The organism is Staphylococcus canis (assembly GCF_016238445.1).
In the GTDB taxonomy this organism is placed as follows: domain Bacteria; phylum Bacillota; class Bacilli; order Staphylococcales; family Staphylococcaceae; genus Staphylococcus; species Staphylococcus canis.
This window is the reverse complement of record NZ_JABANU010000002.1, coordinates 57,672-115,342: the sequence shown is the minus strand read 5'-3', so window position 1 is coordinate 115,342 and position 57,671 is coordinate 57,672. Positions and strand designations below refer to the sequence as shown.

The window sequence follows — 57,671 nt, the reverse complement described above, 5'->3', positions numbered from 1 at the left end:
CCAGTCAAAGACGAATTATTTGATGATGTATGTGCTTTTATGGTTCAAGAAAAAAGTATATCTACCTCACTAATTCAAAGACATTTCCAAATAGGTTATAACCGTGCTGCGCGAATTATTGATCAATTGGAACAACTTGGTTATATTTCGGGAGCGAACGGCTCAAAACCACGGGATGTTTATTTAACTGAATCTGAATTAAACGAAATATAAATCAAGAAAGGAGCGATACTCTCATGACTAAATATCATTTTGTTGGTATTAAAGGTTCAGGAATGAGTTCTTTAGCTCAAATTATTTACGATCTAGGTTATGATGTACAAGGTTCTGATATTGAACAACATATTTTTACAGAAATTGCATTACGTAATAAAGGGATTACAATCCTTCCATTTAGTGCAGATAATATTGAAGAAGGGCTAACAGTAATACAGGGGAATGCCTTTAAAGACACTCATGAAGAAATAGCCCGAGCACATGAATTAGGTTTAAAAGTAATACGTTATCATGACTTTCTAAGTGAAGTCATTAATCAATATGTTTCTGTTGCTGTAACAGGTGCTCATGGTAAAACATCTACTACAGGACTATTGTCACATGTGATGAATGGTGATAAAAAGACATCATTTTTAATTGGTGATGGAACAGGCATGGGGTTACCACAGAGCGAATATTTTGCTTTTGAAGCTTGTGAATATAGACGTCACTTTTTAAGTTATGCACCTGATTATGCTATTATTACAAACATTGATTTTGATCATCCTGATTATTTTGAGGATATTGATGATGTGATTTCTGCATTCCAAAGTATGGCTTTAAATGTAAAAAAAGGGATTATTGCATGGGGAGATGATCCGCATTTAAAACAATTAGACGTCAATGTGCCGATATATTATTATGGTTTTGATTCAAATAAGGATGTTTATGCGGATAATATTAAGATTACTGATAAAGGTACAGCATTTGATGTTTATATTAAAGGCAACTTTTATGGACATTTCTTAACACCTCAGTATGGAGACCATAACATTTTAAACACATTGGCAGTTCTAACAATAAGTTATTTAGAAGATTTAGATGTAGACAATATTAAAGAAGCACTTTTAACTTTTGGTGGTGTAAAACGTCGGTTTAACGAAAAATTTACACAAAATCAAGTGTTAGTGGATGATTATGCCCACCATCCAAGAGAAATTAGTGCTACAATAGAAACAGCTAGAAAAAAATATCCACAAAAAGAAGTGGTTGCTATTTTCCAACCGCATACTTTTTCACGAACAAAAGCATTTTTACAAGAGTTTGCGGATGTACTTAGTCAAGCTGATCAAACATATCTTTGCGATATATTTGGCTCAATTCGCGAAGATCGTGGAGATTTATCAATTAATAATCTTCTTGATTTAATTGAAAATAGTCAATTACTTACAGAAGATAATGTTGAAGTCTTGCAAAAACACGATAATGCAGTATTATTATTTATGGGTGCTGGTGATATCCAAAAAATACTTAAAGCATACATGAAAAAAATCGGTGTTGAGCACGATTTTTAATGTTTGAGAAATGTATTGATGGGTAATATAATTAACAAAATAGCATAATTTTTATGTCAATTAGGAGGCGTTTTCGAATGGAATGGATTTTACCACTCGCTGGTATTATTGCAGCAATTGCATTCTTAATTCTATGTATTGGAATTGTTGTTGTACTAGTTTCTGTAAAGAAAAATTTAGACCATGTGGCTAAGACACTTGATGGTGTTGAAGGTCAAGTTCAAGGTATCACACGTGAATCTACTGATTTACTACACAAAGCGAATAGATTAACTGAAGATATTCAAGATAAATCTAACCGCTTAAACTCTGTAGTTAATGCGGTTAAAGGGATTGGAGATTCAGTTCAATCATTAAATGGTTCAGTAGACCGTGTAACTCATTCAATTACACATAATATTTCTCAAAATGAGGATAAAATTTCACAAGTTGTACAATGGTCAAACGTTGCTATGGAAATTGCAGATAAATGGCAAAACCGTAAAGAACGTAGAGGCAGTGCAGCTTACAAAACTACTAATGTTGGAGATGATGCACGTCAACAAAAATATTCAAATGAACATACACAAAATCATCATGCACAAGCATTATCAAACAAAGAATTAGTCAACAATGAATATGAAAATAGAGACATCAATGATTTCGAAACTGATCCAAAATCAGTGAATACGAAATATACTACTTTAAATGATTCAAATAAAAAATAATTGAATTATTTATACATTGAAATCTAAATTTTAAGCACTTAAATGAGTTATGTACTTTATTTAAGTGCTTTTAATATAAGGGGGATAATTATTATGGAAAAATACAATCGTGATTTGTATACAAAAGGTTTAGAAAGTTATGAATTACCACAATATGAAAGCGGTAGAAGTTTAGATTTAGTTTTTGGTTTTGTAGCAGGTGCAATTTTAGGTAGTGCGTTAGGACTCGTGCTTACTGCTACTGCTAAAAAATCTAAAGTTAAAGTGACTAAACAAAACAATGTAAGTCATAATGACTCATCTGCTAGAATTAGACAAGAAGCTGAACGCCAAGCAAATGCTTTAAAAGATCAAGCACGTAATGTAGCAGTTGAGTCTGATAATGAACCATCTGAATCATCATTAGCTGCTCAACGAAGAGCAATTCGAGGTGAAGTTGATTCAGATCGTTTAGAAGGGCAAACTAGAAAAGAAACTACTAATCAAACAGCTGGTAGCAATCAATCAGATGTTACTGCTTCAGGTTTAGCACAAGCTGCTAAAGATAAAAATGGCAAGTCTACTCAAGAATCTCATAATCATCAAGATAGTGCTTTAGCGGCACAACAACGTGCAATTCGTAGTGAAGTTGATTCAGATCGTTTAGAAGGACAAACAGGTCCAACAAGAACGGCAGAATCTGAAACTAAGAAAGATGAAAATAAATCAACACTAAATGCTTCTAATTCAAATCTTAGTGAACCATCAACACAATTAGAAGGAAAAAAATCAGTAGATGAATCAGCAGTTGAACAAGGCAAACATGCTAAAGCGCAATTCTATAACGGTGTTGTAACACATGATGAAGATAATAACATTAAAAATAATGTTAATGAAAAAATTGAAAAAAAGAGCAGCAAAGTAGATAAACAGAAATTTAACAAATAATTTTTAAGATAGGCATGCACTCCTTTTAAGCTTTGCTTAGAAGGGGTGCTTGTTCTTGTTGGAATTATTATGTTAATACGGAATATTCAAAAAAATTCACACAAATTCGATTTTTTCTATTGAAATCTATGAAGTAACTTGTTATTATATTCAATATCACAAAAAATATTTTAGCACTTTAAAGCGAATAACAAAAATAGGTTGAGGTGATTACATGTCAAGTAAGTTAGAATCTTACCGAAAAGAAATAGAAACAATAAACGATCAAATTTTAACATTGCTCTCTAAAAGAGGTGAATTAGCTCAAAAAATAGGTGAAGAAAAACGTAAACAAAGCACTGTCATCTATGATCCAGAAAGAGAAAAAGAAATGTTAAATGCACTTATAGATAAAAATAATGGACCTTTTAATGATAATGTTATAAAACAATTATTCAAAGAAATATTTAAAGCCTCAACAGATCTTCAAAAATCTGAAAATGAAAAGCATTTATATGTCTCACGAAAGCTTAAACCAGAAGATACAATTGTACATTTTGACAATGGTGGTATCATTGGTGAAGGTCAAAAATCATTTGTATTTGGACCATGCTCTGTAGAATCGTATGATCAAGTTGAAGCAGTTGCTAAAGATTTAAAAGCAAAAGGTGAGAAATTTATTCGAGGTGGTGCTTTTAAGCCACGTACATCTCCATATGATTTCCAAGGATTAGGTGAAGAAGGCTTAAAAATTCTTAAACAAATCAAAGATAAATATGATTTAAATGTTGTCAGTGAAATTGTACATCCTAACGATTTTGAAATTGCTGATCAATATTTAGATGTTTTCCAAATCGGTGCTCGCAATATGCATAATTTTGAATTACTTAAAGAAGCGGGACGTACACAAAAGCCAATTTTATTAAAACGTGGTTTATCAGCAACAATTGAAGAATTCGTCTATGCAGCTGAATATATTGCATCACAAGGTAATCAAAATATTATTTTATGTGAACGCGGTATTCGTACTTATGAAAAAGCGACACGTAACACACTTGATATTTCAGCTGTACCTATCCTTAAACAAGGTACACATTTACCAGTTCTTGTAGATGTTACACACAGTACAGGACGTAAAGATATTATGTTACCAACAGCAAAAGCAGCATTAGCAGTTGGTGCAGATGGTGTAATGGCTGAAGTTCATCCTGATCCAGCTGTAGCGCTCAGTGATAGTGGACAACAAATGGACTTGAAAGAATTCGACGCTTTTTACAATGAAATCAAACCACTATCTGAAATGTACAATCAAAATAAGATAAAATAAATTAATTTTTGAGGATGGAATCAATAGAATTAACTATAGTGTCATTAGAGCTTTGTAGTATCTATTATTTCATCCTCATTATTATATTCAAATGCCGCAATTTCCGAACTGAGTTCATCTATTTATGATGATTAAATAACTTCAAATAATTCCCCTCATTACTAAAAAAATATCTTTGAATATTATTTTTAAATGACTTTCTAAGAAATATTTTTTTACTTACACATAGCATAACATGTTTTCATCTTATAATATTGACAAATAATTGACAAGAAAGCGTTTTATATGCGATTAATATCTTTTTTATGTTAAACTATGAAAACGATATGAAAACGTAATATAGCTTAATAAGAGCGATCTCGAGGAGGAAAAAATATGACAGTTACTATATATGATGTCGCTAGAGAAGCACGTGTTTCTATGGCAACTGTTTCACGTGTTGTAAATGGTAATCAAAACGTTAAACCTGAAACGAGAGAGAAAGTAAATGAAGTAATTAAGAGATTGAATTACCGTCCTAATGCAGTTGCTAGAGGACTCGCAAGTAAAAAAACAACTACAGTAGGGGTGATTATTCCCGATATTTCAAATATGTATTATTCACAACTTGCAAGAGGATTAGAAGATATTGCTACAATGTACAAATATCATACAATCATCTCTAATTCAGATGATGATCCTGAAAAAGAAAAAGAAATTTTTAATAATTTACTAAGTAAGCAAGTAGATGGCATCATTTTCTTGGGTGGTACATTAACAGATGAAATTAAAGAACAAATTAATAGAACTTCGGTTCCTGTAGTAGTATCAGGTACGAATGGTAAAGATGATGGAATTGCATCAGTCAATATTGATTTTGTAAAAGCGAGTGAAGAAATTTCTGAGCAACTTATTCAATCAGGTGCACGTAAGTTTGCTTTTGTAGGTGCTGGTTATTCGAAAAAAGCACAAGAAGATGTGTTTGTTGGATTAAAAAACATATTAGATAAGCATCAATTAACTGTAGATGATCATTTACTTTATGTAGGAAACGAAACATATAAAGATGGTATTCGAGCATTTGAAAAAATCAGTACGTATCAGCCAGATGCTGTACTTTCGATTAGTGATGAACAAGCAATTGGTATCGTGCACGGTGCATTAGATGCTGGATTTAAAGTGCCACAAGATATACAAGTTGTGAGCTTTAATAATACAAGACTCGTTGAAATGGTAAGACCTCAACTTTCTAGTGTCATCCAACCACTATATGACATTGGGGCAGTGGGCATGCGATTATTGACAAAATATATGAATAATGAAGAAATTGAAGAGCCAAATGTAATCTTACCGTACACAATACGTTATAGAGGGACTACACGTCACACATAATTCGAATTTGAAGAAAATGGGAATTAGTCAAATACCACTGATGTTGATGAACTTTGTCAATCTGCTTTAAAAAAGTCATAGTGAATTTTGATTCATTCCCATATATTTTTTTATTATTATTGATACATTTTTTAAAACCAATTTAAAATATACGAGGCAATCGTATCATTTTGTTCTGATATTTCTTTTCGACGAGGAATCTCATCGTAATCATTAAATTGTTCTTCCCAAAATTCAGGGATTGGTATTGAGCTATAATGTTTCCATTTATCTAACCACTTTTGTGAAAGTTTCCCTTTGAGTGGTGAATGATGAATCAAGCTCAAATACAAATGACTCCAAGCACGTGGCACAACACGCCAAATATTATACCCACCACCACCGAGCATAATCTGTTTGCCATCGCAATATTTTTCTGCGATTTGTGTAATGATGTTTGGAATTTGATATAAAGTATTTAAATTACAGTGCATATGTGTGAGTGGGTCTAAATAATGAATATCAGAGCCATTAACACTAACGATAAAATCTGGCTTAAAACTTTTAGCTACGGCTTCAATGGTCTCAGTAAAAACTTTAATATATGAATCATGCTCTGTATAAGGCTCCAGTGGTAAATTGATTGTATAGCCAAAACCTTCCTCAGTACCTCTTTCCGTATAGTGTCCAGATCCAGGAAATAAAAATTTGCCAGTCTCATGAATTGAATAATTTAAAACTTGATCCGAATTATAAAAACGCCACTGTACACCGTCGCCATGATGGGCATCGGTGTCAATGTATAATACTCGTTGATTATACTTTTCAATTAAATATTTAATATTAATTGCAACATCGTTATAGACACAAAATCCATTTGCACGTCCTTCTAATGCATGATGTAAGCCACCCCCTAAATGGCATCCATTACGAAATTTTCCAGACATAATAGCATCAATTAGATTCAATCCGCCACCAACAATCGTGGCTGCACTTTGATGTATATTTGAAAAAATATGTGTGTCTTCACCATTAAGTCCATACTTCTCTTTTTCTTCAGATGTGAGTAAGTTTTGTTCAGCACGTTGAATTGCTTGTATATAATCATAGTTATGAATAGTAGCGATTTCATCAACAGATGCTATACGTGGCTTAATGATTTGTGCATCACTTAATAATCCTTCAGCTTCTAATAATTCAGTTGTTAATTTAAGTCTCATTTGATTAAAAGGATGTTTATTATGAAAACGGTACTTGAGTAACGCGTCTGAATAAACATATCCCGTTTGTGAACGATTAAATTCTCCCATATATATCCCCCTTAGAAAAAGAAACGGTTCATGAATCGTATATCATCAAAAGCTTGCATTTGTTCTACTGTAATATTTTTACCTATTCTTGCCATCAGACTATTAGCAGGATGACTAGTGATTTCTGGATCATCTGTAGCAAAAACTTCAAGGCCGCCACTTGACATCATGCGATGCATCAATTTTTTATATTCAAAAACATCAAGTCCTGAATTTTTAAGATCCCAGTGCCAATAATATTCAGTTGTAATAATGATATAATCTTCTAATTCCGGACTTCTCGTACTGACTTTTAATAGTTCATGTCCTAATCCTTTACCACGATACCTCAGTGTGATTTCGATTGCGCCAAGTTCTAATAAGTAAGGAAGTTGTCCAGTTGACCATCTTTCGAGTGGGTCAGGATACAAGTAAGTCACATATCCTATAATGGATTCAGTTTCATGAATAATATAAATGCGACCTTCCTCTAATGTGCTGATTTCTTGGATGGCTTCAAATTGCTCACGAGGTTGTCGGAACGCAGATAGGCCTTCATCAAATTTAAATTGAGCAAGATATTCTTGAGATACGGGGCCTTCGATGATTATAGTTTCATCATTGATTGAATAGATTTCTTTTTCATAAGTTTTAATATGCTTCATATTGATCCCCCTTATTCAATGTACTCTATACTATTATAATGTAAAGGTACATGATATGCACTATAATTCAGAAAAACAGAAATATTTTGAAAACGGTATCATCTTAGTTTATAATTATTTTAAAGCTAGACTTTAAACAGGGGGTATGACAATGAAAGTCGAAGTTTACAAAGGGGATAAAGGGCAATTTAACCTTTCAAATTACGATGAAGTTTATCAAAATTTTAAATGGGAGGATGTCGAAAAAGAATTTTCTTGGTATGAAACAGGAAAAATAAATATGGCCTATGAATGTATTGATCGACATGTTGATCAAGGCAAAGGGGACAAAATAGGTTTATATTATAAGGATGCAAATCGTCAAGAACAATATACATTTGATGATTTAAAACGCAAATCAAATCAAGCTGCTAATATTTTAAAAGACAAGGCTGGAGTTGAAAAAGGGGATCGTGTATTCATCTTCATGTCTAGAGTACCTGAGTTATACTTTGCCTTATTAGGAAGTTTGAAAATTGGAGCTATTGTGGGACCATTATTCGAAGCTTTTATGGAAAAAGCAGTTAAAGATCGTTTAGAGAATAGTGAAGCTAAAGTAGTTATTACAACTAATGCGTTATTACCACGCATTCCTGTAAACGACTTGCCACACCTTGAAAAAATTATAGTGGTTGATGAAGAAGTAGAAGACCAGTATATTGATTTTAATAAAGAGATGGAACAAGCTAGTGATGAATTCGATATTGAATGGTTAGAGAAGGATGACGGTTTAATTTTACATTATACATCCGGATCAACTGGACAACCAAAAGGTGTGTTACATGTTCAAAAAGCAATGCTCGTGCATTATATTTCTGGTAAATATGTGCTCGATTTAAAAGAAGATGATATTTATTGGTGTACTGCCGACCCTGGTTGGGTTACTGGTACATCTTACGGTGTTTTTGCACCTTGGTTAAATGGTGTAACTAACTGTATTGTAGGGGGAAGATTTTCTCCTGAGAGTTGGTATAGCATGATAGAAGACTACAACGTTACAATTTGGTATACCGCGCCTACAGCACTACGTATGTTGATGAGTGCGGGGGATGATATTGTAGAGAAATACGATTTAAGCTCACTCAGAAGTATTTTATCAGTGGGAGAACCTTTAAACCCTGAAGTCATTAAATGGGCAAAACATGTCTTTGATAAACGTGTACTTGATACTTGGTGGATGACTGAAACTGGAGGGCATATGATTGTCAACTATCCATCAATGGACGTTAAATTAGGATCAATGGGTAAACCTCTACCAGGAATTGAGGCAGCGATTGTTGATAATGAAGGACAAGAGTTACCACCAAACCGAATGGGAAATTTAGCTATTAAAAAAGGTTGGCCTTCAATGATGTATAAAATCTGGAAAAATCCAGAAAAATATAATTCATACTTCATTAATGAGTGGTATGTTTCTGGTGATTCAGCTTATAAGGATGAAGATGGTTATTTTTGGTTCCAAGGACGCGTAGACGATGTCATTATGACAGCAGGAGAACGTGTTGGGCCATTTGAAGTAGAATCAAAATTAGTAGAACATCCAGCTGTTGCTGAAGCGGGGGTAATCGGTAAGCCAGATCCAGTTCGTGGTGAAATTATTAAAGTATTTATAGCATTACGAGAAGGACATGAACCGTCAGATGAATTAAAAGAAGATATCCGAGCATTTGTAAAAGAAGGACTTGCCGCACATGCTGCACCACGAGAAATAGATTTTAAAGATAAATTACCTAAAACAAGATCTGGTAAGATTATGCGCCGCGTATTAAAAGCTTGGGAACTTGATTTACCAACAGGTGATTTAAGTACAATGGATGATGATTAATATAAAACCATTATAAATAAATTAGGTTAAAAATGTCTAAATAATTCTTAAAACGATTAAAAAATGAGAAATAATTAATACAGAGAATCACTTTCGTATTTAGAGTTATAGGTTAAACATCCTTTAAAACACTACGTACGAAGTGATTCTTTAGTTGATTTAAAGATTTAGAGTAACTTAAACTTGAAAACGTAAATAAGTAAAAATAGAAAAAGAAATTTAATTTAATGTCGGATTTTATTCGACTTTTTTTGTGGAGTTCGTTATCATTGGTATTGAAGCATTATTCTTCAATATATTTTGTATGCGTTTACAAACTATATAATATCGAAATTCAATTAAGGGGCTGAAGATTTTGAGTCATTTATCAGATTTAGAGATTGCTAATCAATCTACTTTAAAACCAATTTCAGAAATTGCAAATAAAGCAGGAATTCCTGAAGATGCTTTAGAGCAATATGGTCATTACAAAGCAAAAATTGACATTTCTAAGGTTCAGACAAAGGGTCAAAAAGGTAAAGTTGTACTTGTTACAGCAATGAGTCCAACACCTGCTGGAGAAGGTAAATCAACGGTAACTGTTGGTTTAGCGGATGCTTTTAATAAAATCAAACAAAATGTCATGGTAGCGTTACGTGAACCTGCGCTTGGACCAATTTTTGGTATTAAAGGTGGCGCAACAGGTGGAGGATATGCACAAGTATTACCAATGGAAGATATTAACTTACACTTTAACGGTGACTTCCACGCGATTACGACAGCAAATAATGCACTATCTGCATTTATTGACAACCACATCCATCAAGGTAATGAACTTGGCATTGACCAACGTCGCATTGAGTGGAAACGTGTTTTAGATATGAATGATCGTGCTTTACGTCAGGTAGTTGTAGGACTAGGTGGGCCTACTCAAGGTGTGCCTCGTGAAGATGGTTTTAACATTACTGTTGCATCTGAGATTATGGCTATTTTATGTTTAAGCACAGATTTACTTGATCTTAAAGAAAATATTTCGAAAATTACAATTGGTTACACACGTGATCGTAAACCAGTAACAGTTAAAGACCTTAAAGTTGAAGGTGCTTTAGCTATGATTTTAAAAGATGCGATCAAACCAAATCTTGTTCAAACAATTGAAGGCACACCAGCATTAATTCACGGTGGACCTTTCGCTAATATCGCACACGGTTGTAACTCTATTATTGCTACAGAAACTGCACGTGATTTAGCAGATGTTGTAGTAACAGAAGCTGGTTTTGGTTCAGATTTAGGTGCTGAAAAGTTTATTGATATTAAATCAAGAAAAGCAGACTTCGAACCAGATGCTGTTGTACTAGTAGCGACAATCCGTGCGTTAAAAATGCATGGTGGCGTAGCTAAAGACAACTTAAAAGAAGAAAATGTAGAAGCAGTTAAAGCTGGTATTGCGAACTTAGAACGTCATGTTACGAACATTCGCAAATTTGGTGTTGAACCAGTAATTGCATTAAATGCATTTATTCACGATACAGAAGCTGAGTTCAATTTTGTAAAAGAATGGGCTGCTGAAAATAATGTTCGCCTTTCACTTACTGAAGTATGGGAAAAAGGTGGCGAAGGTGGCGTAGACTTAGCTGAAAAAGTCTTAGAAGTTATCGAAACACCTAATAACTTTAAACGTTTATATGATTTAGAATTACCATTAGAAGAAAAAATTGAAAAAATTGTTAAAGAAATCTATGGTGGATCTAAAGTAACATTTACATCTAAAGCACAAAAACAATTAAAAACATTTAAAGAAAATGGTTGGAATAATTATCCAGTTTGTATGGCTAAAACACAATATTCATTCACTGATGACCAAACACAACTTGGTGCACCAAACGACTTCGAAATTACAATTCGTGAATTAGAAGCGAAAACAGGTGCAGGATTTGTCGTAGCGTTAACAGGTGCGATCATGACAATGCCTGGTTTACCGAAAAAACCTGCTGCATTAAATATGGACGTTACAGAAGATGGCCATGCTTTAGGTTTATTCTAATTCATCACTAATTTTGATAGATAGTTTATGACTTAAATAGTTTATCTATTTTTTGATTATAAATGGGATTTTTAGCAGGACGATGTGGTTAATTAGGAATCATTTTAAAATGGTTTCAGGCACATCTATGTTGAGCTAGAAATCCCTTTTTATTGCGTTAGAATCCGTTCGTAAATATTTTGTTTCCGCGCATTTTGATACTGTTGATAACTAATTTGATTTTCAATATACATACGTTTAAGAACATAACGTTGTCTATATATAGAAGGTAGCACTTCTTCATAACTACGTAGCTGACCCTCATTTGTGAAGGGCGTATAGTAATATGGACTTTGTAGTAGCCCAGCGAGATAACTGGATTCAGCTAAGTTTAATTGAGACGGTGATTTGCCAAAAATACCGTATGATGCTGATGTAATACCAGTAATATGTTGACCATGTAAGTCATATCCAAAAGGGACAATATTAAGGTAAATATATATAATCTCCGTTTTAGTAAATAATTTTTCGATGCGTAGGGCGTACATTATTTCCTTCGCCTTCCGCTGATAAGTTTTATCTTGAGTCAGCAATTGATTTTTTACGAGCTGTTGCGTAATTGTACTACCTCCTGTAGCGCTATGATGATCTAAAATATCTTGATATATTGCACGTAATATCGCTTTTGGTAAAATACCATTATGTTCATAAAATTGAGCGTCTTCTGAAGCAATGACCGCTTCACTAACATATGGATTAACTTCAGCAGGCCCAGCAAGTGATAAGGGTTCAGGTTGATTTAAAATATGAATTAAATTCTGGTTATCTAGTTCAATCGTATTGAGCTCGGGCATTTGAACAACGTCATGAGATAATGCTTGATCATTAATGTTTGATTCTTTCGAAATAATACTTGCAAAGTAACCGAAGCAAACACCTATTAAAAAGAAAGTTGCTAAAAAAATAAATATAAAGAAAGACAAAATCACTTTTTTGATTAAGGTAAAATAATAATCGAGTTTATATATTAACCTTTGATAATGATGATTCATGTGATTGCCTCCTTTTGATGATAGTATAAGTATAGCATAGTCTTGATAGGACAGGGCATACGCATTGACAGTTAATCATCGAACCTTTATAATAATTATAAAAATAATATGTATTTTGAAATAGAAGACAAGTAGTGTAATAGACATTTATCCAGAGAGTTAGTGGTTGCTGCGAACTAACAAATCTATTATATGAATACACTTCATTAGCATGTTTCAACGTTTGACAATGAACGTATCATTGTAAGAGATAGAAGTATGGTGGTAACGTGCTGTAGGCGCCCTTACATTAGAATGTAAGTGGTGTTTTTTTATTTTTAGAGGAGGTTTAGTTATGACAAATTCATTGTTAGAAGATTTAAAATGGAGAGGTTTAATTTATCAACAAACTGATGAAGAAGCAATTGAAGATTTATTAAATAAAGAACAGGTACACTTATATTGCGGCGCTGACCCAACTGCAGATAGTTTACACATTGGTCATTTATTGCCATATTTAACATTACGTCGCTTTCAAGAGGCAGGGCATCGACCAGTTGTTTTAATTGGTGGCGGTACAGGTATGATTGGGGACCCTTCAGGTAAAACAGAAGAACGTGTCTTACAAACTGAAACACAAGTAGAACAAAATGTACAAGGTATTCAAAAACAAATGGAACAACTATTTGATTTTGATAGTGAAAATGGTGCGGTATTAGTTAATAATAGAGACTGGTTAGGTCAAATCTCATTAATTGAGTTTTTACGTGATTATGGTAAACATGTGGGCGTCAATTATATGCTTGGCAAAGACTCAATTCAAACACGTCTTGAACACGGTATTTCATATACTGAATTTACTTATACGATTTTACAAGCGATTGACTTCGGTTACTTAAATCAAAAAATGAATGTTAAACTTCAAATTGGCGGTTCAGATCAATGGGGAAATATTACAAGTGGTATTGAATTAATGCGTCGTATGTACGGTACAACAGATGCATATGGTTTAACCATTCCATTAGTTACTAAATCAGATGGTAAGAAGTTCGGGAAATCTGAGTCTGGTACTGTATGGTTAGACAAAGATAAGACAAGCCCATATGAACTGTACCAATTTTGGATTAATACAAGTGATGAAGATGTTATTAAGTTTTTAAAATATTTTACGTTCTTATCAAAAGAAGAGATTGAAACACTAGAACAATCTGTAAAAGAAGAGCCACATTTAAGAAAAGCACAAAAAGCATTAGCTGAAAATGTAACACGTTTCATCCATGGTGAAGAAGCTTTAAAAGAAGCACAACGTATTTCACAAGCTTTATTTAGTGGAGATTTAAAGTCTTTAAGTGCAGATGAAATTAAAGCAGGATTTAAAGATGTGCCTCAAGTAACATTATCACGCGAAACAACAAATATCGTAGAAGCACTTGTAGAAACTAAAATTTCTTCTTCTAAACGTCAAGCTCGTGAAGATGTTTCAAATGGTGCAATTTATATTAATGGTGAACGTCAACAAGACTTACAATATGAATTAACTGAAGAAGATCAATATGAAGGTAAATTTACAATTATTCGTCGCGGTAAGAAAAAGTACTTCATGGTTAACTATAAGTAGTCAATAACACATAAAATAGAAAGTATTTTAAAATAAAAAACCTTAGCTTTAATAAATGGTAACAAGTATCGATAATCATATTTGATTACCACTTGAATATAAGCTAAGGTTTTAAATTTGAGATTAAGGTGAGTTTAGAGATTGGTTATCTGTTTCGGTTAAAGTCACTTGTACTTTTTCATTTTGACCATTACGGTTAACTGTAAATGTTACTTGGTCACCAGGTTTTTTTTCTTTGTATAGATAACTTCTTAATTCTGAATCATTTTCGACGTTTTGATCATCAATTTTTGTTATGATATCGCCTTTTTTCAAATCAATACCAGAACGTTGAACCTCTGCAACATAAACACCACTATCTAAATCTTTATCATTTTTATAATAATCCGGTATATCAGCAACATTAATCATGCCTATACCTATTGAAGGGCGTTTAACTTCTCCGTCTTTGACAAGCTGTGCAATAATTGTTTTTACTTCATTACTTGGAATAGCAAAGCCAATCCCTTCAACTTGAGGAGCTGAAATTTTCATTGAATTAATCCCGACTAAGTTTCCATTAATATCAACTAGAGCACCACCTGAGTTACCAGGATTAATCGCAGCATCAGTCTGTAGTACAGTTACTTTATGACTACCTTGCGCTGTATCGGCATCAATTGTTCGTTCACTTGACGAAATGATACCTGACGTTACAGTATTTGCAAATTCTAAACCAAGAGGGTTACCCATAGCAAATACGGTATCTCCTGTTTTAACTTTAGAAGAGTCGGCAAACGAAATGGCTTTAGTGTCATTATTGTCCTTGATTTTTAACACAGCAATATCTGTTAGGACATCTGTACCAATAAGTTCAGCAGAGACTTGTTTATCATTATGTAGTTGAACTTTTATAGACGTTGCACCGTCAATGACATGATTATTTGTAACAATAAAAGCATTTTTGCCATCTTTTTGATAGATAACTCCAGATCCTACTCCTGTAGGTTCAGCTTCAGTACTTTTTCCACGCAATAAGTCTTCTAAATTAGTTGCTTTTTGTTCATTAATAACACCAACAATTGAAGGTGAAGTTTCATGAATCATTTCATTTACACTTTTAAAATTTTTACTTTGTCCATCTAATAGGTTTCCACCTTTTTGTTGGTTCGCCACATTCACTTCACTACCAGATTGATTCGAAAAGTTTGAACCTATTTTAGAAAAAGTTACTGATAATCCTAAAATAATTAGGCTACCTAAAATACCTGCAATTAATGAAATTAAAAATATTTTAAACCACGGTATTTTTGGTTTTTGGGGTGGTCGATTGTAATAAGTATTATTATCTGAATTTGAATTAAAATGGTTCGTGTAATCATTTTCTCTCATAAATAGTGCCTCCTTATATCTATTATGGGGCTTTATATACTAATTTACCAGTATGAAGATATCAGACTTTAGATGTAATTTATAGAATACTTGTTGAACGATACTTAAAATGATAAAATCAAAAGAGTGACTATTAGAACTAGAGTAGGTGAAATTGTGGTATACAGTATAATTGGTAGTATTATCAAATTTATCATTGCAAAAGTATTTAAAAATTTAGAAGTTTTAGGTGAGGAAAACAAACCTCAACTCTATCGTTATTTAGTAACATGTAATCATGAAAGTTATAATGATGTTATTTTATTAGGAGTCGCATTGCTACCAAACCAAATACATTATATGGCAAAGCAAGAGCTATTTGAGCATAAGTATTTTGGAAAATTACTCACTGCGTTGAATGCTTTCCCAGTAAATCGTGAAAATCCTGGACCAAGTACCTTAAAGAGACCGATTAAATTATTGAAAGAAAATAAGACAGTTGGTATTTTTCCTAATGGGCACCGTACGACTGAAGAAGTTCCTTTAAAAAGAGGAGCTGCAACGATTGCATTATTAGCTCAAAAACCAATTTTACCCGCGGCTTACGTTGGACCAGATAAAATTTTAGGTATGTTTAAAGAAAAAGCATACATTAAATTTGGTGAGCCTATTGATGTGACAAATTTACCTGAAGGTTTAAAACGTCAAGAAAAAGTTGATTACATAACGCAACAAATTAATGAACGCACTAAACAATTGCAGCAAGAATTACGTGAATACGTTGGACGTAAATAAAACAATTAGAGTAGGCAAGGTGTCAACACTTTGTACTACTCTTTTTTGATTTTATGATGTATTCAAATGTATAAATTTTTGAGAAGACATGGTATAATGAATTATTCAGAATATTCTATTCAAAGGAGAAACTTATGACGAAAGCAATATTATTTGATGTAGATGGTGTCTTTTTAGATGAATCACGCTGCTTTGATGTGTCTGCGCTTACTGTATTTGAATTACTGTATGATCAATCCTATTTAAATCTTGATTCATCGATAGATTTAAAATCAGTTTCTGAAAGTGAAATTCAAGAAATTCGTCAGGAAATCTTCAATAACGATATTACGTTAAATCGTCTTAAGTCACTAGGACTAAATTCGAATTGGGATATGTTATTTGTGGTATTTGCTGTACATTTTGCTGCTTTACTAAAATCACTTCCTAAAGATGTACGTGAGCATTTCTTAAATCAAACGCATATTCATCAAGAGACGTTAAAAAACTTAGGATATAAAATGACTGTAACTAAGATTGACAACGAATTACCGCTTCGTTTTGTTGAAAAAGTATCTAAGGGGAAAGAAGCGATTTACCAAGATTTAAAAAGATATGTATCGGAATTTTTAGATACAACGGCAGTACATTTATTTGATATCCAAAGTTCATTGTGGATGTTATGTCAAGAAATATATCAGGAATGGTACTTAGGGTCTGATTTGTATGCAAAAGTGGAAGGAAAAACACCAAGAACTAAGTTCAAAAAAGGTTATATATATCAAGAACAAACATTAGCGCCTGTCGATCAAATCAAAGCACTATTAACATATTTAACTGAAAAAAATTATACACTTGGAATAGCGACAGGAAGACCACGAACAGAAACAATAGTTCCATTTGAATCTTTAGGATTATTAAAATATTTTGATGTTAATCATATTGCTACGGCCTCAGAAGTTTTAAAAACTGAGATGAATTATCCTGAATTGAGACCATTAGCAAAACCGAATCCTTTTACTTATATTACCTCATATTTAGGAAATGATGAGAAGCGATACGAAGATTATGCTACACACCAAGAGCAACGATTTAAAGAAGAAACAATTACAATTGTTGGAGATTCATTAGCAGATTTATTTAGTGCTCAAAAGCTAGGTACACATTTCATTGGTACCTTAACAGGTTTAAAAGGGGAGCTTGCAGCAGAAGAGTTGAAGTCACATGGAGCAACGCATTTAGTCAAGAATGTATTAGATATCAAAGCATTTTTTTAATAAAACATAACACCATTTGGAATGATTAAAAAGGATTAAAATGAGTTAAAAATACTGAGTAGTACAGAAACTTTCATCACTACTCAGTATTTTTTGATGTTAATTTTACATAAAGTGTTTTAACTTAATTTTAGTTTATTTATGTTGTTCTTCGTTTAAAACGACTTGTGTAATTTTTTCAAATCCGTCAATCTCAAGCAATATTTCTTGAACCGCCTCATCAACGTAATTATCTACCGATAAAATCATCATAGCTTCGCCGCCGATTTGACTACGACCGAGATGCATAGACGCAATATTAACATCATGCTGGCCAAGGATTTGTCCAGTTTTACCTACGATTCCTGGTCGATCGTTATGATTAATTACAAGTTGATACGTTTCGGGTTTAAAGTCGATAGGGTAATCGTTAATTCGTACAATTCGAGGTCCAAATCCATTTAATACAGTAGCACCTAATTTAACAATGTCATCTTTGTTGATCAATTCTAATTCAATGTAATTACTAAACCCCTTTTTCTTTTTATTTTTTTCAAGCGTATAGGATACATTTTGTTCATTGAGCAATGCAAGTGCATTAATCAAATTCACATGATCACCCATGTCTTGCTTTAATACACTTTTAACGAGTGTCCGTGTAATCAAGCTTGTATCATCTAACGCGATATCTCCAGAATAGCTAATTTTGAGTTCACGTGGTGCTTTTGGCATAAGCTGAATCCCAACATGTCCAGTCATTTCAGCTAAATCAATAAATGGTTTAATCTCACTATCCTCATTGAAAATAATATTTGGAGCATTTACCGCGTGTGACACATTTTGATGCTTTAGAATTTCAATGATTTCTTTTGATACAGAAATTGCAACTTTCTCTTGAGCTTCAATTGTAGAGGCTCCTAAATGAGGCGTCACAATAATTTTAGGATGCTTTGTAACTTCAGATTGGGTAGCAGGCTCTACTTCAAATACATCGAGAGCAGCACCAGCAATTTTACCTTGATCTAACGCCTTAATTAGTGCTGACTCATTAATAATACCTCCACGTGCTACGTTTATAATTCTAAGATTCGGTTTAGCTTGATTAAAGAATGAATTTCCTACAAGTCCTTTGGTTTTCTCTGTAAGCGGAGTATGTACTGTAACAAAATCAGAGTGTTGTGCAATTTCATCTACTGTTGCGCGAGTGACTTCAAGTTCTTTAGCTTTATCTTCTGAGAGATAAGGATCATAGGCGAGTACTTTCATACCAAAACTTTGTAATCGTTTTATAACGCCAATACCTATACGACCAGTGCCAATGACTCCAAGCGTTTTTTGATACAGCTCTGTACCACGAAACTTTTTACGATCCCATTCACCATTTTTTAGTGATGCGTGCGCCTCTGGTATATTTCGTGCCATACTTAAAATCATTGCTACAGAATGCTCAGTTGCAGAGATTGTATTGCCGTCAGGAGCATTGATTACGATAATACCAGCTTTTGTAGCAGTATCAATGTCAATATTGTCAACACCTACACCTGCACGTGCAATGACTTTTAAACGCGTTGCTTTATGAATGATTCGAGGTGTAACAGTTGTTTGACTTCTTACAATCAAAGCATCATAATCATCGATAATTGCTTCTAATTCACTTTCAGATAAACCAACCTGATGTACAACCTTAAAGTCAGGATGCTGATTTAAATCATTTAATCCATCTTCTGAAATGGGATCGGCTACTAAAACATTATAATTCATGATAAATGACCTCCGTAAATATTTTTGTTGCTACACCAATATATGGTTTCTTGCGATGATCTGTAAGAATAATTTCTAAGCCTACTAAGAATGGAAGAAGTTCAAAAGGGGAGATAAAGCCCATATGACCCACTCTTAAAATCGAACCTTTTAATTGGCCTTGTCCACCTGCGATTGTGATATTAAAATCTTCTTTTAATCGCTTTTTTATGATATCAACTTCTTTTTTATCTTTAGGGACAAATGCTGTAACTGTAGGAGATGCATCACTATCTTTAACTAATAATTCTAAATCTAAAGCTGTTAAAGCTTGACGTACTGCTTTTTTGATACTATTGTGTCGTTGAATAATATGTGATAACCCTTCTGATTTGACAAGTTCTTCAAAAGCTAACACACCTCTAAAGGCTGAAATATTTGGAGTAAAAGGTGTCGAATGTTGAGCTAAAGCATTCCTATGTTTCGCTAAATTTAAATAAAAACTTGGTGTCTTAACAGTGTTAAATCGTTCTAATGCACGGTCATTGTATGCTACAAATGATATTCCAGGAGGTAACATTAATGCTTTTTGGCTTCCTGAAACCAATACATCAATACCATCTCTATTCATATCAACATCAACAGCACCAATACAACTTACGCCATCGACAACGAAATAGATAGACTCATAGTGTGATTTAAGTGCACGTCCTAACTCAGCTACAGGATGAAGTACTGCAGTTGATGTTTCACAAAATTGAGTAAAAACAGCTGAAATAGGCACATTGAGATTTTCAATAAAAGATAGTACTTCATCCGTTTTAAATGCAGTACCCCATTCTACATCTAATACGTGTACATTTTGATAGTAAGTTTCTGCAATTTGTTGATATCGTTTTCCAAATGCTCCAGACACAATTACAACGATATGATCGTTAGGGTTTACGATATTGACCATACTGGCTTCAAGTGCACTTGTTCCGCTTGAAGATAATATCATGACATCTTGTTCACTACCAAATACGGGTTTTAATGCTTTAAAGGCAGCTTCCGCAACATTTTCAAAATCCTTAGATCGATGACCAATCATAGGCTGATTCATTGCGTTTTGTATAGAGCGTGGTACGGGAGTAGGGCCAGGTGTAAGTAAAGATAAATGATGTGTAAATAACATAGTTATACCTCCTTTGAACATGTTCACATTTTACCAAATTTTCTGAAATATTAATAGACAAAATTGTAGAAATGTCCAAAAAAGGACTATTCTACAATGATTTGAGGTTGAATATCGAGTTTGACATTGTTTCTAACACTATTTGAAACCATACAATTTTTATCTGCAATTTTGACATATCTATCGATTTTACGTTCTAAATCTAATTTATGAGATTCATTTTTGACAGAAATAACCGGCTCATGAACGATTTGTTCCATTTTAAAGAATCCTTCGTTAAAAGATGCTGTACCAGTACTATTAACAGTTAAATTAGAGAATTTTACTCTAGCACGTTCTAAAGTAGCGGCTAAAGAAATTGTAATACAACTTGCAGCAGCACTTACAAGTAATTCGTCAGGATTTGTGCCAACACCTTTCCCTTCTAGTTCATCTGGAATTGAAAATTGATGTTGGATATGTCGACTTGATAGTTGACCTACAGCATCACGACCACCTTGCCATTCTGCTTGGACACGGAAATCATGTTTAATCAAAATATTATCCTCCTTAATTTTATGTTAAATTAAGTGTATGAAAAGCATAAAGAAAATGAAAGGAACATGCTTTATGAAAGTTAGTAGACCGCATTCATCATTTCAAATTATAGCGCATCGAGGGTTATCTCAAGAATTTCCAGAAAATACGAAAAGTGCATTGATTGCAGCATTACAAAAACCTATTGACATGCTAGAGATTGATGTTCATCGTACAAAAGATGGGGAATTAGTGATTATACATGATGAAACCATTGATCGTACTTCGAATTTTAAAGGTGCAATTAAAGATATAGACCTTCAAACATTGAAAACTTATGACTTTGGAAGTTGGAAAATAAAGGGGCACTATGAGCAAATATTAACATTAAGTGAAGTTCTTGAAATGGCAAAACACGATACTAAAAATCTGCTTATAGAACTCAAAAAACCAGAGCTTTATCCTGGCATTGAAGCGGAACTTTTAGCGGAGATACAAAAGTCTAGTTTTATGAAGTCGTCTATCATTATCCAATCTTTTAATCAGGATTCAGTTAAACGATTACGTGAATTAGATTCAGAGTTAAAATTAGGTGTCTTATTAAGCAAACGAAAATACTGGTTTAAAGCACCACCATTTCATGAAATTGCTCAATATGCTCAATATTTAAATCCAAATTATAAAATGGTAACGTCTGAATTTATGGTAAAAGCGCATGCGGAACACCTTAAAGTCTTGCCTTATACTGTTAATGACGATAAAAGTTTAAAGCAAGTGTTAAATGCAGGTGTTGATGGCGTAATATCTGATGTACCACATGTACTTTTTGAACTATAACAATAAAGTTGGGGTTACTTTATAGCAACTCCAACTTTACTAACTTACTATGACTATAAAAGTTTAAGTGTTTTTTGATTCATTACTTTGCAGTTGTTCATAGGCACCTAAAGCAACTGCAAGATCAAAATAGGCTGCTCCAACACTTTTGAAAACAGTAATTGCATCGTCCGAACGCTCAATAGTTTCAGTATCGACGAGTGCTTTTAAATCACCATAAACATTTTCAAAAGGGTAAATATCTTTTTCATTTGCTTCAATAAATTCACCAGCTTCTACCTTAACACCTTCGATATCATCAAATACAACGTGAGAGGCATCTGGTAAAATTTGATAATCTATTTCTCTCATATCTGGACGGTAAGAACCAATACCATTAATGTGTGTTCCTTTTTGAACATCATCTGCATTAAATACAGCTTCAGTTGATTGTGTTTGACAATTAATGATATCAGACTGTTTCACTAAATCAGAAACGTTTTCAACAACAGTTATATTTAAATCTGGATATTGATCATGGATTTTTGATTTGAATTGTTCGGCTTTATCAGTCGTACGATTATATAAAATGACATGATCAATTGAACGTGCTTCCATATTGCCTAAAAACTGTTCATAAGCCATGCCGCCAGTACCAATTAATCCTAGCGTTTTAGCATTTTGTCGACTCATATACTCAGTTGCTATGGCACTAAGCGCACCTGTACGTAGGCGTGTGAGATAACTCCCATCCAAACTTGCAACATGTTCGCCAGTATCAATGTTTGTAATGATAATATTTCCCTGTGTTGTTGGGCGGTTTACAGCAGGATTCTTAGGTGTAATTGAAGTGATTTTTATCATTCCTAATTGTTTCTTCAAGTGGATTGAAGGCATATATAACATAGATTGCGCACCTTCACCAGTTGATATGACTAGACGTTCTGTTTGAGTCACGTGTTCTAACTCTTTTAATAGTGCCTTAATATCTTGAACTGCATGCGACATTTTATAATTTTCAATGATAGTCGCTTCATCATACACTTTCATTTTTATTCCTCGCTTTCAACTCAATTATCTTCAGTATAGAAAAAGCTTGACCATTTGTAAAATGAGGTGAGTAGGTAATATGGTACATAGCAAAATATCTAACTTATGTAATACCAAAAAAGCCCGTTGGATAAAACATCCAAACGAGCTTTTGATAGGGTACATATTAACGTGAGTAGTACTCAACGATTAATTGTTCATTAATTTCAGCTGGTAATTCGCTACGTTCAGGTAAACGAACAAAAGTACCTTTTAAGTTATCTGCATCAAAATCTAAATAATCAGGTACGAAATTGTTAATTTCAACTGATTCAGTAATGATGTTTAACTTAAGTGATTTTTCACGAACTGAAATTTCTTGACCAGGTTTTAGTGTGTATGATGGAATATCTACACGTTTACCGTCAACTAAGATGTGACCATGGTTCACTAATTGACGTGCTTGACGACGAGTACGAGCTAAACCTAAAGCATATACTACTGCGTCTAAACGGCTTGCAAGTAAAATCATGAAGTTTTCACCGTGGATACCACCTTGATTACCTGCAATTTCAAAAGTATTACGGAATTGACGCTCAGTCATACCATATAAATAACGTAATTTTTGTTTTTCACGTAATTGTAAACCGTATTCAGTTAATTTTTTACGTTGAGTTGGACCGTGTTGTCCAGGTGCATAAGGTCGTTTTTCAAGCTCTTTACCAGTACCTGATAAAGAAATACCTAAACGACGAGATTTTTTCCAATTTGAACCTCTAAATCTTGCCATAAGAGATTCCTCCTTTTCTTTTTTGTTGTTATGAAAAAACAAAAAAGAGTGTTGTATGCTTGAAGGGGTATGATGTTTTATGTGTCATCGCCTCATAGCTATGGTTACACGGCACGTCCGCTTCGGGAACATCATAGAGCCTATCAATATACAACTGCTATTTTCGTTTATTCACACAAACGTCATTGTACCATAATGGTGAATGATGTCAATAGAAAAGCGGTTTAAATTATAAATGTTTTTCTAACACTGCAACGACTTCTTTTAAACCAACTTCATCATCTTCACTGAATCGTTGTGTAACAGGAGCATCAATGTCAAGTACACCAATAATTTCATTACCTTTACGAATAGGAAGAACAATTTCTGATTGACTGTTAGCATCACAAGCTATGTGTCCAGGAAAAGCATTGACATCAGCGACTCTTTGAACTGTACCTTCAGCAACAGCTGTGCCACAAACCCCCTTACCAATTCCGATATGTACACAAGCTGGCTTACCTTGAAACGGACCCAAAAGTAATTCGTTATTTTTTATTAAATAGAACCCTAACCAATTAATATTATCAATCGCTTCATTGAGTAGAGCAGAGGCATTACTTAAATTCGCGATTAAATCCGATTCACCTTGTAATAGAGCATCTAATTGGCGTGATAATAGTTTATAATCTGTATTTTGCATAAAAACACCTCGTTTAAAATAGTAATGTCATTATAGAAGGGCAAATCTATAAACGCAATCGGATCGCACAAATAAGTTTGTATTTTTTCAATATTTCATTTTATTGCATCCATGAATTACGTTATAATAGTTTTATGTATATAGGAGGAGTCGAGTGGATATGGCATTATATATTGTATTAGCAGTCATAATTATTTTGCTGGTTATTATTGGTGCATTAATTTATATGCGTTCGAACAAACGAACAATGATCCAATCAGCAGAAGAGCGTAAAGAAAAACTTAAATCGCTATCGTATGATGATAGTTTAAATAAGCTTAAAAGACTTCAACTTTCTGGTGAGACAAAACAGAAATATGATCAACTTAATAAAGATTGGTCACAAAGTTCTAATGATTTTTTAATTCCTGTTGAAGAGAAAATTCATGAAGCTGAAGTGAGCTTAGATAAGTTTAAATTTACACAGTCAAAAACAGAAATCGATGAAGCACATGCTTTGATGGACCAATTTGAAGCTAACTATGATGCATTGACTGAAAAAGCAGACAAAGTATTTAAAACACATCAAGAAAGTGACGTTATTTATGAGGAGTCAAAAGCAGCACATCGAAAAATGAAACGTGATGTTTTAGCCAATAGACATCAATATGGTGAAGCAGCTGAACCTTTGGAAAAAGAAATTGAAGCTTTCGAACCTGAACTTGAAATGTATCAAACACTTAAAGAGGAAGGCAATTATCAAGAAGCTCACCAACATATCAATCTTTTAAATGAAGACATTACTTATTTAAGAGAAGATATGAAAGAGATTCCAGAATTGATACGTGAAGCACAAAAAGAATTACCTGGACAATTTCAAGATATTAAATATGGTGTGAGAGATTTAAAAGTTGAAGGCTATGATTTGGATCATGTTAAAGTGGATAGTAATTTACAAGATTTAAAGACAGAATTAAGTTTCGTTGAGCCAATGATCAGTCGTTTAGAATTAGATGAAGCGAATGATAAATTAGATGATATCAACCAAAAACTAGATGAAATGTATGACTTGATTGAGCATGAAGTCAAATCTAAAAATGCTGTTGAAGAATCTAAAGAGCGTATCACTGATGAATTATTCCACGCTAAAGATATGAATTACACATTACAAACAGAAATTGATTACGTACGCGAAAATTATTATATTAACGAGAGTGACATACAAAGTGTACGTCAATCTGAAAACGAAATTCAAAACTTGATTTCAGTGTATGATGAGATTTTATCTGAAATGGCTAAATCAAATGTGAGATATAGTGAAGTTCAAGATAACTTAAAATATATTGAAGATCATGTTACAGAAATTAATGAAAAACAAGATAAACTACAAAATCATCTTGTTTCTTTACGCGAGGATGAAGCTGAAGCTGAACAACATATTTTACGTGTTCAAAGTAAAAAAGAAGAAATATACAGACGTTTGCTTGCTTCAAATTTAACAAGTGTTCCAGAGCGTTTTATCATTATGAAGAATGAAATTGATTATGAAGTTCGAGAAGTCAACAACCGCTTTAGTGAACGACCGATTAACGTTCAACATTTAAAAGATAAAGTGAACAAAGTTGTACTACAGATGAATAAGTTTGAAGATGAAGCAAATGATGTTTTAGTTAATGCTGTTTATGCTGAAAAATTAATTCAGTATGGTAATCGCTATCGCAAGGAACATCATGACTTAGATAAAAGTTTAAATGAAGCGGAACGTCTCTTTAAAAATAACCGTTACAAGCGCTCAAGTGAAATTTCAGAACAAGCATTAGAACAAGTCGAGCCAGGTATCACACAACAAATTGAAAGAGAAGTTATGGAGCAACAATAACTAAAATTAAACCAAGAAGTGTTAGGATATTAATGCTTATAATCATTTAAATCCGTGATTATAGGGAATTATCCTACCACTTCTTTTTTAATGCAAATAGTCAAATTAAGTTGATAATATAATGATAAAAGATTGAAATAGGTCGAAGTTATCAATTTCGTAATATATACTTTTTGTTGTCATGTTTTATGATGTTCAATCCATTTGGTATTAATATAGCATTGAAATTAAAATGAATAGCTTGACGACGGGATTGAAATCATAGAAAATATCGAATGTGATTTACAAAATGATAGTGAATTATTGTAAAATAGAGTGTAATTTAAAAATGGAGGCGTCAGATTAATGTTATATCTTGATAATGCCGCAACGACTCAACCTGACGCTGCGGTATTGCAAAGTTTTGTTAAGGTCAATGAAAATTTATTTTTTAACCCTAATAGTCCGCATGATAAAGGGCAAGAAGCTGAGAGGCTGCTTGAAGCTTCAAGAGATCAAATCAAAAATGCACTCAATATTAAAGCACATAGTATTATTTTTACAAGCGGAGCAACAGAATCTAATAATATAGCACTTAAAGGAGCGGCATATCAAAAAAGAACTTTTGGGAATACAATTATCACTTCATTGTTAGAACATCCTTCAGTTTTAGAAGTGATGCGTGAACTTGAAACAGAGGGCTTTGAGTTAAAATATGTCCGTATTAAAGATTCTGGTGAAATTGATTTAGAACATTTGAAATCATTAATGACCTCAGATGTCATATTAGTTGCATGTATGTATGTTAATAATATAATGGGTCAAATCCAACCGATTGAGGACATTATTAACATCGTGTCGGATTATCCCAAAGCGCATTTACATGTCGATGCAGTACAAGCTTTAGGTAAATTACCGTTAATCACTTCTGGTATCGATAGTATATCTCTTAGTGGTCATAAATTTAATGGACTGAAAGGTCAAGGTTTACTTATTTTAAAAAATGAACATAGTATCCATCCAATTATACAAGGTGGCGGACAAGAACATGGGTTAAGAAGCGGTACGGTTAATTTGGCAAATAATGTAGCTTTAGCGAAAGCAGTTAATATTGCGACAGCGCATCAAAGTGAGTTATTTCAGCAACTGCAAGAAACGAATCATGCTTTAAGAACATTCATCAGTCAATACAAAGGCGTTTATATCAATTCACCTCATAACGCTGCACCGCATATTTTAAATATTAGTTTTCCTGGTGTTAGAGGCGAAGTTTTGGTAAATGCTTTTTCAAAACAGAGTGTGATGGTGTCAACAACTAGCGCGTGTTCATCAAAACATGCCACTATAAATGAGGTACTTAATGGGATGGGGATTTCAGAAAGTCGTATTTTAGGCAGCATTCGCATGTCATTAGATCGACCTCTAAACTCAGAGGAACTATCGCTATTTAAAACAGTATTTAATAATGTATATGAAGAAGTAAAGGAGTTGTTAGTGAATGATATATGATCATATACTTGTGCGATATGGCGAATTGACATTAAAAGGGGCAAACCGTAAAACGTTTGTGAGTCAGTTACGTTCAAATGTTAAAAGTGCACTTATGCCTTTAAAAGGGTATGAAGTAAAAGCGAATCGCGATCGAATGTATATCAAATTAGAACCTGAAGCTGATATTGAAGAAATGATTCGACGTATTTCTAAAGTGTATGGGGTGCACTCTATTAGCCCTGTAATGAAAATGGATAAAACAATGGACGATGTTTATGAACAAGCAATTACCTTTGCTGAAGAGTATGAAAAAGGCAATAGCTTTAAAATTGAAGTTAAACGCTCTGATAAACAATTTGAATACGATACTTATGATATTCAACGTGCTGTTGGTGGAGCTATTTTAAAAAATGTAGATGACCTTCACGTCGATGTAAAGCATCCTGATCATGAGATTCGAGTTGAAGTTAGATTAGATGCTATTTATATGTATGATCGTGTGATTCCAGCGATAGGAGGCCTTCCTGTTGGGACAGGTGGTAAGACACTATTAATGCTATCTGGTGGTATTGATTCGCCTGTTGCTGGAATGGAAGTAATGCGTCGCGGTGTGACAATTGAAGCTATTCATTTTCATAGTCCGCCTTTTACGAGTGAAAAAGCAAAAGAAAAGGTAATAGAATTAACGCGCATTATGGCAACACACGTTGGAACAATTAAGCTCCATATTGTGCCATTTACAGAGGTTCAAAAGCAAATCCATAAAGTCGTACATGAACGTTATACAATGACTTCAACGCGTCGTTTAATGCTACGTATTGCAGACAAAGTCGTGCATCAAATAGGTGCTGATGCGATCGTCAATGGTGAAAATCTAGGTCAAGTGGCAAGTCAAACTTTAAAGAGTATGTATGCGATTAACGCAGTGACTACAACGCCAATCTTGAGACCATTGTTATCATTAGACAAATCTGACATCATTGAGAAAGCTAAAGCAATTGGTACATTTGAAACATCTATTCAACCATATGAAGATTGTTGTACAATTTTTACACCTAAAAATCCTGTAACTGAGCCTCAATATGAGAAAGTAGTACAATATGAGTCTGGTTTTGATTTTGAAGAAATGATTCAACGTGCTGTAGATAATATTGAAACACTCGTTATTGATAAAAACTATGATATTCATCAGACTGAGAAAAATTCATGGGCAGATGATTTATTTTAAATGAATAAAATATAAATAAAACAAGTTGTTATTTTAGAAAAGGTATTCAAAATAGCAACTTGTTTTTGTTATGATAAAAAATGAGAAAAGTGAGAAAGGAAGTTGTACATGTCAAAACGAATTGTTGCGATTATTTTAGCTGTTGCTATTGTGATGATAGGGATTATCATGAGTACTGTTACAACGGTAGTGTCATCCATTTTTAGTGATGCTAATACGTTGGATGAAGATTTACCCTCTTCAGTTGTTGAAAAAGGAGATGCGTCTCACCAAATTGCAGAAATTAACATAGATGGTGAAATTATGGATTTAGGTTCAGGTGGTTTATTTGGTGGTACAGGCTATGATCATCAAAATATTATTAAACAACTTGAAAGTATTCAAAATGACAGTACTGTGAAAGGTGTATTGTTAAATATTAATACTCCAGGTGGCGGAGTGTACGAAAGTGATGAATTATATCAAAAAATAAAAGAAACACAAAAGAAAGGTAAGAAAATATACGTTCAAATGAAGAGTTTAGTAGCTTCTGGGGGATACTATATCTCAGCTCCTGCAGATAAGATTTATGCTGGTCCTCAATCGATGACAGGCTCTATTGGTGTTATATCTCAATCAACAGATTATTCAGAGTTGATGAATAGACTTGGTGTGAAAACAAATACAATTAAATCTGGAGATCATAAAGATATTATGTCCCCAACTAGAGAAATGACAGATGAAGAACGTGCCATTTTACAATCTATTAATAAGGATAGTTATGATCGTTTTGTGGAGATAGTAAGCGATGGTCGTCATATGTCGGAATCAAAAGTTAGACAATTAGCTGATGGTCGTTTATATAGCGCAAATCAAGCAAAATCAAATGGATTGATTGATAAAATTGGATACAAAGATACAGCACTAAAAGATATGAAGAAAGAGATTGGCGCTAAAGATGCTCAAATTATTACATATGATGAGGCTTCATCAGGTATGGGATCATTTTTTGGTATGAAAACTTTCTATAATGATTTAAAAGCAGATATAGAACATTTTACATCTCTTGTTCATCACCGTTCTGAAGCAAGACCAATGTATATGTATGAAGGGTAGGTGAAATCAATGGCATACACTCATTTAAATGATCAAACTAATTACAATCCGTATAATGATCGTATTAATGGTGAAGTTGAAGCGAGTCAGGTTATTCAAACGCATCAACATGAGCTTAATGCGTTTTTTTACGCAGGATTTGGACGACGATTTTTAAGTTACATCATTGACCTCGCAATATTATGGGGTATTACACAAATTATATTCAAACCATTATATGCCTTTACTGGAATAGATCAATGGCAACTTTGGATTAGTTATTTTAGTGTTGAGCATATTATTGATGCAATGCTATATTTTGGCTATTTCATACTGATGACCAAGTTTTTTCAACAAACAATAGGAAAAATGATTTTAGGTATTAGTGTCTATACTACTGGAATTAATAAGTTACGATGGAGCGATGTAGTTTTTAGAGAATGGATAGGTCGTATCATTTCCAATGTGCTTTTTGGTTTACCTTATTTGTTCGTAGTGTTTACACCTAAACATATTGGCGTCCATGATTATTTTGCGGATACTGTAGTGGTTAAAAATAAATATTTAAAATATATTCGTGAAAATGAAGCTTTATTACGTGATAACACGCAATATAACTCGTATAATAATTAAGAAACTTAATCTAGGAGGTTGTAAACATGTCACAAGTTACTTTTAAAGGAAATCCAATTCAATTAACTGGTCAAGAAGTTGAAGTAGGTCAACAAGCACCAGATTTTAAAGTAGTTGATAATGACTTAAATCCAAAATCACTTGCGGACTTTAAAGGTAAGAAAAAATTAATTAATGTGGTACCATCATTGGATACGGGGGTTTGTGACCAACAAACACGTCGTTTTAACGAAGATGCGAGTCAGGAAAATGGCTACGTATTAACAGTATCTCTAGATTTACCATTTGCTCAAAAAAGATGGTGTGCATCAAGTGGCCTTGACAACGTCATCACATTAAGTGACTATCAAACACATTCCTTCGGTGAAAGCTATGGCGTTGTAATGGAAGAGCTACAGCTTTTAGCACGTTCAGTATTTGTGTTAGATGAAAATGATAAAATCGTTTATAAAGAAATTGTTCCTGAAGGTACGGATTTTCCTAACTTTGAGGCAGCATTAGAAGCTTATCAAAAATTAGGTTAATCTTAAGAGACTAAGGATATCTAAATGATATAAAATAGGGCGAAACTTTAAAGTGGAGTAAAACGCATTGGACTGTGTTGCAATGCGTCACCTTAAGTTTCGCTCTCAATTTTTGTAGAGAGGACGGGAATTATGACAGAATCCCAAACGGTAATGGAGCAACTGTTTAAAGTAATAGATGAAAAAACGAAAGTTTTGAATGAAGAGAATGGACAAAGTTTTATTGAAAATTTAGGTTTAGCATTAGAACATATTTATACATCTCAGCGTCAATTGCTCGAACAAAGCACACTACAGGATCGCAGAAAAGCATTTCAATTTGCGTATCTAAGTCAACTTCAAAGAGAAGAAGTCCAAGCTAATCATCAGATTACACCAGACTCAATCGGTTTGATTGTAGGGTTTTTAATATCTCAATTTCAAAACAATAGTGAGGCTGTGCACATTGTAGATTTAGGAAGTGGTTCTGGACATTTAAGTGCATCTATCCATGAAGTTATGAAAGATACAACTTTAATGCACCATTTAGTTGAAGTAGATCCAGTATTATCTCGACTGAGTATCCATCTTGCTAACTTTTTAGAGATTCCGTTTGATGTTTACCCTCAAGATGCCTTAATGCCTTTACCATTTGAAGAGGCAGACATTGTAGTTGGAGATCTGCCCATTGGATATTATCCCAATGATGAAAGAAGTCATGAAATGCGATTAGGATTTGAAGAAGGGCATAGCTATGCACATTACCTGTTTATTGAACAAGCAATTGAGACAGTAAAACCAAGTGGATATGTTTTTCTAGTAGTTCCAAGTCAAATTTTTGAAGATTCCAATGTAAAACAGCTTGAAAATTTTATTGCAACAGAAACAGAAATGCAAGCTTTTTTAAATTTACCGAAAACACTTTTTAAGAGTGAAAAAGCGCAAAAATCTATATTAATATTACAACGAAAAAAACAAGGTGAAACTAAGCCTGTAGAAGTATTATTGGCTAATATTCCAGATTTTAAAAATCCACAAAACTTTCAAAATTTCATCACTGAATTAAAAGAATGGATGTCACAAAATCATCCTAAAAATTAATCTGTAATACTCTTGAAATTAATCTGTATTAATGGTTAAATAGATTTGAATAAATTTAAAACACATTGGAGGCATTCCTTATGTCAAAGTTAATTCTGGCGATTAACGCTGGTAGTTCATCTTTAAAATTTCAATTAATTGAAATGCCGGAAGAAAAGTTAGTAACTAAAGGTTTAATCGAGCGTATCGGTTTAAAAGATTCAATTTTTACAATTGAAGTGAATGGTGAAAAACACAAAGTTGTAGATGACATTAAAGACCATGAAGAAGCGGTAAATATTATGTTAGATAGCTTCCAAAAACATGGTATTATTGATGATATTAATGATATCGATGGTACTGGTCACCGCGTTGTACACGGTGGTGAGCGCTTCCCAGAATCTGCATTAGTGACGGACGAAGTTATTGCAGATATCGAAAAGCTTACAGATTTAGCACCACTTCATAATCCAGCGAACTTAATGGGTATTCGCGCGTTCCAAAAATTATTACCAAATATTCCACATGTTGCGGTATTTGATACATCATTCCACCAAACTATGCCTGAATCATCATATTTATATAGCTTACCTTATGACTACTATAAAGATTATGGTATCCGTAAATATGGTTTCCACGGTACAAGTCACAAATATGTGTCACAACGTGCTGCAGAAATTTTGGATAAACCAATCGAAGAGTTACGTATGATCTCTTGTCACATCGGTAATGGCGCATCAATTGCTGCGATTGATGGCGGTGAATCTGTTGATACTTCAATGGGCTTTACACCACTTGCAGGTGTAACGATGGGAACACGTTCAGGTAATATCGACCCTGCTTTAATCCCATTCATTATGGAAAAAACAGGAAAAACTGCTGATGAAGTATTAAATATTTTAAATAAAGAATCTGGATTACTTGGAATTACAGGTACATCTTCAGATTTACGTGATATTGAAAGTGATGCAAGCAATGGTAATAAACGTGCTGAGTTAGCACTTGAAGTATTTGCATCTCGTATTCATAAATATATGGGTTCTTATGCAACACGTATGCACGGTGTAGATGTTATCATCTTCACTGCTGGTGTAGGAGAAAACTCAGATGTTATTCGTGCACGTGTATTAGAAGGACTTGAATTCATGGGCGTTTATTGGGATCCTCGTAAAAATGAAGGATTACGTGGTAAAGAGGCTGAATTAAACTATCCACATTCACCAGTTAAAGTGCTTGTCATTCCTACAAATGAAGAAGTAATGATTGCACGTGATGTTATCAAATTTGGTAACTTATAATCCACTATAATTAAATGAGATAAAAAATAGCGGCAACCAATTAAACTTATGGTTGCCGCCTTTTTATACTTTTAGTGAAATTACTTAAATATCAAAGTCATTGAGTAATTCTTTAGTTGCAACTTTCGGTTCAAATGTTTCAGGGATTTGTTCAGTTCTAACAACTAAAACATCACAGTTAGCATGACGCACAATTGCTTCAGATACAGAACCTACAATAAAACGCTCAACAGCATTTAATCCAGAAGTCCCACACATAATAAGGTCAACATCAAGCTCGCCATCATTTGCTTTTTTAGGAATAATTGATTTAGGTGAGCCGAATTCTAATATTGTATCAACACTCTCTATGCCTTCACGTTGTGCTTCTTCTTTATAACCATTTAAGAGCTTTTCAGCAAACTGTCTTGATTTTTCAGTGAATTTTGAGTCGTATACTTCAAAAGATGTATAAGTTCTTGAATCAATGACATTCATAATTGTTAGTTTAGCATTATTACGTTTAGCAACTGCAACTGCTTTATTAAAAGCCCATTCTGCTTCGTGTGAACCGTCTACTGCGATTAGAATATTTTGATAAATATACATAATGAAAACCCCTTTCTATGATCACTTATATTATACCACAATGTATATATTTAATTCTTCATATATTAAAAATTATAGCACTTTAAAGCCAAGAATGATTGCGCTTACATTTAGTATGAGTTATGATATCTATGGAGGTGTTAGGAGTATGAAAATTGGAATTCCTACTGAGATTAAAAATAACGAAAACCGTGTTGGTTTATCACCAAGTGGGGTACACGCACTTGTTGAAGCTGGACACAATGTTTATGTACAAAAAGGTGCTGGAGAAGGTTCTTACTTTGAAGACAATGATTACGTAGAGGCTGGGGCTGAAATCATTGATGACCAAGCGAAAGTTTGGGATGTTGATATGGTTATTAAAGTAAAAGAACCTTTAAAAGAAGAGTATGGTTACTTTAGAGAAGGGTTAATCTTATTTACTTATTTACATTTAGCAAATGAACCAGAATTAACTGAAGCGTTAATTGAAAATAAAGTGGTAGCTATTGCTTATGAAACAGTTCAATTACCAGACCGTTCATTACCATTATTAACACCAATGAGTGAAGTAGCAGGACGTATGTCAGCTCAAATCGGTGCACAATTCTTACAACGTTTTAATGGTGGATTAGGTATTTTACTTGGAGGTATTCCAGGTGTACAAAAAGGTAAAGTTACTATTATTGGTGGGGGCCAAGCTGGTACAAACGCAGCTAAAATTGCATTAGGTTTAGGTGCTGATGTAACGATTTTAGATGTTAATCCTAAACGTTTACAAGAATTAGAAGATTTATTTGATGGTCGCGTTCATACAATTATGTCTAACCCGCTTAACATTGAAGAACGTGTTAAAGAAAGTGATTTAGTTATTGGTGCGGTATTAATTCCTGGTGCTAAGGCACCTAAACTTGTAACAGAAGAAATGGTTAAAGCAATGAAACCGGGATCTGTACTTGTGGATATTGCCATTGACCAAGGTGGTATTTTCGAAACTACAGATAAGATTACAACACATGACGATCCAACATATATTAAACATGACGTTGTACATTATGCTGTTGCAAATATGCCTGGTGCAGTACCGAGAACATCTACAATTGGTTTAAATAACGCAACGTTGCCATATGCATTACAAATTGCAAATAAAGGATATAAACAAGCGTTATTAGATAATGAACCATTATCACGTGGTTTAAATGTTTATGAAGGTAAAGTGACAAATAAAGCTGTTGCTGATGCATTTGATCGTGAATATACATCAGTTAGCGAGGTACTAAAATAATTGAAATCATAACTTCAAAGATAAAGGTTAAGCGAGCGCTTCGCTTAACCTTTTTTGTTACTTAGGAGCGTGTGTTAAGATCTCACATCCGTTTTCAGTAACATATATATCATCCTCAATTCTCACTCCTGCCACACCAGGAACATAAATACCAGGTTCAATTGTGAACACCATACCTTCTTCAAGTGTATTCGTATTTGTATTTGAGATGTCAGGAAACTCATGCAAGCCTAATCCAAGACCATGACCTAAACGATGTGGGAAATACTCACCATATCCAGCTTGTTCAATAATACCGCGGGCTTTATCATCGAGTTCTTTAATAGTGATACCTGGTTTGATAAGTTCGATAGCTGCTTGTTCTGCTTCTAACACAGTATTATAAATTTCTTGCGCTTTTGATTCAGGAGTACCGAAAGCAACTGTACGTGTAATATCACTGCAATAATGTTCATAGACAACGCCTAAGTCAAAGAGTACATATTCATCTTGTTTTAATTTACGATCACCAGGTACACCGTGGGGTTCAGCTGCATGATCACCAAATAATACCATAGTATCAAAACTCATTTCATCAACGCCACGCTGTTTAATAGTTTGTTCGATATGGTTTACAACTTCTCTCTCTGTGATGCCTTCTTTTAGAAAGTCTTGTCCTATTTTAATACATTGATCCGCAAAATCTGTTGCCTTACGTAGAATTTCTAATTCTGATTCAGATTTTATATTACGTAAATTTTTAATTGTTAAATCTATTGAACTAAATTGATTCACACTAAATGCTTCATGTAAAGCATTGTATCGTTTGACTGTAAGATGTTCTTCTTCAATTAATAAATGATTAAAAGTATAAGGTAATTTTGAATAAGGTGATTCTGTATCAAGATAACCGATGATTTTTCCTTCAAATGGTGAGTTTTTAACCGCTTCAACATCCAATTGAGGACATACTAAAATTTCTTCACCTGATTCTGTAATTAGAAATGCTAATAAACGTTCATGCGGATCTGTGTGAAATCCTGTAAAATAAAATACATTTGTAGGATCTGTAATCCAAATAGCATTCGCTTTATAATCTTTGAGTGTTTCTAACAAGTGTTTTGTTTTCAATGTTAATCCTCCTAACGACATTTACTTTCTCTTATATTTTATTCGAGAAAATTATAAAATACAAATGGCTATGTGTTGTAATATGTGAGAGCGGGTATAATAATATGAGTAGAATAGAGGAGGATGAGATATGAAATTATCTTTTCACGGACAGTCAACAGTATATTTTGAGGCAAATGGTAAAAAGGTTATTATTGATCCATTTATTTCAGGGAATGAACTATCAGATTTAAATGTTAATGAATTAGAAGTAGATTATATTGTATTAACACACGGTCATGCAGATCATTTTGGTGACACAGTTGAAATCGCAAAAAGAACTGGTGCTACAGTGATTGGATCAGCTGAGCTTGCTGATTATTTGACTACTGCTAAGGGAATCGAAAACGTTCACCCAATGAATATTGGTGGACAATGGAAGTTTGATTTTGGAACTTTAAAATTTGTTCAGGCTTTTCATAGTTCTAGTCTTACTGATGATAATGGTATTCCTGTTTATCTAGGTATGCCAATGGGGGTTATTATCGATATTGAAGGTACAACTGTTTATCATACAGGAGATACAGGCTTGTTTAGTGATATGAAGTTAATTGCAGAACGTCATCCAGTGGACGTATGTTTTATACCAATTGGTGATAATTTTACAATGGGCATTGATGATGCGAGTTATGCGATTAATTCGTTAATAAAACCTAGAATTACAGTACCAGTGCATTATGATACATTCCCATTAATCGAACAAGACCCTGAGAAGTTTAAAGCTAAAGTCACTGAAGGTGAAGTTCAAATTTTAAAACCAGGTGAAGAAGTTCGCTTATAGATTAAAGATAAAATCAATCCTTTAAGTACTAAAAACTCAACCACTAAAGTATGTATTTTAAACATTGCGGAAGATTTACACATGTTTAACATACTTTAGTGGTTATATTTTGTAGTTGATTATTTCGCATTTAAAAAGTTGAAATTTATTTCACAATAAGAACAGGAATTTTTGCTCTTTTCGCAACTTTGTGGCTCACACTGCCTAAAATTAATTTTTTTCCTTCTTCTGCTTTACGGTTACTTAATACTACAATGTCATAGCGACCGCTATTCGCGTAATCAACAATAACTTGTTTTGGATTACCGCGCTCAATAATTTCTTCATATTTAATATCATGAGCCTCTAACTTTTCACGTGTAGGCCCCATATTTGTTTGACGAATCTTTTTTAATTCATCAACGTGAGTTCCCATTTTGACTGAAGCTTGGGCATCTTGTTCTCCAATAACATTTAACAAAGTTACTGTAGTCGTGTCACCTGAAAGTCTTACAATTTCTTCAAGTGCTTTAGCATTTTTAAGATCAGTATCGACCGCTAATAATATATTTTTATGCATTCTGATCTACCTCCTTAAATATAGTGTAAAGAAAAGTACCTATAATTTCATCCATTTCAATTTTTATAAAGTATTTTGACACACATCGTTGTATCTTAGCATTCATTGAAGAAACACGTTATAATAATGAATGATTTATTATTATGATTTTGTCCTGTTTATTTGATAGGTCAACACATAAGGAATTAGTGAAATAGAGGTATCGTAATGACAAAGCATGAACAAATCATAAAACATATAGAAAATCTTTCTGTAGGTCAAAAGATATCAGTTCGTAAGATTGCAAAAGATTTAGATGTGTCTGAAGGAACTGCATATCGTGCCATTAAAGATGCTAATCAACAAGGGCTTGTTGCTACTATTGACCGTGTTGGTACAGTGAGAATTGAAAAGAAAAGCCGTGAACAATTAGAACATCTCACTTTTGGAGAAATTGCTAAGATTGTCGATGGGCACCTGATTGGTGGAAAAGGAGGACAATTTAAAGCACTTACAAAGTTTGCCATTGGTGCAATGGAATCGAATGTTGTCATGAATTTTGTATCCAAAAACACGTTACTAATTGTCGGGAACCGTTTAGATGTCCAAAAAGCAGCACTTCAAAAAGGCAGTGCGGTGTTAATTACTGGGGGCTTTGACACCACAGATGAGATTAAACAAATTGCCAATGAAAATGATTTACCAATCATCTCATCAAACTATGACACATTTATGGTTGCGAATATTATTAATCGAGCAATTTACAACCAAATGATAAAAAAAGAGATACTGCTTGTAGAAGATATTGTTATACCAATAGAAGATACATCTTACTTAAAAGATGATATGACCATTTCTGAAGTGGAAAAAGAAGCACGTTTATCTGGTCATTCACGTTTTCCAGTTGTAGATGAGGCTTTAAAATTAGTTGGACTGATTACAAGCAAAGATATTATAGGACATCGATCAAGTGAACTTGTGTTATCTGTGATGTCCAAACCACCTATCAGTGTTCAACTTAATACAACAGTAGCTAGTTGTGCGCATCTTATGATATGGGAAGGCATCGAATTATTACCTGTAACTGATAATCATAAGAAACTTATTGGTGTTATATCAAGGGAAGATGTGCTTAAAGCAATGCAAGTCGTTGGTCGACAACCTCAAGTTGGTGAAACTATTAACGACCAAGTAGCAAAACATATAGAGATACGTAATAATCAAATTTTAGTTGAAATCACACCACAATTAACCAATCAATTTGGTATGCTAAGTAAATCCGTTTCTTTGGCTATTATCGAAGAAACTATTAAATCTGTAATGAGAAAATATAAAAAAGTAGAAGTTATGATTGAGAGTTTAAACATCTTTTATATTAAAACCGTACAGATTGAAAACGAAGTAGAAGTATTGTATCAGATTCTCGACATGGGACGGAATTTTGCTAAGTTAGAAGTAACTTTAGAAAGTGCCCATCAACCTGTTGCTAAAGCTTTAATATTATGTCAATTGCTAGATCATTAGAAGGAGTTTAAGAGATATGAATACATTTGAAGAAATAAAAAATACAATTGAATTATATGATACTATTGTCATTTTTCGACATGTAAGACCCGATCCAGACGCATTGGGTTCACAATTCGGATTGTTTCATTACTTAAAACGACGTTATCCAAAAAAATCTATTTATACAGTAGGAGAAATGGAACCTACACTCTCTTTTATGGGAATGTCTGATGAGATTAATGCTCAGACTTACTCAGATGATGCACTGTTTATAGTATGCGATACAGCAAACGATGCGCGAATTGATGGGCTTACAATTCCAGCTTCACAAAAGCTTATAAAAATTGATCATCATCCTCCTGTTGATCAATATGGTGATCTTAATTATGTAGATACGAATGCTTCATCAACAAGTGAGATTGTTTATAACATGATTGAACAATTAAATGGTCTTCAAGATATGGATGAAAATGTTGCTAAAGCATTATATCTAGGTATTGTAGGGGATACTGGACGTTTTATGTTTAGTAATACTACGACTAGAACATTTCAAGTTGCCAGTTCATTGATTCAGTATGATATCGAACCACAAAGACTGTTAAATCAGTTAGGTGAAAAAGAACCGCACTTAATGCCGTTTCACGGTTATGTGTTACAAAATTTCGATTTACATGAGGATGGGTTTTGCCAAGTTAAAATTACCCAAGATATTCTTCATCAATATCATATTAAACCAAATGAAGCTTCATTATTCGTAAATGCTATAGCAGATTTGAAAGGTTTGAAAATATGGGTCTTTGCAGTTGACGAAGGTAATGATATTCGTTGTCGAATTCGTTCAAAAGCAATTACAATTAATGATGTAGCAGCAGAGTTTGGTGGCGGAGGACATCCTAATGCTTCTGGCGTTTCTGTAAAAGATTGGGATACATTTAATCGTTTAGCATCAAGATTAAAAGAAAAACTAAAATAAGAAATTAAAAGATAGAGGGACGAAGTTTGATTTAATAAGAGGGTGAGTTAGAGTGGTCGCACATTTAAATATTCATACAGCTTATGATTTGCTTAATTCAACAATGAAAGTAGAAAATGCGGTACATCAAGCTAAAGCAGCAGGTTATAATGCGATAGCAATTACAGACCTTCACGTCATGTATGGTGTCCCAAAATTTTATGATGCATGTCTTTCTCAAAATATTAAACCAATTCTTGGTATAACTGTAAATATTACTGATGAATTTAATCAAATTGAAGCAATCCTTTTAGCAAAAGATAATGATGGGCTTCAAGATTTATTTGAAATATCGTCCTTTATTAAAGTAAATCGTCTAAATACAATTACAATTGATAAATTGCAATCTTTTTTAAGCCATCATATCCTTATTTTCAAAAAGTTTAACGATCAATTGATGCACTGGTTAGATAATATTCCAGAATCTGTCTCAATATACCTCGATCATACATCGTCTCAGATAAAGCACCTTGAGCAAGTTTGGGTTCAAAGTGCTTTTTATGAAAAACCAGAAGATAAAGAAGCATTAAAAGTACTTTCTGCAATTAGAGATAATCAAAAAGTTAATTTTGTTGAGAAAGATGCATCACCAACCGAGTATCTTTATTCTGTACAAGAACTGATTAATTCCGGTATAAATCGCTCGTTATTAGATAAAACGGAAGACATTGCGAATGCATGCAATGCAAAACTCAATTATCATCAATCTCTTCTTCCTGAATTCAAAACACCAAATGGTGAGAGTGCAGATGCCTATTTATGGAATTTACTTGATCAGGCTTTGAAGCACTCAGGGCTAGATGATGATATCTATCGACAACGTATGACGTATGAATATGAAATCATTCGTGAAATGGGTTATTCTGATTATTTCCTTATTGTGAGTGATCTCATTCATTTTGCTAAATCTAATGACATTATGGTTGGACCTGGTCGGGGATCATCAGCGGGCTCTCTTGTGAGTTATTTACTCAATATCACAACCATTGATCCTATAAAATATGATTTACTATTTGAACGCTTCTTAAATCCAGAGCGTGTCACTATGCCAGATATTGATATCGATTTTGAAGATACTAAACGTGAAAAAGTGATTCAATATGTACAAGAAAAATATGGAGATCACCGAGTAGCCGGTATTATAACGTTTGGTCATTTATCAGCAAAAGCAGTAGCTCGTGACGTAGGGCGTGTTTTAGGATTCGATGAGATTACGCTTAGTGAAGCATCTAAAAATATTCCTAGTCAGTTAGGAATAACGTTAGACGAAGCTTATAAACACCAACCTTTTCATGATTTTGTACATCGAAACTATCGTCATGAGCAGTGGTTTGAACTTTGTCGAAAACTTGAAGGTTTACCGAGGAATACCTCTACACATGCGGCTGGAATCATTATAAATGACCAGCCATTGGAAACAGTCATCCCATTAACAGAGGGGGATGCTGGACTTCTAACACAATGGACCATGACTGAAGCGGAACGTATAGGATTATTGAAGATTGACTTTTTAGGATTAAGAAATTTATCAATTATTCATCAAATCATTAAACAAATTAAACGTCATCAAAATGTGGAAATCGAAATTGAAAAAATTCCACTTAACGATTCGAATGTATTTAAATTGTTGTCTAAAGGTGATACAACAGGAATATTTCAATTAGAATCTGATGGTGTACGTAAAGTACTTCAAAAATTAAGACCACAGCATTTTGAAGATATTGTGGCGGTTACTTCTCTTTATCGACCAGGACCTATGGAAGAGATACCAACTTACATCAAACGCCGACATGATCCTAAAGAAGTATCATATTTGCATCAGGACCTAGAGCCGATATTGAAACGCACATATGGTGTAATCATTTACCAAGAACAAATCATGCAAATCGCTAGTCAGTTTGCTGGTTTTTCATATGGTAAAGCCGATATATTAAGACGTGCAATGAGTAAAAAGAATCGCGCGGTTTTAGAAAGCGAACGCCAACATTTTATAAATGGTGCATCGGAACGTGGTTATAGTACTGCATTAAGTCAACAAATATTTGATTTAATTTTAAAGTTTGCAGATTATGGGTTTCCAAGAGCACATGCTGTAAGCTATTCAAAAATTGCATATATAATGGCATATTTGAAAGTTCATTATCCGACTTACTTTTATGCAAATATACTGACGAATGTGATTGGACATGAAGAGAAAACAATCGCTATAATTGATGAAGCAAAATCACATCACATCCAAGTTCAAGGTCCTCATATAAATAAAAGTATGTGGCGGTATGTCTCTGAAATAGATAAATTGTATATATCTCTAGGTGCGATTAAAGGCATAGGTTATCAAAGTGTTCAATCAATTGTATCGGAACGCATTAACAATGGACCGTTCAAAGACTTTTTTGATTTATGTGAACGTTTACCTAATCGTATAAGAACACGTCGGTTACTTGAAGCACTTATTTTAACTGGTGCACTAGATAGCTTTGAACAAAATCGAGCAACCTTATTACAATCCATTGATAAGGTCATTGATACTGAAAGTGAGTTAGATCAGAGTTTTCTTGAAACCTTTGCAACAACTAAAAAAGATTATAGTGAAACGGAAGAGATGCCGGATGAAATGATAAGTCAGTATGAAAAACAATACTTAGGATTTTATGTGACAACCCATCCAACTGAAAAACTATTTAAAGCTAAACAATATTTAGGTGTTTTCAAATTAGACACACGATTGAGTCAAAAACCTATTTTAATCACGATTGATCAAATCAAAATCATTCGTACCAAAAAAGGTCAACAGATGGCATTTGTAACGATTAACGATGGTCAAAAAGTAATAGATGGTGTGCTCTTTCCCAATGTTTATTCCAAGATGAATGTATCACTTGAGGAAGGGACAGCCTATATTGTGAGTGGTAAATTTGAAATGAGAAACCAAAGAACTCAATTGATAATTAATGAAATATTGGATTTAGAGACGTTCGAAGCACAGAAATTAAAATATTCAACTCGCATTGTTGTACGAGTTTTTCCAGAAGAAGTATCGAGCATGATTCGTCATCAATCACCGAAAAATAATAGTACAATAAAAATAGACTTTTTTGACGAGAATACACACCAATTTAAGACACTAGGATATTTAGAGAGTGAAAATGAAAAAATATATGAATTTTTAAGTGCTTTTGAGCCACATCAAATACGTATTTTATAAAAACAAGCTATCTTTAGCGATAGTTATCATAAATACTGTGCTTAATACAGTCAGTGCTACCATTAGTGTATGGGTTTAGTATCTATCAAAGGTGTGCTATAGTATAATGATGATTAAGTATGCAGTTATTGAGGAGTCTAAAGTTTTTAATGGGAGATGATGATATATGTCATTAAGAGATGACGCTCTACAACTACACAAAGAGCATCAAGGTAAATTAGCTGTATGTCCTAAAGTTAAGGTAACAAATAAAGAAGAACTCAGTTTAGCTTATTCACCAGGGGTAGCGGAACCTTGTAAGGACATTCATGAGGATAAAAGTAAAGTTTATGATTATACATTAAAAAGTAATACTGTAGCAGTGGTTTCTGATGGTACAGCTGTATTAGGATTAGGAGATATTGGTCCAGAAGCGAGTATCCCTGTTATGGAAGGTAAAGCTGTGTTATTTAAAAGCTTTTCAGGTGTAGATGGGATTCCTATTTCGCTCAATACTAAAGATACTGAAGAGATCATTCGTACTGTAAAATTGTTAGAACCTAACTTCGGTGGCATTAATTTAGAAGATATTTCAGCACCACGTTGTTTTGAAATTGAAAATCGTTTAAAAAAAGAAACAAAAATTCCAGTTTTTCACGATGATCAACATGGTACTGCAATCGTAACAGTTGCAGGATTGATAAACGCTTTACGCATTGTCAATAAAGAAATGTCAGACATAAAAGTAGTTTTAAATGGTGCGGGTGCTGCAGGTATTGCAATTGTTAAACTATTATATTCGTATGGTATTAGAAATATGATTATGTGTGATTCAAAAGGTGCTATTTATGAAGGTCGCGCATATGGTATGAATGAAACGAAAGAAACAGTTGCTAAATGGACAAACAAAGACAAAGTAGAAGGAAAATTAGTAGATGTCATTAAAGATGCTGATGTATTCATAGGTGTATCAGTAGCAAATGCGCTTACTGAAGATATGGTTAAATCCATGAATGAAGATCCAATCATCTTTGCAATGGCAAATCCTAATCCAGAAATCGAACCTGACAAAGCTAAAGCAGCAGGGGCTAAAGTAATCGGAACAGGACGTTCTGATTTTCCGAACCAAATTAATAACGTCTTAGCATTTCCAGGGATCTTTAGAGGCGCACTTGATGTACGTGCGACACATATTAATGAGGAAATGAAACAAGCTGCCGTTGAGGCGATTGCAAATTTAGTATCCGATGAATCTCGTCACGTTGATTATGTGATTCCAGAACCGTTCGATTATAGAGTTGCACCAACTGTAGCAAAAGAAGTGGCTAGAGCTGCAATGGAATCAGGTGTCGCTAGAATTGATGTAGACCCAGAAGACGTATATGAAAAAACTTTAGCGCTTACGGACTTAAAAAAATAAATTCAATGTTTGGTTAGTCTGTGGTTACGTGTGGAGGTAATTTAAATGTTTAAAGATTTTTTTAATCGTAATTCTAAAAAGAAAAAATATATTACGGTTCAAGATTCAAAACAAAATGATGTACCAGAAGGTATCATGACAAAATGTCCAAATTGTAAAAAAATCATGTACACTAAAGAATTAACTGAAAATCTTAATGTCTGCTTTAATTGTGATCATCATATTAAGATTTCAGCATATGGACGTATTGATGCAATCAGCGATGAAGGGACATTTGAAGAGTTTGATAAAGGCATGACCTCTGCAAACCCATTGAATTTTCCAGGATATGAAGAAAAGATCGAAAAAGATCAAGAAAAAACGGGCTTAACTGAAGCGGTTGTCACAGGAACAGCTGAATTAAACGGAATTAAATTTGGCGTAGGTGTTATGGATTCTCGTTTTCGAATGGGAAGTATGGGTTCTGTAGTCGGAGAAAAGATTTGCCGAATTGTTGATTACTGTACAGAACACCGTTTACCATTTGTATTATTTACCGCTTCAGGTGGTGCTCGTATGCAAGAAGGTATTGTATCATTGATGCAAATGGCTAAAACGAGTGTGTCATTAGAAAGACATTCAGCAGCTAACCTTCTTTTTATATCGTACATGACACATCCAACTACAGGTGGTGTTTCAGCGAGTTTTGCATCGGTAGGAGATATTAATCTTGCAGAGCCAAAAGCATTAATAGGCTTTGCAGGTCGCCGTGTTATTGAACAAACCATTAATGAAAAATTGCCTGAGGATTTTCAAACAGCTGAGTTTTTACTTGAACATGGGCAAGTTGATAAGGTGGTTCATCGTAGTGAGATGAAAAAGACACTAGCAACATTATTTGAAATGCATAATGGGGTGAATCGTTAATGTTAGATTTTGAAAAATCCATTGAGGATATCAAAAAGAAAATACAGTCATTAGAAGAGACACAGCAAAAAAATGATGTCGACCTCAGTGATGAAATCGATTTACTTGAAGCGGCATTACAACATGAAAAAGAGAAAGTATATCTGAATTTAAAACCTTGGGATCGTGTTCAGATTGCAAGACTACAAGAACGTCCAACAACATTAGACTATATCCCATATATTTTCGAAGATTTTATAGAACTTCATGGAGACCGTAATTTTAGAGACGATCCCTCTATTGTGGGAGGGCTTGCCTACCTTGATAAACAACCTGTAACAGTAATAGGGCATCAACGTGGAAAAGATACGAAGGATAATATTTATCGTAATTTTGGAATGGCGCACCCAGAAGGATATCGTAAAGCATTGCGATTAATGAAACAAGCAGAAAAGTTTAATCGTCCAATTTTTACGTTTATAGATACTAAGGGTGCATACCCTGGTAAAGCAGCTGAAGAACGAGGTCAAAGTGAGTCTATTGCGAGAAATTTAATTGAAATGGCTTCATTAAAAGTACCTGTTATTTCTATAGTCATAGGTGAAGGCGGTAGTGGTGGTGCACTTGGTTTAGGTGTAAGTAATCGTCTATTGATGCTAGAAAACAGTACTTACTCTGTAATATCACCTGAGGGAGCTGCGGGTATATTATGGAAAGATAGCTCATTAGCTAAAATTGCTGCTGAAACTATGAAAATAACAGCATATGATTTACAAGAACTAAAAGTTGCTGACAAAATAATCAAAGAGCCTTTAGGTGGTGCACATCACGATGTTGAGATGTTAGCCAATCACATTAAAGAAGAGTTTATTAACCAACTTAAAACTTTTAAAGATTTAAGTCCAGAAGAAATTAAGGATGATCGATTTAACAAATATAGAAATATTGGTACTTTTGTAGAATAATGATATAAATGATACTATTTTTCTATACTTCTTAAATTTTACGTCAAAGCCTCAGCTATATCGTTAATCTATAAACGATGATAGCGGGGTTTTTTTAATACATTAAATGGCTGTTGAGAATGAAATGTTAAAGGATTGAAGAGCAATTACTATTTATTAATAGTCAAAGGAAAGACTACAATTTTTGTATTAAATAAAATAATCGAATAAATACATATTTAATTATTAAAAATAAACCAATAAAAATTTTACATAATAGGATGTTGTACGGTTTATAAAAACGTTTACACTATGTAAATCGTTTGTTTTTGATGGAATGAGATTAAATTTTGTGGTATTTTTAACATAACAACATTGCAAAAGAGGGTATGTCTACATGAAAAAAATTGCAGTTTTAACAAGTGGTGGAGATTCTCCTGGCATGAATGCAGCTATTCGTGCAGTTGTGAGAAAAGCAATCTATCATGATATTGAGGTTTATGGTATTTATCAAGGTTATTTAGGTTTAATTAATGATGACATTCATAAGCTTGAGCTTGGTTCAGTTGGCGATACGATTCAACGAGGCGGTACATTCCTTTATTCAGCAAGATGCCCTGAATTTAAAGATAAAGAAGTTAGAGCCAAAGGTATTGAAAATCTTAGAAAACGTGGTATTGAGGGATTAGTTGTTATCGGTGGTGATGGTAGTTATAGAGGAGCACACCGTATAAGTGAAGAATGTAAAGATATACAAACTATTGGTATTCCTGGAACAATAGATAATGATATTAATGGTACTGACTTTACAATAGGATTTGATACGGCTCTTAATACAATTATTGACTCTGTCGATAAAATTCGCGATACCGCTTCTAGCCATGCACGTACTTTTATTATTGAAGTAATGGGACGTGACTGTGGTGATTTAGCGCTATGGTCTGGTTTGGCAGTCGGTGCTGAAACTATTATTACACCTGAAACAAGTTATGATATGAAAGACATTGCTGAGAAAATTCAACATGGTATAGATCGCGGTAAAAAACATTCAATTATCATTGTAGCTGAAGGTTGTATGACAGGTGATGCATGTGCTTCAGATTTAACAAAATATATTAATGTAGATGCACGCGTATCTGTTTTAGGTCACATTCAACGTGGAGGAAGCCCTACAGGAGCAGATAGAGTATTAGCCTCTCGTTTAGGCGGTTATGCGGTTGAATTACTAATGTCAGGTGATACTGCTAAAGGTGTTGGTATTAAAGACAATAAACTAGTTGCAACAGATTTCGATACTATTTTCAATAGCGGCTCAGAACGAAAATACACACAACGTATGTTAGATTTAACAAAAGAATTATCGATTTAATCTAGGAGGCATTATTTATGAAAAGAACAAAAATCGTTTGTACGATTGGTCCTGCGTCAGAATCTGAAGAAATGTTAGAGAAATTAATGAAAGCAGGAATGAATGTAGCTCGTTTAAATTTCTCACACGGATCACATGAAGAACACGCAGAACGTATTAAGTCAATACGAAAAGTAGCAAGCAAACTGAATTTAAATATTGGTATCTTATTAGACACAAAAGGCCCTGAGATTCGAACACATGATATGCAAAACGGTATCATTAATTTAGAAAAAGGCTCAGATGTTATTGTGAGCATGTCACAGGTAGAAGGTACACCTGAGAAATTCTCGGTCACTTATCCTGATTTAATTAATGATATTCATGTTGGTTCATTTATACTTTTAGATGATGGATTGATTGAACTTGAAGTGAAAGAAATTCATAAAGATAAAGGTGAAGTTTTATGTAAAGTTCTAAATTCAGGAGAGCTTAAAAATAAAAAAGGTGTCAACTTACCAGGAGTTAAAGTGAACTTACCGGGTATTACAGAAAAAGATGCACAAGATATTAAATTTGGTATTGAGCAGGATGTTGACTTTATTGCGGCAAGTTTTGTTCGCCGTGCAAGCGATGTTCTTGAAATACGTAAATTACTTGAAGAAGCTCAAAATCATAATATTAGTATTATTCCTAAAATTGAAAACCAAGAAGGTATCGATAACATCGATGATATTCTTGAAGTCTCTGACGGATTAATGGTTGCTCGTGGTGACATGGGTGTAGAAATCCCACCTGAAACGGTACCTATTGTACAAAAAGATTTAATTCGTAAATGTAATAAATTAGGAAAACCTGTAATTACAGCTACACAAATGCTTGATTCAATGCAACGTAATCCACGTGCAACTCGTGCAGAAGCATCAGACGTGGCTAACGCAATTTACGATGGTACAGATGCGGTAATGTTATCTGGAGAAACTGCAGCAGGAGCTTATCCGGAAGAAGCAGTTAAAGCAATGAATAATATTGCAACTGCTGCTGAAAAAGCTCAGGATTATAAAAAATTATTATCTGATAGAACAAAATTAGTAGAAACATCATTAGTGAATGCGATTGGTGTATCAGTTGCACATACAGCGCTTAATTTAAATGTTAAAGCTATCGTTGCATCAACTGAAAGTGGAAATACTGCACGCACAATCTCAAAATACAGACCTAAATCAGATGTAATTGCTGTGACACCTCTAGAAACGACTGCGCGTCAATGTAGTTTAATATGGGGTGTATATCCTGTAGTACGTCATGGTAATTATACAACAGACGAATTATTAAATAATGCTGTTGCAACTGCGATTGAGACAGAACGCGTTCAAAACGGTGACTTAATTATTATTACAGCTGGTGTACCTACAGGTGAATCAGGTACAACTAACTTAATGAAATTACACTTAATTGGTGAAGATATTGCCAGTGGACAAGGTATCGGTCGTTCATCAGTATGTGGACGTACTATTATAGCTGAGTCTGCTAAAGATTTAGAAGGTAAAGATTTAAGTAATTCTATTATAGTTACATCTTCTGTTGATAATGAGCTCGTACCTTATATTGATCAAGCTATTGGATTAGTCACTGAAGAAGGTGGGTTAACATCACCGAGTGCGATTATAGGTCTTGAAAAAGCTATTCCTACAATTGTTGGTGTGGACAATGCTACACAAGATATACCAAATGATGTTCTTGTGACAGTAGACGCTGCACAAGGAAAAGTATTTGAAGGATACGCTAATGTTCTCTAATTAAACTAACATAAAAATAGTTATCATATGAATAGCCGTAAATGTATTTGTTTTATCCAAATACATTTATGGTTTTTTTGTATTATAAAGGTATCGCACGTTCGTCGTGTCATATAAACAGATATATAGAATAAGATTTTCGTGTTATTTTATGATATCAAATCTTTTTATTAATATTGATAATTAATACAAATGATTATAGCTATACTAAATACTCGATATAAATAGTACTTGAAAAGCCCGTCATTACAGTATTTAAAGTTAATGATAATACTTTAACGTTATAAAATTTCAGATAATTCGAAATTCAAGTGTTCTTAAAATGTTCACAAAAATTTAGTTATTGGATATAATGTTATTGAAAGCCATTACAAAGAACGAATATAAAGTAAAGGGGAAATTAATATGGCAGAATTAAAGAGAGGTTTAGAAGGGGTCATCGCAGCTGAAACAAAAATTAGCTCAATCATTGATAGTCAATTAACATATGCTGGTTATGACATTGATGACCTTACTGAAAATGCTGAGTTTGAAGAGGTAATTTTCTTGTTATGGAATTATCGATTACCTAATCAGAAAGAATTAGATGAATTAAAAGAAAAACTACACGGTTATATGACGCTTAACCCACGTATGTATAGTCATTTTGAAGAGTATGCGACAGATGAAGTTCATCCTATGACAGCATTACGTACATCAGTGTCTTATTTAGCTCATTTTGACGAACATGCAGATGATAATGGCGAAAGTGCTTTACAAGAGCGTGCGATTAGAATTCAAGCTAAAGTAGCATCACTGGTTACATCTTTTGCACGCGTACGTGAAGGTAAAGAACCTGTAAAACCGGATCCATCATTAAGCTATGCTGCGAATTTCTTATATATGCTTAGAGGTGAAAAACCAAGTGATGTGGAGGTAGAAGGGTTTAATAAAGCGTTAATTCTACATGCAGACCACGAGTTAAATGCATCAGCTTTTACCGCGCGTTGTGCTGTTTCATCATTATCAGACATGTATTCTGGTGTAACAGCTGCTGTTGGTTCGCTTAAAGGACCTTTACACGGTGGTGCAAATGAACGTGTTATGAAAATGCTTAAAGAAATCGGTTCGATTGATAATGTTGAGCCATACTTAGAGAAAGCATTTAAAAATAAAGAAAAAGTTATGGGATTTGGCCATCGTGTATACAAAAACGGCGATCCACGTGCTAAATATTTAAAAGAAATGAGCCGTAGAATTACAGAAGAAACTGGTCAAAAAGAATTATTTGAAATGTCAATTAAAATTGCAGAAATTATGAAAGAAGAAAAAGGCTTGTTGCCAAATGTCGACTTCTTCAGTGCTACTGTATATCACAGTATGGGTATTGAATATGATTTATTTACACCTATTTTTGCTGTTAGTCGTTCTGCAGGTTGGACTGCTCATATTTTAGAGCAATTGAGAGATAACAGAATTATGCGACCACGCGCTACTTATGTCGGTGAAGTTGATCGTAAATATGTACCGATTGAAGAGCGTTAATATAGATATAATCATATGCTAAATACGATAGTTTTGATGGAGGTATTATAAAATGAGTGAAAAAATTGTAAAAACTGAGAATGGCTTACAAGTGCCAAATAATCCAGTTATTCCATTTATTATTGGTGATGGTATTGGACCAGATATTTGGAACGCTGCCAGCCGAGTACTTAATGAGGCAGTGAAAAAAGCTTATAATGGTGAAAAAGAAATCGAATGGAAAGAAGTTTTAGCTGGTCAAAAGGCATATGACGAAACAGGAGAATGGTTACCTAAAGAAACCTTAGATACAATTAAATCATATTTAATTGCGATTAAGGGACCATTAACAACACCTATTGGTGGAGGTATTCGTTCTTTAAATGTTGCCCTACGTCAAGAATTAGACTTATTCAACTGTTTACGTCCAGTTCGTTGGTTTAAAGGGGTTCCATCACCAGTAAAACGTCCTGAAGATGTTGACATGGTTATTTTCCGTGAAAACACAGAAGATATTTATGCAGGTATTGAATTTAAAGAAGGCTCAGAAGAAGTTAAGAAAGTGATTGACTTTTTACAAAATGAAATGGGTGCTAAAAATATTCGATTCCCTGAAACGTCTGGTATTGGTATTAAACCAGTTTCTAAAGAAGGAACTGAGCGTTTAGTACGTTCTGCTATCCAATATGCGATTGATAATAACCGTAAGTCTGTGACACTTGTTCATAAAGGTAACATTATGAAGTTTACAGAAGGCGCATTTAAACAATGGGGTTATGATTTAGCAGAAAGAGAATTTGGCGATCATGTATTCACTTGGCAACAATATGACAAAATTGTTGATGAAAAAGGTAAAGAAGCTGCTAACCAAGCTCAAGACGATGCTGTAAAAGCAGGTAAAATTATTGTTAAAGACTCTATTGCTGACATCTTCTTACAACAAATTTTAACACGTCCTGAAGATCATGATGTTGTAGCAACAATGAACTTAAACGGAGACTATATTTCTGATGCATTAGCTGCACAAGTTGGTGGAATCGGAATTGCACCAGGAGCAAATATTAATAACGAAACTGGGCATGCGATTTTCGAAGCGACACATGGTACTGCACCAAAATATGCTGGTCTAAATAAGGTAAACCCTTCATCAGTGTTATTATCAGGAGTACTTATGTTAGAACATTTAGGTTGGCAAGAAGCAGCTGATCTAATTACAAATTCTGTTGAAAAAACAATTGCTTCTAAAGTAGTAACATATGACTTCGCGCGATTAATGGATGGTGCGACTGAAGTTAAAACATCAGAATTTGCAGATGAATTGATTAAAAACTTATAATTCATAACGATATTAAAAGCTTAAAAGTGGGATAGTTCAAACTATCCCGCTTTTTTTAAATAAAATGTTAAGTTAATGTAATTACAATATTAAGATATTGTAAAATCGTTTAACTATATATGATTTTTAAGTTGATTTTAAGTTATAATGAAGAAAAAGAATTTTAGGAGGTAACATTATGGCTCAAAAAGTACTTGTGGTGGACGATGAGCAGTCAATTGTTACGTTATTAAAATATAATCTTGAACAAGCAGGTTATATTGTTGAGATTGCAAATGACGGGGAAGAGGCGTTACTCAAAGAAAAAGAAACGCATCCTGACCTTATTGTTCTTGATGTGATGCTTCCAAAAAAAGATGGGATAGAAGTTTGCAAATCAATAAGATCTGATAAAAACCAAGTTCCGATTCTAATGTTAACCGCGAAAGATGATGAATTCGATCGTGTATTAGGGTTAGAACTTGGAGCCGATGATTATATGACCAAACCATTCTCACCGCGTGAAGTTGTTGCACGTGTTAAAGCCATATTACGTCGTTCTTCATATACCCATGCATCAGATCAAAACGATCAAGATGAAGATATTGTTATTGGCTCTATTCGAATTAGACCTGATTTCTTTGAAGTTTATCGAAATGATGAATTACTCGAGCTGACTCCTAAAGAATTTGAACTATTATTATATTTAGTAGAAAGACAGGGGAGAGTTATCACACGTGAGCATATGTTGAACTCAGTATGGAATTACGAGTTTGCAGGTGACTCTCGTATAGTTGATGTTCATATTAGTCATTTGCGAGATAAACTTGAAGAAAATCCTAAACAACCACAATTTATAAAGACGGTTCGTGGATTAGGTTACAAATTGGAGAGACCAAAATAAATGATTAAGTTTTATCATAAGCTATTATTAATACTTACAACAATCACTGTTGTAAGTTTTCTTATATTAGGATTCATAGTACATAATGCCATTTATTCGATATCGGTTGAAGATCAAAAAAATGAATTGACTAAGCAATCGAAACAGATATTAACATTACATCGCGAAAAAAATGATTCAAGAATACAATTATTGGCAGATATCTATAAAGCTAACATGATGATCATCGAAGCTGACAAAAAGGTAAAGTTTAATTCTTCTAAAGATTATGCTATTGAAAAACGTCAAAATGAAATTATTAATCAATTATCTACTCAATCCAATGCATATATTCTTAATGGTAAAGAAGGAGAATATTTGTTTGGGTATACTGAAAAAGGAATTACAATTTTAATTAGTGGTAAGTATACGATGGTTTATAACCTTCAATTAGAATTTTGGAAGTATCTTATTTTAATTGGTATGTTTATCATTGCTTTAATTTACTTCTCAGTGCGTTATATAAATAGAACTTATATTCAACCAATTAATGAAGTATCCTACGCTGCTTCTTTATTGACTGAAGGTAATTATAAGGTGCGTGTTCCTGAAAGTAGTGTTAAAGAAACTCGGGATTTGTATGTCACAGTTAATGTCTTAGCGAGACGTTTAGATGCTTTAAACAAAGCACAAAAAATACAACGTAATCGTCTTGTGACAACACTAGAAAATATACCGAGTGCAATACTCATGATCAGTAAAGATGGTAAAATTGTAATCGCAAATCAAACATACTATGAGATGTTTAATCAGGAGAAAATAGTTGAAAATCAAAATTATCAACAATTTCTGGATAACACGATAAAAAAACTTGTTGTTGAAGGATTTAAAACTGAAAAACCAGTCTATGAACAAATCGAAATTTATATTAATAATATTCATCAAAAGTTTTTCGATGCATCTTGTGTACCTATTTTATCTCGAACACGAAAGAAGCTAGAAGGCATGGTCGTCGTTTTACATGATATAACGAAATTGAAAAAACTTGAAAATTTAAGACGCGATTTTGTTGCTAATGTTTCTCATGAATTAAAAACACCTATTACTTCAATGAAAGGATTTACTGAAACATTAATTGACGGTGCTAAAAATGATCCAGAATCTTTAGATATGTTCTTAGAAATCATTCTTAAAGAGTCAAATCGAATTCAATCTCTCGTTGAAGATTTATTAGATTTGTCTAAAATTGAACAAACATCAACTTTAGAAAAGCATAAGATTAATTTATCTGAAGTTGCTAAGTCCTCATTCTCAGTGATACAACCGATTGCAGATCAGAAGTCAATTGAACTTCAAGAGGAAATTGAATCAGATGTAATGGCTATGGCAGACGAAAATAAAATTTCACAGGTTATCGTTAATTTACTTTCAAATGCAATCAATTATTCACCTCGAGAAAAGTCGGTTAAGTTAAAAGTATTTAAAGAGAATAATTACAGGGTTATAGAGGTTAAAGATGAAGGTATTGGTATGAGTGAAGAGGATAAATATAGAATATTTGAGAGATTTTATAGAGTCGATAAAGCAAGAAGCCGTGATTCAGGTGGAACTGGTTTAGGATTGTCGATTACGAAACATATTGTAGAGGGGTATGGGGGCCACATTGAAGTAGAATCACAACTTAATCAGGGTTCAACATTTAGAGTGATTTTACCAGAATAAAGTTGATAAGCTCAATAGATATAATGACTTAGATTGATGAGATTCAGTCTAAGTCATTTTGATTAAGTACGTGGAAATAAAAGATAATATGGATATACGAACTTCTATGATAAAATGTATACAAATTATGTTGGAGGGAATAGCGTGGATAAATTAGTTTTAATTGATGGAAATAGTCTTAGTTTTAGAGCGTTTTATGCATTACCGTTACTTCAAAATAAGGCTGGAATACATACCAATGCAATATACGGATTTGCAAGGTTGTTAGAAAAAATTATAAAAGAAGAACAACCTTCACATTTTTTAGTTGCATTTGATGCTGGCAAAACTACATTTCGACATGAAACTTATAAAGATTACAAAGGTGGACGTCAAAAAACACCACCGGAATTGTCAGAGCAATTTCCATTAATACGTCAGCTTCTAGATGCATATCATATCCAAAGTTATGAATTGGAAAATTACGAAGCGGACGATATCATTGGCACACTCAGTCTTGAAGCAGATCAAGCTGGAATGGAAACGGTTATTATTACAGGTGATAGGGACTTAACACAACTTGCTTCTGATCATGTCACAATTTACTATACAAAAAAAGGTATTACTGATGTTGATCATTATACACCTGAATTTATTGCTGAAAAATATGGTGGATTAGCGCCTCATCAAATTATTGATTTAAAAGGGTTTATGGGAGATAATTCCGATAACATTCCAGGCGTTGCTGGTGTTGGAGAAAAAACAGCATTAAAACTATTACATCAATTTCAATCAGTTGAAGGTGTTTATGAAAATATTGAAGATGTATCTGGAAAAAAATTAAAAGAAAAGCTTGAAAATAGTAAAGAAGATGCATTAATGAGTAAAACGCTTGCTACTATTGAGCGCCATGCACCCATAGCAGTACAATTAAAAGATACTAAGATACCAGATACAAACGATGAAACACAAAAAGTACAACTTTTTAAGGAACTAGAATTCAAACAATTGTTAGATGCTATGGATCAAAGTGTGGCCGAGTCTGTTGAAAGCACTGAATATTCATTCGAACCAACACCTGACATCGATGTGATTCAATTTGAGAATTTAAATGCCGCGAGTATACATGTTGAAATTGAAGGCGTTAATTATCTAAAAGACACTATACTTAAATTCGGTATATATGATGGACATCATTATGTAGTTGTAACACCAGAGATATTAAAAGAACATGACATGCTTAAACAATGGTTAGAAGATAAAAACACACAAAAATATGTATTTGATGCTAAGAAAACTTATATCGCAATGAAACGTTTAAATATTCAAATTCAAAACATTCATTTTGATGCGATGTTAGCAGGATATTTAATTGATCCTTCTCACACAATTGATGATGTTCAATCAGTTGTCAATTTGTATGACGTCAATTATGTAAAAGAAAATGTATCAGTATATGGAAAAGGTAAATCATTCCAAGTCCCTGATGCAGAAATTTTAAATCAGCATATTGCAAGTATATTGAAGGCAATTCACGATGTACGACCACGAATGTTAGAGATTTTAGAATCACATCAACAACTTGTTTTATTATCAGACATTGAGTTGCCACTTGCATATATTCTTAGTGAAATGGAGTACGTTGGTGTATACACAGATAAAGATACACTTAAAGAAATGGAAAAAGAATTGCAAGCTAAATTGGATGAATTGGTTGCTGACATTCATGAAAAAGCAGGAGAGTCTTTCAATGTGAATTCACCAAAACAATTGGGGGTTATTTTATTCGAAAAACTCCAATTACCAATCATTAAAAAAACAAAAACTGGTTATTCAACAGCAGTAGATGTATTAGAAAAGTTACGAAATGAACATGAAATTATCGAGTCTATATTAAAGTATCGTACATTATCAAAGTTACAATCAACATACGTTGAAGGCTTGCAAAAAGTTATTTGGGAAGATGGTCGAATTCATACACGATTTAACCAAACATTAGCACAAACTGGACGTTTGTCTTCTGTTGATCCTAATTTACAAAATATACCAATTCGTCTTGAAGAAGGGCGTAAAATACGTAAAGCTTTTAAATCAGCTAATCAAGATACGGTTATTTTTGCAGCAGACTATTCACAAATTGAATTAAGAGTATTAGCTCATATTACGGGTGATGCAACATTACAACACGCATTTATAAATAATGAAGATATTCATACCACAACGGCTATGAAGGTTTTTGGTGTAGCTGAAAATGAAGTAACTTCATTGATG

47 protein-coding genes and 1 pseudogene (2 of these 48 cut by a window edge) are annotated in these 57,671 nt (G+C 33.5%); 35 read left to right on the top strand and 13 right to left on the bottom strand.

The annotated features are described in order from the left end of the window. The 6 genes and pseudogenes from HHH54_RS01475 to ccpA form a co-directional block, all read left to right on the top strand. Positions 1-213, top strand: the end of a protein-coding gene (locus HHH54_RS01475; protein ID WP_198617054.1) for a DNA translocase FtsK. It extends 3,027 nt beyond the left edge of the window; the window shows 213 of its 3,240 coding nt (coding positions 3,028-3,240); its start codon lies beyond the left edge, outside the window; its stop codon occupies positions 211-213. Positions 214-236: 23 nt separating this feature from the next. Then, positions 237-1,550: a UDP-N-acetylmuramate--L-alanine ligase gene (gene murC / locus HHH54_RS01470; protein WP_198617053.1), complete on the top strand. Its 1,314-nt coding sequence runs from the start codon at positions 237-239 to the stop codon at positions 1,548-1,550. 77 nt (positions 1,551-1,627) lie between these two features. After that, positions 1,628-2,086: pseudogene (locus HHH54_RS01465) on the top strand (DUF948 domain-containing protein); the annotation flags it as partial. Between the two features lie 264 nt (positions 2,087-2,350). Beyond that, positions 2,351-3,184: a hypothetical protein gene (locus HHH54_RS01460; protein WP_198617051.1), complete on the top strand. Its 834-nt coding sequence runs from the start codon at positions 2,351-2,353 to the stop codon at positions 3,182-3,184. A 214-nt stretch (positions 3,185-3,398) separates the two neighbouring features. Further along, complete coding sequence (locus HHH54_RS01455) at positions 3,399-4,490, top strand: bifunctional 3-deoxy-7-phosphoheptulonate synthase/chorismate mutase (RefSeq protein WP_198617050.1); 1,092 nt, start codon at positions 3,399-3,401, stop codon at positions 4,488-4,490. A gap of 375 nt (positions 4,491-4,865) precedes the next feature. Then, positions 4,866-5,861 (top strand): catabolite control protein A, encoded by a 996-nt coding sequence (gene ccpA / locus HHH54_RS01450; protein WP_198617049.1) that lies wholly within the window; start codon positions 4,866-4,868, stop codon positions 5,859-5,861. A gap of 131 nt (positions 5,862-5,992) precedes the next feature. Here the strand turns inward: ccpA and HHH54_RS01445 are convergent, their stop codons facing one another. Together HHH54_RS01445 and HHH54_RS01440 are read right to left on the bottom strand one after the other, a co-directional pair. Beyond that, positions 5,993-7,150 carry an acetoin utilization protein AcuC gene (locus HHH54_RS01445; RefSeq protein ID WP_198617048.1) on the bottom strand — a complete coding sequence of 386 codons (1,158 nt, stop codon included), beginning with the start codon at positions 7,148-7,150 and terminating at the stop codon, positions 5,993-5,995. Between the two features lie 11 nt (positions 7,151-7,161). Further along, on the bottom strand, positions 7,162-7,794 hold the full coding sequence (locus tag HHH54_RS01440) for a GNAT family N-acetyltransferase (RefSeq protein WP_198617047.1): 633 nt from the start codon (positions 7,792-7,794) through the stop codon (positions 7,162-7,164). A 151-nt stretch (positions 7,795-7,945) separates the two neighbouring features. Here HHH54_RS01440 and acsA point away from each other — a divergent pair, with 151 nt between their 5' ends. Both acsA and HHH54_RS01430 read left to right on the top strand, forming a co-directional pair. Then, on the top strand, positions 7,946-9,658 hold the full coding sequence (gene acsA / locus HHH54_RS01435) for an acetate--CoA ligase (protein WP_198617046.1): 1,713 nt from the start codon (positions 7,946-7,948) through the stop codon (positions 9,656-9,658). 355 nt (positions 9,659-10,013) lie between these two features. Continuing rightward, positions 10,014-11,681, top strand: coding sequence for a formate--tetrahydrofolate ligase (locus HHH54_RS01430; protein WP_198617045.1), 1,668 nt, complete (start codon positions 10,014-10,016; stop codon positions 11,679-11,681). 149 nt (positions 11,682-11,830) lie between these two features. On the opposite strand, the gene HHH54_RS01425 is transcribed toward HHH54_RS01430, so the two are convergent. Further along, the gene (locus HHH54_RS01425; RefSeq protein ID WP_198617044.1) at positions 11,831-12,712 is read right to left on the bottom strand and encodes a transglycosylase domain-containing protein; all 882 of its coding nucleotides are present in this window, start codon (positions 12,710-12,712) and stop codon (positions 11,831-11,833) included. Positions 12,713-13,046: 334 nt separating this feature from the next. On the opposite strand from HHH54_RS01425, the gene tyrS reads away from it, so the two are divergent. Continuing rightward, entirely contained in the window at positions 13,047-14,309 is a 1,263-nt protein-coding gene (gene tyrS / locus HHH54_RS01420; protein WP_198617043.1) for a tyrosine--tRNA ligase, read from the top strand. A 123-nt stretch (positions 14,310-14,432) separates the two neighbouring features. Here the strand turns inward: tyrS and HHH54_RS01415 are convergent, their stop codons facing one another. Continuing rightward, positions 14,433-15,680, bottom strand: a complete 1,248-nt coding sequence (locus tag HHH54_RS01415; protein WP_198617042.1) for a S1C family serine protease — start codon at positions 15,678-15,680, stop codon at positions 14,433-14,435. Positions 15,681-15,836: 156 nt separating this feature from the next. Between HHH54_RS01415 and HHH54_RS01410 the strand changes: the two genes are divergently transcribed. Continuing rightward, positions 15,837-16,454 (top strand): lysophospholipid acyltransferase family protein, encoded by a 618-nt coding sequence (locus HHH54_RS01410; protein WP_198617041.1) that lies wholly within the window; start codon positions 15,837-15,839, stop codon positions 16,452-16,454. Positions 16,455-16,588: 134 nt separating this feature from the next. Then, positions 16,589-17,710 (top strand): HAD hydrolase-like protein, encoded by a 1,122-nt coding sequence (locus HHH54_RS01405; RefSeq protein WP_198617040.1) that lies wholly within the window; start codon positions 16,589-16,591, stop codon positions 17,708-17,710. 135 nt (positions 17,711-17,845) lie between these two features. Here the strand turns inward: HHH54_RS01405 and serA are convergent, their stop codons facing one another. From serA to HHH54_RS01390, 3 genes are all read right to left on the bottom strand, one after another. After that, positions 17,846-19,450 carry a phosphoglycerate dehydrogenase gene (gene serA, locus HHH54_RS01400; protein WP_198617039.1) on the bottom strand — a complete coding sequence of 535 codons (1,605 nt, stop codon included), beginning with the start codon at positions 19,448-19,450 and terminating at the stop codon, positions 17,846-17,848. Continuing rightward, positions 19,440-20,603, bottom strand: a complete 1,164-nt coding sequence (locus tag HHH54_RS01395) for a pyridoxal-phosphate-dependent aminotransferase family protein (protein ID WP_198617038.1) — start codon at positions 20,601-20,603, stop codon at positions 19,440-19,442. The genes serA and HHH54_RS01395 overlap by 11 nt, the downstream gene beginning before the upstream one ends. 86 nt (positions 20,604-20,689) lie before the next feature. Beyond that, positions 20,690-21,139, bottom strand: coding sequence for an SACOL1771 family peroxiredoxin (locus HHH54_RS01390; protein ID WP_198617037.1), 450 nt, complete (start codon positions 21,137-21,139; stop codon positions 20,690-20,692). Between the two features lie 73 nt (positions 21,140-21,212). On the opposite strand from HHH54_RS01390, the gene HHH54_RS01385 reads away from it, so the two are divergent. Continuing rightward, complete coding sequence (locus tag HHH54_RS01385) at positions 21,213-21,956, top strand: glycerophosphodiester phosphodiesterase (protein WP_198617036.1); 744 nt, start codon at positions 21,213-21,215, stop codon at positions 21,954-21,956. Positions 21,957-22,019: 63 nt separating this feature from the next. Here HHH54_RS01385 and HHH54_RS01380 read toward each other — a convergent pair whose 3' ends face one another. From HHH54_RS01380 to HHH54_RS01370, 3 genes are all read right to left on the bottom strand, one after another. Continuing rightward, entirely contained in the window at positions 22,020-22,985 is a 966-nt protein-coding gene (locus tag HHH54_RS01380) for an ornithine cyclodeaminase family protein (RefSeq protein ID WP_198617035.1), read from the bottom strand. Positions 22,986-23,151: 166 nt separating this feature from the next. Beyond that, entirely contained in the window at positions 23,152-23,754 is a 603-nt protein-coding gene (gene rpsD / locus HHH54_RS01375) for a 30S ribosomal protein S4 (protein ID WP_198617034.1), read from the bottom strand. Positions 23,755-23,983: 229 nt separating this feature from the next. Then, complete coding sequence (locus HHH54_RS01370) at positions 23,984-24,436, bottom strand: GAF domain-containing protein (RefSeq protein WP_198617033.1); 453 nt, start codon at positions 24,434-24,436, stop codon at positions 23,984-23,986. Between the two features lie 160 nt (positions 24,437-24,596). Here HHH54_RS01370 and ezrA point away from each other — a divergent pair, with 160 nt between their 5' ends. The 8 genes from ezrA (at position 24,597) to HHH54_RS01330 (ending at position 33,580) form a co-directional block, all read left to right on the top strand. Then, positions 24,597-26,294, top strand: coding sequence for a septation ring formation regulator EzrA (gene ezrA, locus HHH54_RS01365; protein WP_198617073.1), 1,698 nt, complete (start codon positions 24,597-24,599; stop codon positions 26,292-26,294). A 345-nt stretch (positions 26,295-26,639) separates the two neighbouring features. Further along, positions 26,640-27,782: a cysteine desulfurase family protein gene (locus tag HHH54_RS01360; RefSeq protein WP_198617032.1), complete on the top strand. Its 1,143-nt coding sequence runs from the start codon at positions 26,640-26,642 to the stop codon at positions 27,780-27,782. Next, entirely contained in the window at positions 27,772-28,992 is a 1,221-nt protein-coding gene (thiI, locus tag HHH54_RS01355; protein ID WP_198617031.1) for a tRNA uracil 4-sulfurtransferase ThiI, read from the top strand. Before HHH54_RS01360 ends, thiI begins: the two co-directional genes overlap by 11 nt. A gap of 108 nt (positions 28,993-29,100) precedes the next feature. Further along, positions 29,101-30,087: a signal peptide peptidase SppA gene (gene sppA / locus HHH54_RS01350; protein ID WP_198617030.1), complete on the top strand. Its 987-nt coding sequence runs from the start codon at positions 29,101-29,103 to the stop codon at positions 30,085-30,087. Between the two features lie 9 nt (positions 30,088-30,096). Continuing rightward, positions 30,097-30,699, top strand: a complete 603-nt coding sequence (locus HHH54_RS01345) for an RDD family protein (protein WP_198617029.1) — start codon at positions 30,097-30,099, stop codon at positions 30,697-30,699. Between the two features lie 26 nt (positions 30,700-30,725). Beyond that, a complete protein-coding gene (gene tpx, locus HHH54_RS01340; RefSeq protein ID WP_198617028.1) occupies positions 30,726-31,223 on the top strand; it encodes a thiol peroxidase in 498 nt (165 codons plus the stop codon). Between the two features lie 132 nt (positions 31,224-31,355). Beyond that, complete coding sequence (locus tag HHH54_RS01335) at positions 31,356-32,303, top strand: class I SAM-dependent methyltransferase (RefSeq protein WP_198617027.1); 948 nt, start codon at positions 31,356-31,358, stop codon at positions 32,301-32,303. Between the two features lie 80 nt (positions 32,304-32,383). After that, positions 32,384-33,580, top strand: coding sequence for an acetate kinase (locus tag HHH54_RS01330; RefSeq protein ID WP_198617026.1), 1,197 nt, complete (start codon positions 32,384-32,386; stop codon positions 33,578-33,580). A gap of 84 nt (positions 33,581-33,664) precedes the next feature. Here the strand turns inward: HHH54_RS01330 and HHH54_RS01325 are convergent, their stop codons facing one another. Then, positions 33,665-34,168, bottom strand: coding sequence for a universal stress protein (locus HHH54_RS01325; protein WP_198617025.1), 504 nt, complete (start codon positions 34,166-34,168; stop codon positions 33,665-33,667). A 148-nt stretch (positions 34,169-34,316) separates the two neighbouring features. Here HHH54_RS01325 and ald point away from each other — a divergent pair, with 148 nt between their 5' ends. Beyond that, the gene (gene ald, locus HHH54_RS01320) at positions 34,317-35,432 is read left to right on the top strand and encodes an alanine dehydrogenase (RefSeq protein WP_198617024.1); all 1,116 of its coding nucleotides are present in this window, start codon (positions 34,317-34,319) and stop codon (positions 35,430-35,432) included. Positions 35,433-35,489: 57 nt separating this feature from the next. Here ald and HHH54_RS01315 read toward each other — a convergent pair whose 3' ends face one another. Then, positions 35,490-36,563: a M24 family metallopeptidase gene (locus tag HHH54_RS01315; RefSeq protein ID WP_198617023.1), complete on the bottom strand. Its 1,074-nt coding sequence runs from the start codon at positions 36,561-36,563 to the stop codon at positions 35,490-35,492. A gap of 109 nt (positions 36,564-36,672) precedes the next feature. Here HHH54_RS01315 and HHH54_RS01310 point away from each other — a divergent pair, with 109 nt between their 5' ends. Beyond that, the gene (locus tag HHH54_RS01310) at positions 36,673-37,362 is read left to right on the top strand and encodes a metal-dependent hydrolase (RefSeq protein ID WP_198617022.1); all 690 of its coding nucleotides are present in this window, start codon (positions 36,673-36,675) and stop codon (positions 37,360-37,362) included. Positions 37,363-37,507: 145 nt separating this feature from the next. Here the strand turns inward: HHH54_RS01310 and HHH54_RS01305 are convergent, their stop codons facing one another. Then, positions 37,508-37,921 carry a universal stress protein gene (locus HHH54_RS01305; RefSeq protein WP_198617021.1) on the bottom strand — a complete coding sequence of 138 codons (414 nt, stop codon included), beginning with the start codon at positions 37,919-37,921 and terminating at the stop codon, positions 37,508-37,510. 207 nt (positions 37,922-38,128) lie between these two features. Here HHH54_RS01305 and HHH54_RS01300 point away from each other — a divergent pair, with 207 nt between their 5' ends. From HHH54_RS01300 to polA, 13 genes are all read left to right on the top strand, one after another. Beyond that, positions 38,129-39,424 carry a DRTGG domain-containing protein gene (locus tag HHH54_RS01300; RefSeq protein WP_198617020.1) on the top strand — a complete coding sequence of 432 codons (1,296 nt, stop codon included), beginning with the start codon at positions 38,129-38,131 and terminating at the stop codon, positions 39,422-39,424. Between the two features lie 16 nt (positions 39,425-39,440). Beyond that, positions 39,441-40,379 carry a DHH family phosphoesterase gene (locus tag HHH54_RS01295; RefSeq protein ID WP_198617019.1) on the top strand — a complete coding sequence of 313 codons (939 nt, stop codon included), beginning with the start codon at positions 39,441-39,443 and terminating at the stop codon, positions 40,377-40,379. Positions 40,380-40,431: 52 nt separating this feature from the next. Beyond that, positions 40,432-43,623: a DNA polymerase III subunit alpha gene (locus HHH54_RS01290; protein WP_198617018.1), complete on the top strand. Its 3,192-nt coding sequence runs from the start codon at positions 40,432-40,434 to the stop codon at positions 43,621-43,623. A 166-nt stretch (positions 43,624-43,789) separates the two neighbouring features. Next, positions 43,790-45,022 carry an NADP-dependent malic enzyme gene (gene ystJ / locus HHH54_RS01285; protein ID WP_198617017.1) on the top strand — a complete coding sequence of 411 codons (1,233 nt, stop codon included), beginning with the start codon at positions 43,790-43,792 and terminating at the stop codon, positions 45,020-45,022. 45 nt (positions 45,023-45,067) lie between these two features. After that, positions 45,068-45,928 carry an acetyl-CoA carboxylase, carboxyltransferase subunit beta gene (gene accD / locus HHH54_RS01280; RefSeq protein ID WP_198617016.1) on the top strand — a complete coding sequence of 287 codons (861 nt, stop codon included), beginning with the start codon at positions 45,068-45,070 and terminating at the stop codon, positions 45,926-45,928. Then, positions 45,928-46,872 carry an acetyl-CoA carboxylase carboxyl transferase subunit alpha gene (gene accA, locus HHH54_RS01275; protein ID WP_198617015.1) on the top strand — a complete coding sequence of 315 codons (945 nt, stop codon included), beginning with the start codon at positions 45,928-45,930 and terminating at the stop codon, positions 46,870-46,872. The genes accD and accA overlap by 1 nt, the downstream gene beginning before the upstream one ends. Positions 46,873-47,248: 376 nt before the next feature. Continuing rightward, complete coding sequence (gene pfkA, locus HHH54_RS01270) at positions 47,249-48,220, top strand: 6-phosphofructokinase (RefSeq protein ID WP_198617014.1); 972 nt, start codon at positions 47,249-47,251, stop codon at positions 48,218-48,220. A 17-nt stretch (positions 48,221-48,237) separates the two neighbouring features. Then, positions 48,238-49,998 carry a pyruvate kinase gene (pyk, locus tag HHH54_RS01265; protein WP_198617013.1) on the top strand — a complete coding sequence of 587 codons (1,761 nt, stop codon included), beginning with the start codon at positions 48,238-48,240 and terminating at the stop codon, positions 49,996-49,998. A 405-nt stretch (positions 49,999-50,403) separates the two neighbouring features. Then, positions 50,404-51,522: a citrate synthase gene (locus HHH54_RS01260; RefSeq protein ID WP_198617012.1), complete on the top strand. Its 1,119-nt coding sequence runs from the start codon at positions 50,404-50,406 to the stop codon at positions 51,520-51,522. Between the two features lie 52 nt (positions 51,523-51,574). After that, a complete protein-coding gene (gene icd, locus HHH54_RS01255) occupies positions 51,575-52,837 on the top strand; it encodes an NADP-dependent isocitrate dehydrogenase (protein ID WP_198617011.1) in 1,263 nt (420 codons plus the stop codon). A 178-nt stretch (positions 52,838-53,015) separates the two neighbouring features. After that, positions 53,016-53,720, top strand: coding sequence for a response regulator transcription factor (locus tag HHH54_RS01250; RefSeq protein ID WP_198617010.1), 705 nt, complete (start codon positions 53,016-53,018; stop codon positions 53,718-53,720). Then, positions 53,721-55,421: a two-component system histidine kinase PnpS gene (pnpS, locus tag HHH54_RS01245; RefSeq protein WP_198617009.1), complete on the top strand. Its 1,701-nt coding sequence runs from the start codon at positions 53,721-53,723 to the stop codon at positions 55,419-55,421. It begins immediately after the preceding gene. Between the two features lie 144 nt (positions 55,422-55,565). Continuing rightward, on the top strand, positions 55,566-57,671 hold the 5' portion of the coding sequence (gene polA / locus HHH54_RS01240; protein WP_198617008.1) for a DNA polymerase I. Its footprint extends 528 nt past the window's final position; only the first 2,106 of its 2,634 coding nucleotides appear in the window; the start codon lies at positions 55,566-55,568; its stop codon lies beyond the right edge, outside the window.

Bases quoted from the DNA above. Each gene is read 5' to 3' on its own strand.
- HHH54_RS01300 (WP_198617020.1), top strand. From the start codon at position 38,129: ATGACAAAGCATGAACAAATCATAAAACATATAGAAAATCTTTCTGTA.
- rpsD (WP_198617034.1), bottom strand. From the start codon at position 23,754: ATGGCAAGATTTAGAGGTTCAAATTGGAAAAAATCTCGTCGTTTAGGT.
- accD (WP_198617016.1), top strand. From the start codon at position 45,068: ATGTTTAAAGATTTTTTTAATCGTAATTCTAAAAAGAAAAAATATATT.
- thiI (WP_198617031.1), top strand. From the start codon at position 27,772: ATGATATATGATCATATACTTGTGCGATATGGCGAATTGACATTAAAA.
- HHH54_RS01460 (WP_198617051.1), top strand. From the start codon at position 2,351: ATGGAAAAATACAATCGTGATTTGTATACAAAAGGTTTAGAAAGTTAT.
- pnpS (WP_198617009.1), top strand. From the start codon at position 53,721: ATGATTAAGTTTTATCATAAGCTATTATTAATACTTACAACAATCACT.
- sppA (WP_198617030.1), top strand. From the start codon at position 29,101: ATGTCAAAACGAATTGTTGCGATTATTTTAGCTGTTGCTATTGTGATG.
- murC (WP_198617053.1), top strand. From the start codon at position 237: ATGACTAAATATCATTTTGTTGGTATTAAAGGTTCAGGAATGAGTTCT.
- HHH54_RS01415 (WP_198617042.1), bottom strand. From the start codon at position 15,680: ATGAGAGAAAATGATTACACGAACCATTTTAATTCAAATTCAGATAAT.
- accA (WP_198617015.1), top strand. From the start codon at position 45,928: ATGTTAGATTTTGAAAAATCCATTGAGGATATCAAAAAGAAAATACAG.
- pyk (WP_198617013.1), top strand. From the start codon at position 48,238: ATGAAAAGAACAAAAATCGTTTGTACGATTGGTCCTGCGTCAGAATCT.
- HHH54_RS01330 (WP_198617026.1), top strand. From the start codon at position 32,384: ATGTCAAAGTTAATTCTGGCGATTAACGCTGGTAGTTCATCTTTAAAA.
- HHH54_RS01440 (WP_198617047.1), bottom strand. From the start codon at position 7,794: ATGAAGCATATTAAAACTTATGAAAAAGAAATCTATTCAATCAATGAT.
- HHH54_RS01370 (WP_198617033.1), bottom strand. From the start codon at position 24,436: ATGCAAAATACAGATTATAAACTATTATCACGCCAATTAGATGCTCTA.
- icd (WP_198617011.1), top strand. From the start codon at position 51,575: ATGAGTGAAAAAATTGTAAAAACTGAGAATGGCTTACAAGTGCCAAAT.
- HHH54_RS01445 (WP_198617048.1), bottom strand. From the start codon at position 7,150: ATGGGAGAATTTAATCGTTCACAAACGGGATATGTTTATTCAGACGCG.
- HHH54_RS01335 (WP_198617027.1), top strand. From the start codon at position 31,356: ATGACAGAATCCCAAACGGTAATGGAGCAACTGTTTAAAGTAATAGAT.
- HHH54_RS01345 (WP_198617029.1), top strand. From the start codon at position 30,097: ATGGCATACACTCATTTAAATGATCAAACTAATTACAATCCGTATAAT.
- tpx (WP_198617028.1), top strand. From the start codon at position 30,726: ATGTCACAAGTTACTTTTAAAGGAAATCCAATTCAATTAACTGGTCAA.
- HHH54_RS01395 (WP_198617038.1), bottom strand. From the start codon at position 20,603: ATGTTATTTACACATCATTTATCTTTACTTACACCTGGCCCTACTCCC.
- tyrS (WP_198617043.1), top strand. From the start codon at position 13,047: ATGACAAATTCATTGTTAGAAGATTTAAAATGGAGAGGTTTAATTTAT.
- ald (WP_198617024.1), top strand. From the start codon at position 34,317: ATGAAAATTGGAATTCCTACTGAGATTAAAAATAACGAAAACCGTGTT.
- ezrA (WP_198617073.1), top strand. From the start codon at position 24,597: ATGGCATTATATATTGTATTAGCAGTCATAATTATTTTGCTGGTTATT.
- HHH54_RS01250 (WP_198617010.1), top strand. From the start codon at position 53,016: ATGGCTCAAAAAGTACTTGTGGTGGACGATGAGCAGTCAATTGTTACG.
- HHH54_RS01295 (WP_198617019.1), top strand. From the start codon at position 39,441: ATGAATACATTTGAAGAAATAAAAAATACAATTGAATTATATGATACT.
- pfkA (WP_198617014.1), top strand. From the start codon at position 47,249: ATGAAAAAAATTGCAGTTTTAACAAGTGGTGGAGATTCTCCTGGCATG.
- ccpA (WP_198617049.1), top strand. From the start codon at position 4,866: ATGACAGTTACTATATATGATGTCGCTAGAGAAGCACGTGTTTCTATG.
- HHH54_RS01360 (WP_198617032.1), top strand. From the start codon at position 26,640: ATGTTATATCTTGATAATGCCGCAACGACTCAACCTGACGCTGCGGTA.
- HHH54_RS01425 (WP_198617044.1), bottom strand. From the start codon at position 12,712: ATGAATCATCATTATCAAAGGTTAATATATAAACTCGATTATTATTTT.
- HHH54_RS01405 (WP_198617040.1), top strand. From the start codon at position 16,589: ATGACGAAAGCAATATTATTTGATGTAGATGGTGTCTTTTTAGATGAA.
- HHH54_RS01455 (WP_198617050.1), top strand. From the start codon at position 3,399: ATGTCAAGTAAGTTAGAATCTTACCGAAAAGAAATAGAAACAATAAAC.
- HHH54_RS01385 (WP_198617036.1), top strand. From the start codon at position 21,213: ATGAAAGTTAGTAGACCGCATTCATCATTTCAAATTATAGCGCATCGA.
- HHH54_RS01310 (WP_198617022.1), top strand. From the start codon at position 36,673: ATGAAATTATCTTTTCACGGACAGTCAACAGTATATTTTGAGGCAAAT.
- HHH54_RS01260 (WP_198617012.1), top strand. From the start codon at position 50,404: ATGGCAGAATTAAAGAGAGGTTTAGAAGGGGTCATCGCAGCTGAAACA.
- HHH54_RS01315 (WP_198617023.1), bottom strand. From the start codon at position 36,563: ATGTCGTTAGGAGGATTAACATTGAAAACAAAACACTTGTTAGAAACA.
- HHH54_RS01380 (WP_198617035.1), bottom strand. From the start codon at position 22,985: ATGAAAGTGTATGATGAAGCGACTATCATTGAAAATTATAAAATGTCG.
- serA (WP_198617039.1), bottom strand. From the start codon at position 19,450: ATGAATTATAATGTTTTAGTAGCCGATCCCATTTCAGAAGATGGATTA.
- HHH54_RS01305 (WP_198617021.1), bottom strand. From the start codon at position 37,921: ATGCATAAAAATATATTATTAGCGGTCGATACTGATCTTAAAAATGCT.
- HHH54_RS01325 (WP_198617025.1), bottom strand. From the start codon at position 34,168: ATGTATATTTATCAAAATATTCTAATCGCAGTAGACGGTTCACACGAA.
- acsA (WP_198617046.1), top strand. From the start codon at position 7,946: ATGAAAGTCGAAGTTTACAAAGGGGATAAAGGGCAATTTAACCTTTCA.
- ystJ (WP_198617017.1), top strand. From the start codon at position 43,790: ATGTCATTAAGAGATGACGCTCTACAACTACACAAAGAGCATCAAGGT.